This is a genomic window from Haloferula sp. BvORR071, from assembly GCF_000739615.1.
In the GTDB taxonomy this organism is placed as follows: Bacteria; Verrucomicrobiota; Verrucomicrobiia; order Verrucomicrobiales; family Akkermansiaceae; genus Haloferula.
The window spans coordinates 1-57671 of the sequence record NZ_BATP01000036.1 but is presented as its reverse complement, the minus strand read 5'-3'; the positions used below and the strand labels follow the sequence as shown (position 1 = coordinate 57671).

The window sequence follows — 57671 nt, the reverse complement described above, 5'->3', positions numbered from 1 at the left end:
GAATGAGGGTGAACCTCAAGCAATTATTGGAAGATCTACGTATGCCCGAATGACAAATTTGCAAGATCCCGGTCTTGAGCGGCCGGTTTCGCCGGTAAACAGCATTTTCTGAGGCCAAAATTGGAAAAATTCGCAGCAGGCATCTCGCAACAAATCCCTTACGGACTTGTGGTTGCCAATGCAGAGGAGGACGAGAGTCATGCCTGACAAGGCAGCAGGGGTTATGCCAAGACAAGCAATGCGAATGATCTTCCGGCTCGTGAGATCAATCCATCCGTGACGTTTCGATTCGCGAAACTCGCCGCACGAAAAACGGCGGGCCGCCCGAAAAGGACAGACCCGCCGCTGGGTTTTAAAGGTGGGGCTGAGTCCAGCTGCGTCTCAGTATTCGAAGGAGAGCCCGGTGGAGAGCTGGCACTGCGAATAGTCCTTCTGGCCGTTGTTCTCCGCCACCCGCAGGGTGCTGGTCCAGAGGATGCGGTCGTTGTAGATCTTGCGACGGTAGGTCACGAAGGCGTGCAGGAAGTCGTCGTCCTCGCGGTTGACCGCGATCAGGCCGACCGGCTCATACTGCGAGAAGCTGAAGCCGAGGCCGAATTCCAAGGAGCCGCGCTCGAAGGTGCGAATCACGGAGGTATCGAAGGACAGATCCTCGACCATGTAGTTCAGGTTCACCGGCGAAGGCACGGTGACGTAGTGCACCCCACCCTGCCAGGTCCAGCGCTCGTTCATGACGTACTGGACGTCCAAGCCACCGGTGAAGCCGGCATCGCGGCCGCCACCCTGACGGGAGTTCTTGGCAAACTCCACACCGGCCGCGGCATCGAAGAAGAAGCGCTCACCCCACTTGTAGCGGAGGTCCACCAAGGTCGCAATCGCGTCGCGCTCACCGGTCGTGTCCGAGCGGGTCAGCGTGTGGCGGAGCACCGGACCGATGCTGATGCGTTCGGTTGCGTCCCAGAGGCCGGAGATCTGCGAGGTGTAGATGTCGGAACCGCTGCGGGCACCCGAGCTGTAGTCGGACTGCGAGGCGGTCCACGCGGCGAGCAGCTTGGTGCGTGGCGCGACCTGATAGGAGCCCCGGATGCCGTAGTTGAAGATCGAGCCCTCGATGAAGCCGCCGGCCAGACGATCCGCGGACGAGACTTCGTCGTAGCTGGCGAAGAGTTCGACGTTGGTGCGGGCACCATTGAACTTCAGCCGCATGTCGGCGGAGTGGTCGACACCGTTGAGGTAGGAGTTGTTCCAGTAGGTATGGAGGGTCGGGGCATAGCGCGCTTCGAAGGACCACAGCGCGCCGCCTTCCGGATCGGTGCGGTAAGTGATCCAAGGCGTGAGATCGGCAGTGACCTCGCTCTCCGGGTAATCCTGAGTGATGAAAAAGTTCGAGTCGTAGGTGGCCTCGGCCTCAACCCCGAAGTAGAAGCCGCCCTTGACCCCGCCAAGGGCCTCGACGGGCGACGGAAAGAAGCCTTCGTCGGCAAGGGCGCGGTTGCCATCAGCGACACGCAGCGAAAAGTCCTCGGCCGGGGAGGTAGTGGGGAGAAGGACAAGCGCCAGCAAAGCGGCGGCAACGGCTCTCTCCATGGAATGTAGAGGGGGGGTGAACATTCTAACGGAGTCTGGGTGAACTAGATGATCTTTTTTGATTTTTGCTAGAGAAGTCAATTCGAAACGGCACTTGGAGACCACGCGATCGCGGGTGTCAGAAAGGCTGAAATCCCCACCAGAACAAGCCGCTCGCGCGGTCCAACAGTTGGAGGGCTGGAGGGAGCCGGCCGTTCAAAAAAAGCGGCTGGGATGGACCGGCGGTGGGATCCTAGCAGCCCCAGGCGCCCTGGAGGTCTTGCATTTGAGTCCATCAGCGTCCGACCTCGGCATTCATCGCCGTAGCTACAGCTTCAAGGGAACGGGCCAAACCTGCATGGCTACCCGGATCACGTGAGCGGCTGCGCCGCGGGCCCCGCATGCTCGAAAATATCTGGCGAGTTCTTGGTAAAACCGCGCAATTGCCTGCCTGTCGGCGTCGCTGCCCTCACGTAGCAGTTCCGCTATCTTCGCGCCCCGCTCCCATGCCCCAACGTAAGGGCAGCACGCAAGCCGCACTCGCAAACAAGACGCTCTTTGGCACTCCTCCCAAGGAAGCTCTTCAAGAGTCTCCCAAGCCTCCAAGATCATTCCCAATTCCAAGTAGCTCTCTGCCTGCTTGATCTTTGCTGTGGAAGTAAGGGTTGCCGGGGCCGCGCGCTTTCTTCCAGAAGCGCCGACCTCTCCGACCTGGTGGAGTTCAGATCGAGCAGGGAGTTCAGACATTTTTCACGCGTTTGAGTCTACGATGCCTGGGCTTCTTCGCAACGCGGGCATCATGGATTGCCTCTGTTCGTGGGTGATGGGAAGAAGGTACCGGCTTCCTTTCGATGGGCTCAGGCGCGATTGCGGCGATTCATCAGAGCAATGCTGCCGGCGAGCGAAAGAAGAAGAGGGGCGCCGGGTTCGGGGATAGGAGTGACAATACTGAAGGCTTCGCCACCACCACGATAGTCCCCGGTGAGGGTGATGGAAAAGGAGTTACCGGAGATGGCGAAGGCCCGACCCTTGGCATTGCTGCCTGCTGCATCGGCACGGTAGATGCCGGAGCCCACGAAGGTCTCGACGAAATTCGGCGGGGGACCCCAAAGGTCATCGGTGGGGAGTTGGGTTGTGCCGATGGCGGTGAGGCCGGAATTGATGGCCATGGTCTGGTAGTTACCAGAGGCATTTTGGCCGAGGCTGCGAACTCCGAAGACGGAGCCGGGGGTGAAAATGCCATTGTCCAGGGTGACGGTCATGGTGACACCTGCGAATCCGCCTGTAGAGCCGGGCTCGATAGCAAAAATGACCTCGGTGCCGGGGGCGTAGATGTCGCCGTTGCTGAGGGTAGTGGGCCCGGAGTAGCTGCTGTAGGGCGCGGCATTGTAGGCGGCGTTTGCTGCGACGATGGAGTAGTAGCCGGAGTTCACGGAGGTGAACGTAACGGTGCCCATGCCTAGTGAACCGAAGTTCAGGCGGACGGTGCTGTTGCCCCAACTGGTGCCTTCCTGAGCGGTGTAGTCGATGCTCGTGAGAGTGACGGCAGCGGAACCCGTCGCAGGTGCGGAGAGCATCGTGGCAATGACGGGGAGGGATCTGAAGGGACGGCAGGACATATTTATATATATTACATCTATGTGTTTGAAAAACGATCTCGCCCGTGAGGGAATACAAGCGGGATCGAACCGCCCTTGCGTTCTGTCTCTATCCAAAGGGGATCAGGACAAGGCCGTGAGGAGTGATAACGTGTAGAGCAGATGCCTGGAGGACTGCAGGATCATGGTGGGTTTTCGATCAGGGGAGAGCTTGGTCCGATGCGGATCACGCTAGGGGAAATCGCAGGAGCAGTGCCGGGTCAATGGCCAATACCTTATTCAAAGTCTTGAATACGTTTCATGAACTTCACCACCTGTCGGTCTCCAGAGGGCTAGATCCAGCAATGCGGCATGGATGCCAGTCCATCCCGGGGAAATTCTCGGCGCCATCTTCGGCCGGTTCTGCATCGGAAAGTAGAGGGAGGGCAGACGCCCTCCTTCTTTCTCATGACTGCCTTGTTCGATCTGTGGCGTAGGGAGGATAATTCACATCGGGGATCAGCAGCGGCGTCTCCGGCGGAAGAGTGCCAGTGATCCGCTGAATCCGATGAGCAATGCGGCAGAGGGCTCGGGGACGACACTAAAATTACTAAGTGCTACATCAGCTGAAGTGTTTCCATGAAGAGTCAGCGAAACCCGATCAATGTCGGTGAAATCGGCACCCGAAAAAGAGGAAAACGGGACTAGATAATCGTAGGTGGTAGCGGGGCCCCCAAAGGATCCGTGTGTCAAAGTGGTTGTTGGGGCGGTGAAGGAGGTGGCTCCGTTCCAGACAGTGATTTCGACCGTGCTGCCGGTGACGCCGTCGTTCAGCCAATGGGTAAATGAAAAATTGTCCCCCTGGCTTAATAGGTTGAGATTCATCTCGGCCCCAGCACCCCATTCCAGCACGAGGTCGGCGCGATCTCCAGTGCCTAGATCAAGGCCAAAAAGGCCATCAAACAAATAGCCTGAGACACTTATTGGGACTACGCCGGTGGTGATTGTTCCGGTTAGGGTCCTTTCGGTGGATACTCCGCCGAGCAAGATAGTGGTCGTGTCCACATCAGTCGATCCAACCGGCATGCCGGAGAGCTCAACAGTTTGATTAGGAGAGGTAAAGAAGCTGAGTTGAGCGTGCAACTGGGGAGCGGAAGCCAGTAGTGCAGCTGCCAGCACGATGGGTGATTTGGGTTCATTCATAGCAACAATGATCAGGGGTGATTTCGCTGGGGTTCAATTGGATTTGGGTCTATGGGAAACGCGTTGCGTAGCGCACAGGTATGCGGGGCTCGCAAAGGAGATTGGGGCTAAGCAGTAGAGTGGAATTTGTTGGTTGGAGTGGCGGAAGTGAGACGCAACGGATTTTTTGTCCGTCTGTTAATTAATTGAGGGAGTTATCCCATCGAGTATTCTACACTTACCTCACCGCGCACCCGAGAGTGAAGCTCCAGCGGGCCTTGGTATCGCCGCTGTAGAGGTCACTTCGTAGCTTCGGCAAGGAGCCAAGTTGGACATTGACTGCGAGTGGAAACGCGCCAAGGGCTTGCAGATTCGTTCTGCCTCGGGATGAGGCTTAGCGATGGACGCATCCATCAACTATCAATATAACAATCCAGGCCAAAACTAGAATTCCGCTGATCACCGCATAGAGCAAGCGGCGGGCAGCGCGTTCATAGGCGGAGTCCTCTTCAGGCATTTTTCCCGATCAGTCCAATATTGTCACCGCAGGTGCCAAAATCATTCTGTTTATTTGTTGCGCGCGCAAAGTGTTTTGGGGTGAGCGGCCATGATGTTTCTTGTGAAAAAGAATCTATATATGTTGCGGCTAGAATCTGGCTCAGACGATTGGGCGCCTTGAAGATTCGTCGGACGAGGCCGGAGGATGGGGAGAGACGGGGAACAGGAAGGTGAGAGATTTCGAACTTATTTCAGGGGAGACTCCGGGATTGTGACCGTCCTAACAGGATCTCCTCGGAGCCTTGGAAGCTGTTCTTTTCGGTTGATGCATTGGAGGGGGAAGTGGCCCGTTGAAGCCCGTGATGGCCCCCCAGAGGTTTTTACCACCACGGGCTCCGGTATGCTGAACCCTTTCGGACCTTCCCGGGAGTTATCCCGGAGAAGAGGGTCTGCGCTTAGGAGCGCGGATCTTGGAAATTGAAGGCATCTGTGAGGTTGTCTGAATAGACGATCGTTTGCACGGCGCGGACCTCACAAAGGGGATCCTGACAAGGCCGCAATGAGCGATTCTAGGTAGAGAAGGCGCTTGGATGAATGCAGGATCATGGTGGGTTTTCGATCGGGGGGAGAGCTTGGTCCGATGCGGATCACGCTATGGGAAATCGCAGGAGCGGAGCCGGGTCAATGGCCAATACCTTATTCAAAGTCTTGAATACGTTTCATGAACTTCACCACCTGTTGGTCTGGCCTTCCGGGCGCTTTCGAACAACGCGTCTGAGGCGATCATGCTGCTGATCGCCCCAAGTCGAATCCCTGTGGCTAGGGATTGATACCAAGGAATTTCAGATTGCCGTGGCTCGGATACGGTCGCTGCGGCTTTCCGGCCAACGAGAATTCTCTTCCGGGAGATCGGAAATCCGGTAAAAGGAACACCGGTTCCATTCACGCGCAAAAAGCAAATACCTAACATTTATTCAGAGGTGTCTGCCCGCCAGCGGCGCTGGCATCCATGCGGACAACGCTGTGCAATGCGTCCGTCAGCCCCTGCGTCATGCGGATCACTAGAACCGACAGTGGCCGCCATGGATAAGGGGTGAGCGGAACCGTCATGGCCCCAATGCCATCTTGGATCAGATGCAACTGATACGGCACCATCCTTTCGTTCTCCAGGCATCCCGGCACACCCTGACCTCCTCATCGCCACTTCACCCTAGTCCATGAAAACCATCGCATTCCTGTTGCTCCTGGCGGCTCCGACCGTTTTCGCCCAAGGCCCGCTTACCCCGCCCGGGGCACCGGCGCCCACCATGAAATCACTCAACCAGATCGAGCCGCGCCGCCCGATCTCCCAAGCCGACATCCCGGCGAACGGTTACTATAGCATCAGTGAGCCGGGCAGCTATTACCTGACCGAAAACGTCAGCTCATCCACCTCATTCAGTGGGGTCATTTACATCACCAGCTCCAACGTGACGCTCGACTTGAATGGCTTCACGATCACGCAAACCAACACATCTGCCTCCAATTTCACCAATGGCATCTTCGCCTCGATCCCGGCGGTCGCGAATCTCGTGGTGCGGAACGGCACGATCGTCGGCCCCACGGTGAGGTCAAGCGGCGGCAGCGTCGGGCAGGGCACCTTCAGCGAGGCCTCGACCCAAGGCATCTACATCAAGAGCCAAGGTTCCAGCGTTAGCGTGCCGACGATGAGGTTTGAGAATCTCACCGTCAGGAACTGGGGCTTCGCCGGCATCAGCTTGGATTACCCCTACGATGGAGAGACCGGACGATCGGTCATCTCCAACTGCTCGTTCATCAACATTGGGGAGATCGGTATCCGTTGCCGCGCGTCGGTTATCAGCGGCTGTAGCATCAGCCAGGTCGGCACGCAGGGCATCGAGGGCAGTAACAACGTCATTGAGCGCGTCATGATCGAACGGGCCGGGGGCGTCGGGATCGCCGGCGACCTCAACACGGTCCGCGCGGTCAACATGCGGTGGATCGGTTCGAACGGAATGGGCGGCGTCCAGCACAACATTGCCCAGTTGAATGTCACTGGAGCCGACAATGGTCTGGCAGTCACAGGCTCCATCGTCGTTGAAGCCTCGCTCTGCAACAACCGCTCGCACGGGCTCAACGGAACCCGGAATACCGTCTCAGGAACGACTGCCCACGCCAACGCCGGCAGCGGATTCAACGGCGACAGCAACAGCTACCGCAACGTCACAGCGACCAGCAACACCAGCCAAGGCATCAGCGGCGCGGGTTGTTCCGTGGATGGCGCCATGCTCAATTCCAATGGCTCGCACGGTATCGTGGGAGCCAACACCACCATCCGCGGTGCCAAGGCGTCCAGCAACGGCGGGGCCGGCGTTTACTGCGACAGCTCGTCGATCTCGGACTGCGTGGCTGATAACAACGGTGACGACGGCATCCGCGGCATCGGCTCGGTCATTTCCAATTGCCGGGCTTTCCTAAACGACAAGACAGCCGGAGGTTATGTCGCCGTCGGCATCGCCTGGAGCGGCGGAAAGATCCTCAACTCGCTAGCGGACACAGCCAGTCCGGCTATCCCCTGAGCGGTGCGCTGCTGGCGGCAAAGGCTTTGTCCCTGATGTCGATCCCTTCATCTCCTTCAAGCAACCCGGCAACATCCTGATCCTGTGATCACCATGCGCGTTTTCCATTTCCTGATCCTCGCCACGGCCATGCCGGTGGCCGCGCAGTCCACCATCGCCCCGGCTCAAGCAAGCGCCTACGCGGCCAATGCCGGATGGGTGAATTTCCGCCCTTCGGCGGCTGATGGCGTCGTCGTGGACGAGGCCTTCCTGTCGGGGTACGCCTATGCCGCGAATTTCGGCTGGATCCACTTCGGCGACGGCTCGCCCGCCAATGGCTATGCCTACGCTAACAACAGCGCAACCGATTGCGGCGTGAATCACGACGGCCAGGGCAACCTCGGTGGCTACGCCTGGTCGGCCAACACCGGCTGGATTCATTTCGGCTGGGCCACGGCCAACGACAGCAACCGCCCGCGCATCGACCTGCTCACCGGCGAGTTTTCCGGCTACGCATGGTCTCCCAATCTCGGCTGGCTCAATCTCGGCGGCGGCCTCCTGAAAACCTCCTCCATCCACTACGCGGACAGCGATGGCGACGGCATTGCGGATGCCTGGGAGTTCGCCCGCTTCGGCAATCTCAACGCGGCCAACGCTACCAGCGACGCCGATCACGACGGCCAATCAGACGCGGCGGAATACGGGTTCGACACGCTTCCGTCCGATGCCACGAGCCGCTTCCGCATCCTCAGCCAATCGCTCAATGCCGCGGTCAACAGCAACCAACTGAGCTGGAGCAGCAGCCCGCGCCGTCTCTACCGGCTCGAATACGCCGCAAACCTGGCGGGCCCCTGGACCCAGTCGTCGCTCGGGACCATCGTCCCGGACGCCGGGGCGAGCACCACCCGCTCGCTCGCCTTCCCGACCGGTCCGCGCACCTTCTTCCGCGCCGTGTCGGTCCGCCCACTGTCCACCGATTGACCAGTCGTCGATTCCGACAGGTTCTCGCACTCGAAGAAGGGCGAATCTCCGCTAGAATTCAGCGGTGGCACTTCAGCAGGACTAGTGCGGTGGCTGCGAGCCATGCAACTTGGATGATGATGTGAAACGCGATCATCGAGTTTTTGCAGATTTGTTAGATTGGAACCTGTGAAGCAGCGCAGGCCGCGGGGACAGGCGCGCTCAACACGCCACGAGAAGCCTCCATCCCTGCGGATCTGCGGAATGCCGGGAGGTGACCGGAGCTTGCCGACATGTCCGCCCTCGAAGTTCCGGCCCAATTACCCCAATTTTTCGACACCGGGCCGGGAACAACGCATCCGGCGCCGCAGCAGCAGGAACAATCCGAGCGGCAGGAACAACACGAGCCCTGGCTCCGGGACAGTGGTTGGAGTGGCGAGGGTGTGCGCGACACCTCCCGGGTGATGATTGGGTTCCCCTTCCTTCCCCTTCCTGGAAGCAAGGGTCCCCTCGCCTGTTCGTGAATGGAAATCCAACCGCAAGCAGGAGCTGGGATCGACCCAGTCGGAGATTGCTGGCAACGCAGTGAAATCAATGTTTGCCAGTGGTTTGGCATTCGCGCCGAACAAGAATCTTGCCAGAATGCCCATCCCAAGAATGCGACAGAGAAGCTGACTCCGTTCCATAGGTTTATCGTCGCGGGTCATTGTGGCCTCCGTCACATCTGACCAATCATGCCCGGAGCCGCACACACGACGGCTCCGGGGCACTCATGGGATTCATCGGGACCGTCCGGACAGCAGTAGCTTCATGACCTGGGGGGGCGGTTTGGGTAAACTACTGCTGCCCGGTGGGGTGGCCGAACGAAGCTTGGATGGTTCCTAACTTGGGTTGAGTTGCCCATCAACGGGCCTGAAGTATCGAACTTTTTCGATTCTATATCCGCTCGTCGCCGTCGGAGCAGCTGCTGTCATCCAACTGTCGCGACCTCCTCCACTCCTTCGGGGTCTGGGCCGTCTCCCGCTTGAAGAAGTTCGAGAAGTCGCTCTCTCCCGAGAACCCGCACAAGCGGCCGATCTGGGAAATCGGCAGGTCCGTGCTGAGAAGGTGTTCCTTGGCCTTTTTCGTTCGGAAGAGGCGGATCGCCTTGCCCGGTGACATGTTGAAGGCCCGCTCGAACTCCTTGTAGAAAGTGGCCCGGGACGCCCGGGATTTCTCGATCAGGCAGTCCACCGTCAGTCCCTCCGCAGGGTAGTTCTCCAGCAGCCGCCACGCTCTCTGGATGCCGCGATTGATCGGATTCGAACCACCTGTGGACAGTCGCTCCACCAGTAGGGCCTTCTGCTCGGTGTGGAAGGTCAAATCGCGGGTCAGCATGGTGGAGCCAAACAGGTGCCCGTGCAGTAGCCGGGCCGCTGCTTGACCGAGCTGGATGCCGGGAATTCTCACCGTGGAGATCCCCGGCGTGCTGTGGACGGCACATGGATGGTCACCCATTCCCAGCAGCGCGAGTTCGTCCGGCACGCTGATGCCGAGTTCCTCGGCCTTGCGCCAGACAAGCGCTGCCATCTCATCGTGGATGCACCAGAGGGCGGCTGGTTTCGGGAGGCTGACGAGGAAACGTTCGAGTTCGTGTTCGTCCGTTCCTGCGAGCAAGTGCTCAGGAAAACGGCCGGGATCCTTGCGCACGCCCTTGAAGATTCTTGCCTCCCGCTCATCCGAATCGATGCGGCCCTTGAACCGTACCCTGCATTCCTCGTCGATCTCCGGCCGGGTTACGAAACCGATCGTCTGCCGTTGCAGGCTGAGAAGATACTGATAGGCCAGCTCATAGGGCTGGCCGGCCGAAACCGTCGGCACTTGCCCGGTGAAGGCATTGTTGCAGCTCACCACCGGGACACCTCTTTCCCACAGTGGCAAAACCCATTCGCCGTCGCTAGGAGCGACCCAGGTCACTACCCCCGCCACCTCCGCCAGGGCGTCGGGAGCGGGCCCATATCCTTCTTGCAGAGGGATCAGAAACGCCTTCAGTCCGGTATTTTCCAGGCAGTAGTCCATCACCCCCTCGAACACGCTGAAGCGGCTCCTGAGGTAGCTTTCGCGGACGACGACACCCAGTTTCAGGGCAGAATTTTTGCTCGAGTCGATGGAGCGCTGGCACATTTACCGGTGGGTTTTGGGAAACGAACGAGGGTTAAAATGGCCTCACAATGTATTCATCATGTGAATTCACGAAGGCGGGCGACAGATGGTTTCGGCCAGCCGGGATTTCAAGTGGAAATTTATGCAAATGTCATTATCTAGACGAATTTTCTAGGCTTTGTGACTTCGCAGGAGGCAGCCCCCTGCATTTTCTCCCCTTTTCGTGGGAGAAGAATCCATCGGGACCGGGCAGGGTGCCGACGACGTGGAAAAATCCGCGATTCGGTTTCCAAGGATGGATGCAGATCTCCCGTATTGCCTCAGCCACTCTTGCGGATCATGGCGAAGCATTCTCCCCATATTGCCACTGCCGCTGGCTCCCCCGGACTGGCCCTTGCCTACCGCAAGGACTGGGCCACGGCCCGCTGATGATCCTGTTCTTCTGCAGCTATCTGGGCACGCAATCCCGAGCCACCGGCTGGATCGCAGGAAACACCATTTTTTCGATCCCGGGGTTTCCAGCATAAGAATTAGCGGGCCGTCAGCGCGAGATTGGGGACGCTTCAGAGGCCACCGCCTCCACGGAAAACGGCAGCTTGGATGGGAATCCGGCCCGCAGAGCGATACCTCCGTCAAGCGGTCCAGATGGGATGGGACCGGCGGCGGGTGAGCAGCAGGAAGGATGAAAGCCCCGCCAGAGCCGCAGCCGACGGCTCCGGCACGCCAGTGATGGCCGCTATCGCGTCGGCGGAAGCCGAGATACTACTGAAATAGTATCTGGTGCCCGAATCAGCGGGGCCTTGCAGGGTCCAGGCACCATCCTCAAGCCGGTAGTAACCGGACGGATCAAAAAGCGCTGCGTTGAACGCGCCAACTCCAGAGGCATTCAGGGCGAATGTGTCTCCCCCGTAGTTGATCCCGGCCAGCTTCCAGATATTGTCCACGTCGAGCACGAAGGTGCCGCCTCCGGAATCGAAAGCGCTGAGCCCCGATTGATCTGAGCCGCCACCGAAACTGGAAAATAGAAAATCTCCGAGTGTCCCGATCGTTGCGACGCCCTCGATTTCCTGGGAGCCCCATCGTTTCACACCGTCACTTGTGCCGTTCCGCCATCCTTGAAGATTGCCTCCGGAATCGAGAATCTCCGCTCCACGCGGGCCACCCATGCCCATGGTAACCACTTCCATTCCGACAGGTGCGGCACCGGTATAGAGCTGCGCCCACTCAGCGAACGTTCCACTCACCTCGGCGATCATTAGATCGGTTCCCGGAATGAATGACTTGGAAGTGATGGAATAAGTGGAACCCTGATAGACAAATTGGCTCCATGGGATATCCGCATGAGCCGCTGTGATGAAGTGAGAGGGTGAGATAGCGGTTCCCAGGACCGTGCCGAAAACTCCCTCATACTGCCACCCCGCCCCGGCCTGTTCGCCATCCGGCGCCGTGGTGTGATAGGCCGGATCTCCAGAAGTGGCAAACAGCACGCCATAGGCGAAATCTCCGCTTGTCGAAAGACAGGCGGAGACCGCGGTTAGCAACCCTTTAGTGACGGGTGACGTTGCCATGATTATCGGGAAAATGAATGCTGACGCGGCACAACTCAGCGCCGGCGACGGCGAAGTAGAACCATGCCACCAGCGATGGTCGCGAGGACCGCTTCCGAAGGCTCCGGCACCGGCGTGGCAACGACAAAACTAAATGGAGTGGCGGTTGCAGCGAATGGGGTAATGCCATTCCCGCCCTGCCCGCTGACGCCGTAATTGCCGAGGAGAAGCTGCACCGAAAACTGGGAGACACTCTGATTGAATCTGAAAACTCCCCCAGAAGACTTGTTCTGGTAGCCCAAGGGAACGGCGGCGTTGTCATTGACCGCGTAGATGTCATTGCCACCACCGTCCTGACCCCAGACTCCGAAAGTGCTATTATAGCCGCCGTTTGGAATAAATGGGTCTCCTGCACCCGGGGCGTCGAAGATGGAGCCGAGCACGATCGCACCCGCAATGTCGTTTTGGCGGGCCAGATTGCCAACGATGAAGAGATCACCGGCCTGGAATGAGCCCGAGTCGAGCGTGATCATCAGAGTGGCGTAATAGGGACCAGAAATTCCGGACGGTCCCATGAGGCTGGCGGTGAAGCCGTCAGTGGACGTGAAGCTGGCGTTGTCGGGGTTGGTATATTGTCCCACGATGAGGCTGTCGCCACCGCTCAGACCGTAAGTGCCCGCGACAAGACCGCTGCCTGAAGATAAAAAAGCTGCAGATCCGTTCCCACCCAAGCCCGAGAAGGTCACTGTGCCAGTGCCGCGGGCACCGAAATCCACGCTCCAGTTCGGCGGAGTAATTCCGCCACCGGTATCCATCTGAGCCCAGACGGGCGAGCCGGTGGTCGAGGTCTGGTAGGTGGTAGCTCCGGACGCGTGCGAAGCGAACAAAAGAGCTGTAACAAAGGTGGATAGAATGTGGGTTGCTTTCATGTTATTGAGGGGTGGGGTGATGTCGGCTTGGTGGCGCAGGTTGGCATCGCCATCGAATAAGAGTGACGATTAAAATATGATCAGCACTTTAAAGAAAGTCGTGCGCCGCCCTGCTTAAGGACGAGATATCCAAAGGGAGATCTTGTTCGTAGAATCCTCTGAATCCTGGAGACTATTCCTTTCAGCTGATGTTGGAGGAAAAGAGCCCATTGAAGCCCGTGATGTTCCCCCCCTCCCAAGGGGTTTACCATCACGGGCTCCATTGTGCTATACCCTTACGGGCTTCCCGGGAGCTTTCCCGGAGAAGAGGGTCTGCGCTCAAGAGCGCGAATCTTGGGAATCGAAGGCATCTGTGAGGTGGTCTGAATAAGCGATCGTTTGCGCCGTGCCCACCTCACGAATGAGACGCGGACAAGCCCGCAATGGGCGATGTTGGATTGAGCGGGCACTTGGTGGAGTGAATGGTCATCGCGGGTTTTCTTTTCTAACGGGATGAAGCTTCTTCCGGTGAGGAACACACCATCGGAAACCGAAGAAACGCAGAGGGGTCAACGGCCAATACTTTATTCAAAGTCTTGAGTACTTTTCATGAAGTCCCCCACCCCTTGATGTGCGAAAATCTACGTAAAGACCGGCATCCTAGCCTATTCTTCCACTGCACCTCCGCTCCAAAAGGCCATTGGTGCGCTCCAGCAATCAACCGATCTCACGCCGCCGACTACAACCTTCGCCTCCACGGGTAAGACCAAGGTCTTTTTGAGGATCTAGGTGGAGTGGGGCGGCTGCGCCTCGTGTTCAGCGTGGATCGAGCTGATAGAAGGCCGCGCGCTCGGGGGACGGGAAGGTGAACTCAAGCTTACCCTGGCCGTTGATGACGGCTTGGCCGGCGACAACCGGCAGGAGCTGCAAGGGGGACAGACCGGTGAATTTCTTGATGCCCACGGTGAGCTTGAGCTGGTGGCTGCTTAGATTGACCGGGACCAGTGGCATGCCGGGATGCATGGCCTGGAGCTGGGCCACTGAATAGACGCCCGTGACGTTTGCGCCGGCCTGGAGGATGGCCACGAGCTCCTCATCGTTGACCTGCCAGTCGAAGCCAAGTGAGGAGAGCTGGAGTTCGAGCACGTCGTTCAGGCCATCGCCATCGGTGTCGTGGTCGAGTCCCAGCGATTGGCCGGTGAGGGTGACATCGAAGGAAGGATGGTTGGTGGCATTGCCGGTGATCCGCAGCACGGCGAGGCGGCTGCCAACGGCCTGCGGGACGAAGCCGACATCAAAGGCTGCGGTCTCATCCACCATCAGCGTCCGCGGCAAGCCGGGACGCTGGACGGAGAAGTCCGCGGTATCGCCCGACAGCAACTGGATGCCGGTAACGGTCATCGGGGCGGTGCCGACGTTGCGGAGGACCACGGTCTGGGTATCGCCAGGCTGGTTCACGGGAGCATTGCCAAAGTGGATGCTGGCCGAGCCACTGATCAGACCGGTGCCGGGCGGTTGCTCGACCTGCATCTGCGGTGAGGGCGGATCCGGATCGAAGAAATAAGCAGCGCCACGGTCAAAGCTGGCGCCGTCATCCAAGGGCGCGCCGACGACAATGTTATCGTTATAAACGGCGACATTGAAGCCGAAGAGATCGCCAGCCCGATGGTCCAAACAGTCGAGCACGTCGACGGGTACAGCCGGAGTAGCCGAGGTCATATCGTAGACATAGACGCCGCCGGAATCGACAGCGCCATCGTCAATCTCCGGGCCGCCGATCGCGATGCGAGAACCGGAAATGGCGACAGAGAAGCCGAAGGTGTCCTCGGGATTAGGATCGGGGTTATGGAGCACGAGGAAGGGAGAGGTGCCGGGCAGATCCGCCAGCGAGTAGACATAGGCGCTACCGGCATCGCGGGCTCCAGTGTCATTGAGATGCGCGCCGATCACTGCCCAATCCACGGACAAGCCCACGGCGTGGCCGAAGAAGTCATCCGTGGTGGGGGCGGGATTGTCGAAGGTGGCGATGGGCACCAAGGGGTTGGCGCTCGATAGATCGTAGAGATAGGCACTGCCGGCATTGGGCGCGCCGGTGTCGTTGTTATACGCGCCCACCAGAACCTGGGAGCCACAGACGGCAACCGAGTAGCCGAAGAGATCTTCCACAGCCGGTGCGGGATTATCGAGGACGGCGATGGGCTGCGTGGGAGTGCCGGAAGCCAACTCATAGACGTAGGCGCTGCCGGCATCGGAGACGGCACCGATGTCATTGCGGGCACAGCCCACCACCAGCCGCGATCCAGACAAGGCCAAGGCGTTGCCGAACTGGTCCTGCGCCGCGGGAGAAGGATTGAGGATGGTCAGCACCGGCGTGCCGGGCGTGGCGGAGCTGCGGTCGTAGACATAGACGACGCCGGAGTTGGTCGTGGGAACATCGTCCTGATAGGCACCGACCACCACCCGGTTGCCATCGATCGCGACGGCCGCTCCGAAGTAGTCGTTGGTATTGGGTGCCGGGTTGTCGATGATCAGGGTCGGGACATTCGGCGTGGGCGAGAGACGGTCGTAGATGTAGACGGTGCCGCAGTTGGAATTGCTGCCCTTGTCGTCATGGTGGGCACCGACCACGATGATCGAGCCCCAGATAGCGGTGGCGGTGGCGAACTCCTCCTCCGAGGAGATGCTGGGGGTATTGATGGAGAGGGCCGGAGCCGTGGGCGGGGAACCCGAGAAATCGAAAAGGTAGGCCGTGCCGACATCGCTGCCACCGGTGTTGTCACCATGGGCCGCGGTGAGCAACTTGCTGCCTGAGACGCAGACCGAGCGACCGAAGTTATCACCACTCTGGGGAGTTGGATTTTCCAGTGTGGAGATCAACACCGGCCAACCTGAAGCCAAGTCATAGACATAGACCCGGCCGGAGTCGGCGTTGTTCTGGTCATCCAAGTGATTGCCGAGCACCAAGCGGTTGCCGGACATCGAGACCGAGAAGCCGAACTCGTCGGCGAGGCCGGGATTGGGATTGGTAATGGCGGCGGCGGGCACAGCCGGTGTGCCGGAGGCGAAGTCGTAGAGATAGCAAGCGCCGGCATTGTCGGCGCCGGCATCGTGCTGCGGGGCACTGATCGCCACGCGGTTGCCAGCGGCCGCCACGGCCCAACCGAAACGCTCGTTGCTGGCCGGGCTGCCATCGGCATAGCTGGCCAGAGGAGTCTGGGGCGTGCCGGAGCTCAGGTCATAGACGTAGGCGCGGCTGAGATCGCCGCTTGCGAGCGTATCCTGCGGGGCACCGATCACCACCCGGCTTCCCGAGATGGCCACCGCCAGGCCGAAGTTCAGGCCCGATGCGAGCGGGTTCTGCAAAGACAGGACCGGCTGGGCGGGAGTGCCGGAGGAGAGATCGAAGACATAGGCCTTGCCCAAGTCGGCATTGCCGACATCACCATAGGGGGCTCCGACCAGCACCCGGTTGCCCGAGATGGCCACCGCGTAGCCGAAGGAGTCATTCTCCTTGGGGTCCGGATTCTGCAGGACAAAGGCCGGAACGGCGGGCGTGGCCGAGGCCATGTTGTAGACATAGACGATGCCAGTGTCCCCCGCCCCGGTATCGTCATCCTTCACGCCGATGACGACGTAGTTGCCAGACACCGCAACGGACCAGCCGAAGACCGCTTGGGTAGAAGGCTCGGGATTGGCGAGACTGTAAATCAGGGCACCGGTGGTGGAGCTGTAGATGCCGACGATGCCGCTGTCTTCCCCGCCGGTGTCATCGAAAGGCGAGGCAATCACCAGATAGCTGCCGTCCACTGCCACCGAATAGCCCAACTGGGTGTTGAGCTGGCGGGCGGTAGCCGGTGACAGGAAGGTATTCTCAAGTGAATAAGGAATCGGCGCGGCCTGCAACAGACTGCATGCAGCCAAGGCTCCCAGGAAGCATCCTGAGGCGACACGGTACAGCGGCTGGCGGAGGGAGGAGGACATCACAAGCGGCGGGGAGCTTACTTCATCTCCAAGCGGTAGAAGGCGGCGTTGTCAGAAACGGGAAATTGGAACTCCAGCTCGCCGGCGGAATTGATCACGGGCGTCGGCAAGACCAGAGCTTGGTAGGTCTGCAGGTCCGTCGATTTCTGGAGAGACATCGTGAGCTTGGCTTGGCCGGTCGTGGAATTGCGGGTGAACTCGGGTGCTTTCATGCGCAGGGCCTGGACGCGATTGGGCTCAAAGAGGCTGCCGCTGTTGAAGTAACTCTGGTAGGCGGCGACGAGTGCGGGGTTCGGCACCTGCCAGTCGAAGCCAAGCCCGGCCATGCGGAATTCGGAAACATCATTGAGGCCATCACCATCAGTATCCTCAGTGACGGAGAGCGCCCGTCCTGAGAGCTGGATCAGGAAGATCCCTTCATCGAAGTCACTGTTCTGGATGCGCAGGGTGGTGCTGCGGAGCCCGGAGGCGGAGGGATTCAAGGTGACGGTGAAATGGGTATCGTCATCCGCCGCGACATTCGAGCTCATGCCAGAGGTGCTGATCGAGAAGTCGGCGGCATTACCCCCCACGACCGTGATACTGGAGAGGTTCAGACTGGTGATGCCGGTGTTGAGGACATTGACGGTGATGCTGCCGCCGCCACCCGGGCCCATGGGGACCGGACCGAGGCTGGTCGATTCCCCGGTGAGGATTTCCTGGCCGGAAATTTCGACGGCGATTTCCGGAGCTGCCGGGCCGAAGACGTAGGCCGCGCCCTTGTCATTGGCAGTGCGATTGTCCGAGGGGCAACCAACTAGGACGGTGAGGCCGGAGACTGCGACCGCGGCACCGAACTGGTCACCGCCGGTGGCGGTGCTCTTCTTCTGGGTCGCCGACGAGACCGTGGGAGTCGGCGAACTCATGTTGAAGGAATAAGCGCGGCCGGAGTCAGTGGGCGAGTTGTCGAGATAGCAGCCGACAACCACGCGCGGTTCGGAAACGGCGACGGCATTGCCAAAGCGGTCATCCCCGGAGGGATCGGGATTCAGAAGCGTGTAGAGCGGAGCTGTCGGCGTGCCACCGGCGAGATTGTAGACATAGACCACGCCGGCATTGACCGCGCCGGTGTCCTTGCCGCTGGCCGCCACGGCCACGGTATTGCCGGAGATGCCGACCGCATTGCCGAAGCCATCGTCCGCGACCGGAGTGGGATTGGCCAAAACATAGAGCGGCACGGTAGGGCTAGCCCCGGCCAGATCGAAGACATAGGCGATACCCGCATCCGTGGCAGCGGAGTCATCCTTCACTGCGCCGATCACGATGCGGTTTCCCGAGATCGCCAGCGCGCTGCCGAAGTGGTCGTCCGCCGCGGGGCTGGGATTGGGAATCGTGTAGACCGGCAGCCCGGAGTTCGGGGGATTCAGTTTGTAAACATAGACGGTGCCGGAGTCGGTGGCCCCCGCATCATCGCTCTCGCAGCCGACGACGATGGTGCTACCGGAGATGGAGACCGCGCTGCCGAAGCGGTCCCCCACCCCGGGCGCGGGGTTGGAGATGACCAGGATCGGCGAGGTGTCCGGCAGATGGGCGAGGTCGTAAACGTAGACCCGCCCGGCGCCTTCGGCCCCTGAGTCCTCACCCGGGCCGCCGACGACCACGATGGTACCCGAGATGGCCACGGCGGCGCCGAAATTCTCATCCATGTCAGGCGCGGGGTCTTCCAAGGTCGCCAGCACATTGGTGGGCTTGGAGGCGGCGAGGTCGTGGACGCGGACACGGCCGGCACCGGAGGCGCCCGCATCGGTGCCTGGAGAACCGATCAGCATCAGGTTGCCATCGACCGCAACTGCGGCACCAAAGCGATCCACGGAGCCGGCGACCGGGCTGTCCAAGGCCAGCAGAGAGGTATCCGGAGTCGGCGAGGTGAGGCTGTAAATGTAGGTCGCACCGGACTCGAGGTCGCCCTTGTCATCGTGCCAGGCGGCGACCAGGACAGTGGTGCCGGAAATGGCCACGGCGTTCCCAAAGTAGTCGGCGGCGGCGGGCAGCGGCTTGTCCGGCGAGGCGACCGGGACAGCCGGAGTGCCGCCGGCGAGATCGTAGACGAAGGCGGTGCCGGCGTTCTCCGCGGCGGCGTCGTCCCGGTAGCAACCAACGGCGAGGCGGTTCCCGGATAGTGCCACGGCGGTGCCGAAGTAGTCGTTCGCGTGGGCTACCGGTGGGACGAGACTCAGGCGCGGCACATTGGGATCCGGCAGGGAGAGATCGTAGACGATCACGCTGCCGGAATTGAGGACGGCCGAGTCCGCGCACTCCACGCCGACAGCGACGAGATTGCCGTCCATCGCCAAGGCATTGCCGAGGCAGTCGTTGTCCGCCGGTGAGGTCTTGCCGAAGGAGTACTGAGGAATGGTCGGGGTGCCGGAATTGAGATTGAAGATATAGACGCGGCCGGCATTGGTGGCGCCGGTGTCATCGCGGTAGGCGCACACGGCGACGCGGTTGCCGGAGACGGCCACGGCGGCGCCGAAGTTATCATCATCCGCGGGAGTCGGGTTCGGCAGGGTCAGTTGCGGCTGCGCCGGCTGTCCTGAGCCAAGATTGTAAACGTAAACGGTGCCGGAATTGGCCGCGGTAGAGTCATCCATCCAAGCACCGACCACCACGGTATTCCCGGACACGGCGACCGAATGACCGAACTGGTCGTGCCCCGCGGGGTTCGGATTCTCCAAGGTGAAGAGCGGGACGGCGGGAGTCTGCGAAGACAGATCGTAGATATAAACGCAGCCAGCGGCTCGCTGGCCTGCGACCGTGTTGCAGGAGCCAACGGCAACGATCGGGCCAGAGATCGCGACACTGGTGCCGAACTCGCCGAAGGGCTCGGCGGCGGGATTCTCCAAGCGGTGGAGCAGCTTGCCGGTGGCGGTGTCGTAGATCTTCACCGCGCCGCAGTCCAAGCCACTGAGCGCATCGAAATTGTAAGCCGGAGAACCGACCACGGCGACGCTGCCCGAGACCGCCAGGCAAGTCCCTTGCTGCTCGGATTGCTGGGGCAGGGTCTTGGGCGCGAAGAAGGAGTAGCGCAAGGTGTCCGGCACCTGCGCGTGCAAGATCCCTGCGCCAACGACTGTCCAAGCGAGGACGCCGATCACACGAGAGAACGGAGAGAGGGGGGATGACCGGGACATTCGGGACTCGGACTGGGGGGCAGGCGAACCTTCAAGCCATGTGTCAGGAAGCACGGATCACGCCAAGAACGGGGGCGGCGGCGAACTATGCTGGGGGAGGGAGCAGATCATGGGAGGGGAGTCATGAATCAGGATATGGAACCATAACCAAGGCCCGCAGGGTTCCTGCTTGGACCGGTGAAGTCCAAGGGGGATCTACGGACCAGAAAATCTCAATGTGTGCCGCGGATAAGCTCCCCCACGTATGCGCGGCCACGAGGACGTTCGCGGAGGCTTTTAAAAAAGCGAGGCCCGATGGACCAGCCTTTTTTCGAGGAGTTAGTCGTCATTTCCGTAACCAATCCAAAGGTTCAACGCGGCAGAAACGTGGTGGGAGCCTTGATCTTATCAGCCGCGAGTGGGTGACGGATGGCACGAAATATCATTCTCCGGCTTACTACACTTACGTGATCGCGTCACAATTGAGCACTTGATTCCGGCACACTTTGCGCTGACAAGAGGCTCGTCCCCCCCCTTGCCAGTTGCCTCCGCCGCACCCCTCGGCGACCGACAATTGGCTTGCCTGACCGTCATTATTCTAAAATAATACGCCTGTGCATTCCCCCCGACTGCTGCACCCAGTACGCCTGTGCCTGTACGGATTCTCCCTGTTAACATCCGCTCATTTGGCATGGGGCTCTTCCACTCCTGGACTCGATCAACCCGAGCCCGTGGGTGCCTATTTCAATGGCGTCTTTCCAACATCCCCACCGGGTGACCCTTCGGGTTGGGCGGTGGAGAATGCGTTTCCGAACCTGAGCTTCACGGACCCGATGACCCTGCAGGAGATCCCTGTGGCCTCGGGGTCGCCGACCCAGTTTCTGGTGGTGGGCAAGAACGGCCAGATCTGGCGCTTCCCGAAGACCAATCCGACTGCGGCCCAGAAGGTCGTGGTCTTGGATCACACCGCGAAGGTCGAGACTTCCGAGGATCAGGGTATGTACAGCCTGGCCTTCCACCCTCAATTCGCGGTGAGCGGCTCCGCGGGGGAGAACAAGGTCTACGTCTGCTACAACCGCCGCGCGGTCTCAGGAGTCGATGACAATGACCGGAGCTACTGGACGGTCTCCCGCTTTACCTGGGTGCCAGCGACCGGAACGATCGATCCTAACAGCGAGTCGATCCTGATCTCACAGTATGATCCCCACCGCTTCCACAACGGAGGCTCGGCCTTCTTCGGCAGCGACGGCTTCTACTACGTCTCCAACGGTGACGGCGGACTGGGTGGCGATGGTTTCAGCAATTCCCAGAAGACCAACATTGGTCTCTTTGGGGGGCTTCTGCGGATCGACGTGGACAACAATCCGGCGAAATCCCACGCCATCCGCCGGCAGCCAGTCGACAATCCGGCGTGGTGGCTGGACAATCCGGGAGTCATCCTGGAGAAACCGGCGGATTGGCCAGCGAGCTACACCCAGGGTTACGGGATTCCAAACGACAATCCCTTTCTGGATACGGGTGGCGGCATTCTGGAAGAATTTTATGCGATCGGCCTGCGCAGCCCGCACTCCGCGCAGCTTGACGCGTTGACCGGCGACATCTGGGTCGGCGATGTGGGCGAGGGCAACCGCGAGGAACTGACCAAAGTCACCAAGGGCGCCAACTGCCAGTGGTCCTATCTGGAAGCGACGCGTGCGACCTCCAAGAACAAGCCGAACCCGCTGACGGGCTTCGACCAACCGCCGCTTTGGGAGTACGACCACACGGTGGGGAACGCCATCATCACCGGCCCGCGCTACCGCGGTGCCAAGTGGGCCAGCCTGGTGGGCAAGGTGATCTTCGGCGACCACGTGCGCGGCAAGATCTGGAATGCCACGGTGCCCGCGAGCGGCGCGCCGGTGATCACGGAGATGTTTTCCAGCTTCGAGACGGGCTACAAGAAGGGCCTCTGCGGTTTCTTCACCGATAGCGCTGGTGAGATCTACATCATGGACCTAGCCGGGACCAACAACCCGACTGGCAAGATCATGAAGCTGGCGGTGCCGGCGGTCTCCGCGGAGCCACCGCAATTCCTCTCCCAAACGGGCGTCTTCACCAATCTGACCACGCTGGCGACGGCGGCGGGCGTGATCCCTTACGATGTGCCGAACCCGCTGTGGTCCGATGCGGCCGCCAAGAAGCGCTGGATCATCCTGCCCAACAACGGAACTTTCGACACCGCCGCGGAAGACATCGTCTTCAGCGACGAAGGCAACTGGACCTTCCCGGCCGGGACGGTGTTTGTGAAGCACTTCGAAACCAACACGAACGCGAGCAATCCGAACGCGATCAAGCGGCTGGAGACGCGATTCCTGATCTGCACCGCGAATGGCGGCAAGTATGGCTTCACCTACAAGTGGAACGCGGCTGGCACCGATGCCGAGCTGCTGCACACCGGTGCCTCGGAAAATTACACCTACACCGCCAGCGGCGGTGGCACCGAGCAGCGGACTTGGAGCTATCCCTCGCGCGGGGACTGTATGATCTGCCACAATGATGTGTCCGGCCAAGCGCTCGGGGTAAGGACCTCGACCTTCGCATCGAAGTTCACCTACCCATCGACAGGGCGGACGGCCAACCAGCTTGAGACCTTCAATGCGCTGGGGGCCTTCAACGTCACGTTGACGGCGGCGCAGATGGACAACGCAACCGAATCCCGGCCCTTGACCGACCAGACGGCACCACTGGAGCACCGGATCCGCTCCTATCTCGCCACCAACTGCTCGCACTGCCACCAGCCGAATGGCGCGGGAGCAGGCTACGATGCGCGCCTGGGGATACCGCTCGCTTCACAGAATATCATCAACGGCATTCCGGAACGCTACGAGGCGCTCGGACCCGATGGCCGCTACATCAAGCCCGGGAACACATCCCTCTCCGCGATCTATACCCGGGCCGGCGCGGTGGGTAATGGCGACGCAATGCCGCCGCTTGCCAAGAATCTGGCGCACACCGCGGGCATCTCCGCCCTGCAGACCTACATCAGTGGCCTGAATCCCACCGAATTCAACGTCACCGCCCCGCCGAAGGCGCGCTACGTGCGGGTCAAATCGCTCACTGGCAACCGGACCTTCGCCGCGATCCGGGAATTCCAGGTGCTGGATGGGACAGGTGTGGTGATCCCATTCGGCCAGCTCAGCATCAAGGATGTCGATAGCGAGTCGGGGACGACGAATGTCGCCGCGAAGATCATCGATGGCAGCGTGGGGACCTCCAACCTCTGGCAGTCTGCCAGCAGCCCGACCCACCCGCACCAGGTCACGATCGACATGGGATCGGTCCGGGAGCTGGGAGGCTATGTCTACTATCCGCGGTACAATTCGAACGGTGACGGCCGGATCGCCAACTACCAGATCCTGATCAGCGAGGATTATGTGAACTGGACGACCTTCGATCAGGGCACTTGGTCACTCACCACCACCGATCCGACGACCTACGCTCCCGGCTACAACAAGCGCGCCGCGCGCACGCAATTGGCCGGACCGGTGACCCCCGTGGACGGGAGCTTCGACGTCACCGTGGTCTTCGACCAGGATGTGACGGACTTCACCACCACGGACTTCACGGTGCTAAATGGCACGGTGACGGCACTCCGGGGCTCCGGCTACTACTACGTGGCCAGTATTTCACCCGCACCTGGAGCCTCCCAAGTGAGTGTATCGATCCCGGCGAATGCCGCGGTGCCGGACCCGCTGGGCAGCTTGGCCGCGTCCAAGGGCACCTTGGCCTCACAAACACTGAACGTGGTGATCGCGGCGGACTCACAGCCGCCGACCAGCCCGGGAAGCCTTCAGGGCACGCCGGGCCTGTTCTCAGTGCAACTGGCGTGGACGGCCTCCAGCGACAACATCGGCGTGACCGAATACCAGGTATGGCGTGGCGGCGCGCTGATCGCGACGGTGCCGGGCCTGAGCTACACCGACAACAGCGTGGCGGTGGAGACCCAGTATCAGTACCAGGTGATCGCCCGTGATGGACTGGGCAATTCGTCCGCACCTGCGGCGGTAAGCGTGACCACGCTGGCCGATACGCAGGCCCCGACGACCCCGGCCAATCTCAGCGGGACGCCGAGCTTGTTCTCGATCCAACTCTCCTGGAGTCCTTCGAGCGATAACCTCGGCGTCACCGGCTACCAAGTGTGGCGCAACGGCACGCTGATCGCGACGGTGCCGAGCCCGGGCTACACGGACAATGACCGGACGATCAACACACAGTACGACTACGGCGTGGTGGCGCTCGACGCGAAGGGCAATGCCTCCGCGGCAGCTACGCTCTCGATCAGCACGCTGGCCGATACGACCGCGCCGACCGCTCCGGGGAACTTCGCGGGCACGCCGGGCCTGGCCTCGGTGCAACTGACCTGGCAAGCCTCGACCGACAACCTCGGCGTGACCGGCTATCAGGTGAAGCGCAATGGTGTGACCGTGGCAACGGTGCCGGGTCCGGGCTATACCGACAACGATCTCGAGGCCGAGACGCTCTATTCCTATCAGGTGCGTGCGCTTGATGCGGCGGGAAATGCCTCAGATCCCGCCTCTGTCTCTACGACGACCTTGGCCGACTCGTCGCCACCGACGACACCGGGTAACTTCAATGGCACGCCCGCGATGAAGAGCGTGGATTTGAGCTGGACCGCCTCCACCGACAATCTGGGTGTGACGGGTTACCGCTTGCTGCGCGACGGGCAGCTTGTCACCACCGTGCCGGGGCTCAGCTATGTGGACTCCGGTCTGCTGCCGAATACCACGTATCACTACCAGCTGGCCGCAGTGGATGCGAAAGGCAATGCCTCGCCGCTGGCCTCAGTCAACATGATCACGCTGCCGGATACGCAAGCTCCGGGGGCTCCGGGCAACCTGCATGGCGTGCCCGACTTCCGCAACGTGGCGCTGAGCTGGAGTGCGGCTGACGACAACGTGGCGGTGACCGGCTACAAGGTCTTCCGGGGCGGCAATCTGGTAACGACCGTGGCGGGCCTAAGCTTCAATGATACCGGCTTGGAACGCGACACAACCTACCACTACGAGGTCAAGGCAGTCGACCAAGCGGGCAACCTTTCGGCCGCCGCGGTCCTGGATGTGGATACCTACGGCTTCCAGGAGTGGCTTGAGCAATACGAGCTGAGTGGCCAGACCAACGCGGACTCCGATCACGGTGGCGTGGACAATCTGACCGAGTATTACCTTGAGATGAACCCGACCGATCATCACGACGACCGGAACTTCCAAGTGGTGGTGCAGCCGCAAGGTGCAAACATCCACGTGGCGTATCCAGTCTTGAAGCCGGCGGGTAACTACTACCTCCACTACAGCACCAGTCTGATCGACATCAACAACGTCGCATCGCGGATCAACACGCTGACCCGGGCGCAGATCGAGGCGATGAGCCCGGCGCAGCGCAGCAGCTACGGTGTCGATCTTCCAAAGGTGGCGAACGGATCTGGCTACTTCCGCTTGATCTTCGATCCGCTGGCGAGCCCGTAACGAGGTGATTGATTGATTCATGAAACGCCCGGGATCCCGTTAGGGTCCCGGGCGTTTTTGTTTTCCGGGGATCTTCGCCCGCGCTGTGGAGGGAACTTCACAAAGCCGGATTCGCGCCGGCGATCTTGAGTTCCCGTCCCCCGCGGGAGAATGGCAGGAGCAGGAGGCCATAGAGGGTGAAGGCCACGGCTTGGAGCGTGATCAGGTAATATGGGTAGTCCCCCATGTGGTCGAACATGGTGGGCACATTCGGCTTGCCGTTCAGGAAGCCGTAGTTGGCACCCAGCAAGAAGTTCAGCAGCATCACGCTGCCCATGTAGACCCAGCTCCAGAACACTGCGCGGCGGAAAGTCCCGGGCTGCGGGGTAATGCGTGCGCCGAAGACCAAGGCCAGCGCCGCGACTGGCACACCGCCGTGCTGGAGGAAGAAGGCGTAGTACTCCGGCGTGTTCCAATCGAAGTAGAGCGTGGGGGTGAGCAGGCCCTGCATGGTGCCACCCATGCCCCAGAGGTAGCCGATTTCGACCCAGCGTGAACGCCGGGTGATCAAGGCGACGGCAAGGACGAGCGAGACGACATCGCAAAGGTAGAAGGGCAGGGCCGTGTCACGGACGAGTTTGCCGGCAAGGCCAACTTGATCCGAGCCGCGGTAGCGGAGCCAGGTGAGGAGAGGATCGGCGGAAACCGCGAGCACCAGGATCACCGCCAGGGCGGTATTCGCCTGCTGCTTGCGGGACTGCGGCACATGGGGCGAGCGGTTCAGCCAGATCATGCCAGCCGCTGCCAAAGCGGTGCAGATGATGGCGAACCAGTGGGAAACGCCGAAACATTCGAAAGCGCGTGAGTCCATAGGAGGATATGGGGTAAGAGTTTAGGGTTGGACTTGCATCAGGCTCCGATACTGGCGCTTAGACGGGATTTACTGCATTGATTCAGCCGATGGATTCATTGATGAAATCGATGGATGGGTTGGCATGGGCGCAGGCGGAAGAAAGCTCACGCCGTTTTGAAGCCGCGCTCCCTATTCGGTTGGGACGGGCCTGTCTGGAACTTGTCCGGCGCCTTGAAGCTCAGCCTCGCCCCTCAAAGCGGCGATACTCGCACGCACTCCGCTAGCAACAGCGCCGCAAACGGGCGGATCTAGCAAGAAGGCGTGCGTCGGGCCTATGGGTGCCCTCAGCGAAGGTCGAGGAGGGTACTCTCGTAGACCTTGTCGATCTCGTCGCGCTTGGTGATCTCCTTGTCGGCGAGGTCGCGGTGGAACCAGGTGAAGCCACCGGCGTTGAAGCTGGCGATTTGGCTTTTCGAGCGATGGCGGGCGCTATCGAGGACACCGCGAAGGCGCTTCTTGCGGTCATTCTCACTGAAGCGCTGGCCGCCCTGGCGCTGTTCCTCGATCCACGAATCCAGAGCGGTGATGTCGCGCGCGAGTGGATTGGTGGCGAGACGACGGAAGACTTCACTCTTCCACTGTTCCGGCTGGAGGGCGGCAATCATGAGTTCCGATTGATCCTGCACCGCGAGGACGGCCTTGCCCTCCTTGAGGAAACCCTCGACCGACACCTTCTTCCACTCCCAGCTGCGGTCGAGGCGGCAGCCGAAGCGGCGGATGGTGGAGAAGCGGGTATCCTTTGCCCAGCGGTCATCGCGGCCGGCAGTGAGATGGGTGACCACGCCCAGAGCACGGCCGCTGGCAGCATCCAGGATCGGCCCGCCGCTGTTGCCTTGGATGACTTGGGCATCAATCTCAATGGAGGTAGGACCGACGCCAAGGATCTTGCCCTTTTCAAAGCCGACGGTGCCTGCACCCGCGGCATTGCCGGAGGCAAGCACCTCTTCATCCACCTTGGCCAAGCCGCTCTCTGGCGCGATTTCGAGGGCATTGGTGATTTGCTCCTGCACCGGGAGGCGGACCAGATCCGCGCCCTCCGCAGCCTCGAGATCGCCGAACTTCCGCACCACCGTGCCGCTGCGAAGCTTCACCTGGAGTTTGGCATTTCCGGAAATCACGTGGGCGGCGGTATAGAGATACACTTGGTCACCGGAGCGGCAGAAGAAACCGGTACCACTCGAGCGGTCGCCTTCGACCACTGCGATCGCTTCGGCTGGAGAGACTTCGGAGCGGCTGACCATCGTCGGCTTCGGCTCTTCCGCCTTCGGCTTTTCCGCGGGACTCTCCTTGGCGGCTTCGAAGCCGAAGAGATCGGTCCACAGTGGCGGGCTGTCCGCCGCGGCAATCTCCCCTTCCCCACCGGCATGGCGGAAGCGCACAGACTTCCCGGTCACCTGCTTGATCACCACGTCGCGGTAAGTGGCATCCCCGGACTTGGTCTTCACCTCGTCGAAGAACATGCCGGTGGCATGCTGGCGAACCAAAGCATGCAGACGGACATTCTCAGCCTTGAGGTCGGCAGTCTCGTCCGCGGCCATGGGCTGCGCGAGCGCGAGGCCTAACAATCCGATGGCGAGGCGGGGGACTCCGGTCATTTCCGGAAGATGCACGGCGCACCGAGTCATGCAATTCGGAAGCACTCGGCCGTATCTCTGAAAGCAGCTGTTCTTGCGGCATCCAAAGCCGCTCCCCCCCAAAAAAAGTTGGGGCGGGCACCCCTCCCCGAGCGCCCGCCCCGCCACGGTATTACCCGCAGCAAATCTGTTGTGTATGGCTTGGCCGGTTCTTCGAATCTGCCGGGTTCTGCCTAGTGCCTCTCAGCTACTTCTCTAACGTCGTCAAACGGCTTTTCTGCCGGTTTTCTTTTTCCCTCTTGGGTTGAAGGACTTTAGAAACGCGCCTCAGGCAGGGGGAATCATACGTTTGTTCGCTCGGAGCGAAAGGATAAAATTTCAATCTTTTTCCATTCTTGGCGGATCCGTCACGGAGCCTTGCCACGCAGGGCGTTAGAGAAGAAGGAAACGAGCAGAAGGACGAGGAAGACGAAGAAAAGAACCTTCGCAATAGCAAAGGAAGTCCCCGCTACTGCGGTGAAGCCGAGTAATCCCGCCACCAGCGCGAGAATGAGGAAGGTAATAGTCCAATGAAGCATGGTGGTATTGGGTTGTTTCGGGAGTTTATCTTGCAAGATCCCGGCCAAGACTGTCCACTTAGCTCAAACGATTGATTTTCAGTGATCTAGCAGCTAGGAATGGCGGCAGCAGCCGGGTTTTTGCGGTGCAAGCTGCGCCCATTGCAAGTTGCGCGATTGCATCCTGCACGGTTCTGCGGCACATCCCGTGCTTGCGTCCCTGCGGACGGTCCCCTTTTTTCCGCCCGGCACCATGAGCGAAGGCATCGCAATTCTTACATCCGGCGGCGACGCAGCGGGCATGAACCCCGCAATCAAATGCGCCGCCGATTACGCGGCCAGCCGCGGCTTCAAGCCCTGGCTGGTCTACGACGGCCTGCGCGGGCTGATCGACGACAAGATCGTGGAGGCGACCAGCGAGTTGGTCTCCGGGATCCTGCACCGTGGCGGCACCTTCCTGCGCTCGTCGCGCTCGAAGCGCTTCTTCGACATCGAGTTCCGGCGCCAAGCGCTGGAGAACCTGCAGAAACGCGGGATCAACAAGCTGATCGTGATCGGCGGTGATGGTTCCTTCCGCGCGCTGAACCAATTCTATGCGGACTTCGGCGTACCCTTCGCCGGGATTCCCGCAACGATCGACAACGACATCGCCGGCACCGACTACTGCCTGGGGGTGGATACCGCGCTGAACATGATCCGGCAGTCGGTGGACTCGATCCGCGACACGGCGACCTCATTCTCTCGCGCCTTCGTGATCGAAGTGATGGGCCGCCACTGCGGCTATCTGGCGATGGTCAGCGCGCTGGCCTGTGGAGCCGAGCTCTGCCTGACCACTGAGATCCCTTACGACCTTGAGAAGATCGGCGCGAAGCTGAAGCACGAGATCAAGCACGAGGGCCGCAACCACATCATCGCGATCGTGGCAGAGGGCACCAAGATGGCGGACTACACGACGCGCTACATCAATGACGCGATCGGGATGGAAGCGCGGCTGACGGTGCTGGGCCACGTCCAGCGCGGTGGCTCCCCGACTGTTCATGACCGGATCATGGCCTACAAGTTCGCGGTGGCGGCGGTCGACTCGCTGGAAGCCGGCGCAACGAATGCGATCATGGTCTATCGGGACGGGACCTTCGGACATCTGCCGATCCATACGGTGGTGGACTCGAAGTACCAGATCGACCCGTCGATCATGAGGCTGTGCGCGCCGCTGTGCGCTTGAGGGGAGCGTGAGCTTCCGCCGCCTTGCTTTCAAGCGGGCGGCGGCCTATGGATGAAATTGTGACAGCGCTCAAGAAGCCACAGCTCGTCTCGGTGGAAGAATATCTCGCTGGCGAGGAAGTCTCCGAGGTCAAGCACGAGTATCTGGGTGGCGAAGTCCACGCGATGTCCGGCGGGACCACCAATCACGCCCGGATCGCGATGAACGCAGCGATCTCTCTCGGAAGCCAACTCCGGGGCAAGCCGTGTGAGCCATTCGGGAGCGACGCCAAGCTGAGGGTCGAGCTTCCCCACCAAACCCGCTTCTACTACCCTGACCTGCAGATCGTTTGCCAACCGAGCCCCGGGGACCAACGCTTCCAAGAACAGCCCATTGTGGTAGTCGAAGTCTTGAGTGAATCGACGCGGCGGACTGACATGGGTGAGAAGAAGGATGCCTACCTGACGATTTCTTCGCTCAAGGTGCTCCTGCTGGTCGAGACGGACAGCCGTCGTGTCAGTGCATTCCGCAGAAGCGGCCAAGGCGGTTTCGAAGCCGAGGAGTATTCAGGGGAGGATGAGGTCATTCCGCTTCCCGAAGTCGGTGCGGAACTCTCGCTGTCTGACTTGTACGCTCGGGTCGATTTCAAGTAAGTCTTGCTATACCGTCACCGCGCCTTCGCCTCACGGTTGCGCCATTGCTCCAGCTCTTGGCGGATGGTGGGATCCGTGATTGCGGAAATGGCTTGGTCGCGGGCGGCGGGGTCCTTGTGATGCGCGTCCGCAGTCATCGCGAGCTGGGCGTAGGCTTGATCGCGGTACCAGCCTTCCGGCAGGGAGGCGGCCCAGTCGCTGCCACCTGCTAGATCCTCGCGGAAACGACCGGCGACGGCGCGCCGGTAAGTGGTCACGGTTTCGTCGCGAGCTGGCAGTTCCAGGGCCCAGCGACTAACAGAATCCGCGTTCGGCTGGCCGTTCTTGTAGAGATACTCGATCGCGTCGGCACCGTCCTTGGCGATGATCTCCCAGTCACCGTGCTCGGCCAGCATCGTGAGCGCGTTGGTGACGCCGGATTGATAGGACCAGGCGGACTCCTTGGAGGCTGCCAATAACTTCGGGACCAGGAAGGATTGGCCTTCCGGCGCGAGCTTGCGGAAATCCTCCAGCGCCTTGGCCGAATCGCGATTCTGGAATAGGCGGGAACTGAAGGTGCCCAAGGCGGCTTCACGCACGGCGGGTGGCAGGTCAGGACGCGCCATCAACTCGGGAAAGAGATCCTCGTAGTGGTTGATCGGGTTGCTCTTGATGACGCCTTCCAGCAGCGTGTTCCATGCAAGCTCGCGATCCCGTTCGCCGGGCATGGCGCTGATCCGGGCCAGCCGGTTGTCCAGGGCCGTGCGATCAACCGGACCGCCGAAGAGCTTCTTGATCGAACTATTCCGCGAATCCGCCGGCAGCTTGGGAAGGAAGCTGAGCAGGAGGTCGGGATTGTCGCCGACCCGCTCGGACCAGAGTTGCAGCAGCGCGGAGCCATCAATGCCGAAATCACCGGCGAGGATCCAATCGAGCATCTCTTCCTCGCGGCCCTTGAACCACTCGCCGAAGATCCTGCGATTCGTATGGGTGGAGATCGTGCCCTCCTCCGCAAGGGTGATCAGAGCACTGCGAGGATCCTTTTCGAGCCATTCGTTCCACAGCTTCTCGCGGACTTGCGCCAACTCTTGGGGCGAAAGCTTGGCTCCGGCACTGGCCCGCCAGGCTTTGCGGTACTCGCCACCGCTATAGCTGGGCTTGCCGTCGGCTGCGGATGATGAAACCGGTGTAGGCTTGGATTCCGGTGACTTGGCCGGGGCTGCGGCGGCCCGCGCCGGCGGGGCGATGGAACGGTGGAGCAAGTAGCCGCCGCCGATGAGGACGAGATGCGAGAACGCTAAGATCAGGGCACGCTTCATGGTCGGCGGGACAGAGCTGTTAGAGCTTGGGGTAGGCCTTCACCTTGGGGTCTTGGACCGCGGCCCTGAAGGCCTCCGCCTCGGCTTCCCTGCCCTGCTGGTAGAGCCCGCGCGCGGTGTAGTGGTAGAGCAGGTCCCGGCTCAAACCGGGGGGCTGCTGCTTGACCCAATCGAGCCAAAAGGAGCCGCGCGCGGTGACTTCGCGCTCCACGAGGTAACTGTAAGAGCGGTCGAAGGAGGAAAGGTTCTCGCGGAAGACTTCGCCGGGCAGGGTATTGACCAAGGCGAGGGTCCCCTCCAACTGATTGCTCCAGCCTTCACCCACCGCAAAGGAGGCGTACTTGCCAAGCTGGTCTTGCTTGCCCTCTGCTCTCAGCAGCGCGATGGCCGCTTGCGGGTCGCTGAGAGCACTGCGCATGAAGATCAGCCGGAGCATGTTGTCTTGGTCCGTTGTTTGGTCGAACTGAGGGAAGGCCTCCTTCGCCTCGGCCCACAGTTCCGCCGGAGAAACGCTGCGGGCCTGAAGGGCCAAGTCCCATTGGCCAGCATCGAACCAATTCCGCAAGTCGTTAGAGACGATCGACGCGCGGGCATTGGCGCGCTGCTCTTCCGGAGTTTGCCCGCGGGCCTCCGCCATGAGCGCGAGGTCAATGCGCTCATCGATCGGCGAGTCGGGTCCCACGCCGAAGCTCAGGATGTCCTTGGCATTGGCCCAGCCGCTCATCCTTTCCTTGCCTTCTGCGTCCAAGCGATCGATCGCGTCCTTGAGGAAGGCCTTGGCCCCCAAGGGATCGCTCTGGCTGGTCTGCATGTCGAAGGCCGCGGTCTGGACCACGCGGGCAGCCTCTTGGCCTTTGAGATTGGCGAAGATCCAGTCGAGTGCCGCAGCGCGACGATCGGCAGGCAGATTCTCGAAGGCGGTGCTCAGGAGCGCCGAGCGATCCATCAGACCTTCCAGTGACTCGATCGTGGCTCCGAGCGCGGAAAAATCCGTGGCCACGACCTTTTGGAGAGCTAGCTCGGTAAGAAGGGGACGCCACTCGGCGGCTGCCTCCATGAGACCTAGAAGCGCCTGCGCGGTGGCTTCCCGGCTCCACAGCCGGACGCCCTCGTCCGTGCAGGAATCGTGTCGGAACAGTTCTTCACCGTTCAAGGCCCGCATCGCAGCCGTCGGATCGCGGCGCAGCCAGGCGATGACCAGAGCGCTGGCATCGTCCACCAAGCCGTTCTCCATCAGCTTCTTGAGTTCGGCTGCTGGGTCGGCGGGCAGGCTGAGGCTGGCAGCCAGATCGAAGACTTTCTTTTCGTGGGCCTGCTGCTGCTCCCGCTCTTGTTGGATGGCCTCCGGGGAACTTGGGCTTGGGGGTTCCGGTGCAAAGGTGCGGCTCTTGTCGATGGCGGCTTCCTCCGCGCGCCAGGACTTGCGCATTTCGGAGAGCAGGCGGCGGCCCTCAGCCTGCCCGTCACGGCGCTCGCTGCGGCTTGCGTGCTCGCCTCCGCTAGAGGAACTGCCGCCATCTTGCGCGGAGCCCGCAGCCTGGAAGGCCAGCCAGCCAGCTCCGAGGGCCAAGAGATGAGTCGAGATCAGGACGGGTTTCTTCATTCCAACGGTGCTTCCTCCCACTAGGACACCGCCAAAGCAAGATCCCCGGAAAAACCGGCGAATTTTTCACATAACATAGCTTCCTCGCTCAGCCGCTCTCCGGCAGGAAGCTGGGCATGATGATGCCCTGGGGCTGGGAGAAGGATCCGCGAACTTGGGCGAAGTGGAGTTCCACATTGCGGGCACCCCACTTGTAGAGTTCCGCGACCAACCAGGACTCGTGGGTCTGGATCAGGAAGACCGGGGTGCCGCCACGGGCTTGGCTGAGCTGCATGTGGATCAGGGCCAGCGCAGCGTTCTCATCCCGCATGACGCCGGGGCCGAGCATCCGGCAGCCCGGGTGGTCGACCGAGGCGAGCCAACCGTCGATTTTTCCCGAAGGATCGAGATGGACGAAGGTGGTCCAGTGTCCGCCTTGGCTGCGGAGGAAGTAGGAGAGGTCTTTGCTGCGGCGGATGCCGGCGATCTCCTCCTCCAGATCGACCATGCCGAAGAGGTGCTCGGTATTTGCCAGTCTCACCACACCAGGACCAATCGGCGGCGGCGGCAGCTTGTGGTCCACCGGGAAGCGCATGTCGTGATAGACGGAGACGGGGCCGAAGCCCGCCCGGGTGTAGAGCGAGAAGGATTCGAGATTGAGGGCGCTGGAGAGCAGGCGGACCGGGAGATCCCCGGCCTTTTCAATGACTTCCGCCAAGAGAGCCTTGGCCACGCCCTTGCCGGTCTGGTCCGGGACGACATTCATGATGCCGAGGCCGACGTGGGTCTCGCGCGGGTGGTAGAAGCAGGACCCGGCGATTTTGCCATCCTCCCCTTCCGCCACCAAACAGCAGCCGGGGTCGAGGATCTCGTAGGTATCGACGAAAATGCGGCAGTCCTCCGGCTTCCCGGTGAAGATTTCGTGACCGAGCTTGGACTGATACCAAGAGTTGGTGGAGCGGTAGATGAGGGCGGCGATCTCGGCTTCCTCACCGGATTTCATGGGCCGGACGGTCATGCGAGGGAGCATGGCGGCGGATTGCCGCGGGAGCCACGAGTTTTTAGCTCATACCCGGATACCCCCATCCGAACGATGCTGTGAAAACTGCTGGAATATTCCAAGCGGCGGAGAATCCTACCGGAAGCGCTCGGAACCCGAGAGGTTCCCTGTGACGAACCAAAACCACCAAACGACGCAACCCAATGAAAGCCTCGAACGCACTCGTGGCCGCCGCTATCGCCGGCGCCTTTGCTGCCGCTCCCTTCGCTCACGCCGCTCCTCGCCTCGCCGGCAAGGACAAGGAGAAGGATGACTGCCCCGGCAAGGACAAGGAGAAGAAGGAGATGATCCTCGCCGAGAAAAAGGAGAAGGATAAGGACGACTGCCCGGACAAGGACAAGAAGAAGGAGAAGGAAGTGATCCTCGTCGCCGACGAAAAGAAGAAGGACAAGGAGGACTGCCCGGACAAGGACAAGAAGAAGGAGAAGGAAGTGATCCTCGTTGCCGACGAGAAGAAGAAGGACAAGGAGGACTGCCCGGACAAGGACAAGAAGAAGGAGAAGGAAGTAATCCTCGTCGCCGACGAGAAGAAGAAGGACAAGGAGGACTGCCCGGACAAGGACAAGAAGAAGGAGAAGGAAGTGACCCTTGCTGCCGACGAGAAGAAGAAGGACAAGGAAGACTGCCCGGATAAGGACAAGAAGAAGGAAAAGGAAGTGACCCTTGCTGCCGACGAGAAGAAGAAGGACAAGGAAGACTGCCCGGATAAGGACAAGAAGAAGGAAAAGGAACTGGTAGCGATCCTCTGATCGTTCCACCGCAATTTTCGGATCGCCCCGCGGCCAACTTGGTGCCGCGGGGTTTTTCCGTCCTTTGAGCAGGAGTGCGGCAAGGAGCGAGCGATGAGCGATCCACGGTTCACCTCAGGTGTTGAATTGGCCACAGGCATCGGCCTGCGGGTGCCGCACTACAATCACATCCTATCCGAGAAGCCGGCGGTCGGCTGGTTTGAGATCATCTCGGAGAACTACATGGTCGAGGGCGGGCGCTCGCTCGCGGTGCTCGACCGGATTCTCGATCAATACACGGTGGTCCAGCATGGCGTGGGGATGTATCCCGGCGATGCGGGCGGAATTAAGTTCGACCACCTGCGGCGACTGAAGCGGCTGGTGCGGCGGACGAAGACGCCGTGGATCTCCGATCACCTGTGCTGGGGCAGCGTGGATGGCAGCATGAGCCATGACCTGCTGCCGATTCCCTTCACCTTCGAGGCGGCGAAGAAGACCGCCGAGAACCTGCGGATCGCGCAGGACTTTCTGGAAGTGCCGTTGGCGATGGAAAACGTCAGCAGCTACGGCGAGTTCAAGGATAACCAGATGACCGAGTGGCAGTTCCTCGCGGAGGTTTGCGAGCTGGCGGACACCGGGATCTTGCTCGACGTGAACAACATCTACGTGTCCTCCATCAACAACGGCTTCGACCCGATGGAGTATGTGAACTTCGTGCCGCCGGAGCGGGTGGCGCAGATCCACATCGCCGGGCACTCGCACTACAAGCGCTTCGTCGTCGATACGCACGACCACCCGGTGATCGATCCAGTGTGGAAGCTCTACGAGCGGGCGATCGAGCGCTGCGGGCACGTGGCCACGCTGTTAGAATGGGACGGGCGGATCCCCTCCTTCGACGAAGTGTGGTCCGAGGCGAAGAAATCGGAAACCTGGCGCGCTGCTGCGATCGCCAAGAGACAGGAAAATGCGGCCGCTTGAAGAAACCCAGAAGGCCTTCTTCGCGGCTTTGCAGATGCCTCTGCGCGGGACCAGCCGTGCCAGCACGGATCTGCCGCCGAGCGATGAAGGACACTCGGAAGAATTCCTAACAAGGGCCGAGGAGCTGATGGCGGCGGGGGACAATCTGTCCTCCGCGGAGCGGCTGGAGCTCTACCACCGGCAATACTGGTTCCGCGTGCTGGACTCGCTGGCAGATGACTTTCCGGTGCTGCGACGGATGGCGGGCGAGGAGAAGTTCTGGGAGCTGCTAGAAGCCTACCTGCTGATGCATCCCTCGCGCAGCTACACGCTGCGGCATCTGGGCTCGCGGGTGGCGGGCTTCGTGGCGAAGTGGCCAGGCTTGGACGAAACGCGGCGGCGCTGGTTTGGCGCGCTGGCGGAGCTGGAGTACGCGGCGATGGAGGCCTTCGAGGCGGCAGAACGCGAGCCCTTGCCACCGGAGCAACTGGCGGTCGCGGAGCTGGAGCTTCAACCGCACGTGCGCTTGGTCTCCTTGCCGGTGCCAGCGCATCTCTGCCACGGCTGGGGTGAGTTCGAGCCGGTTGAAGATGAGGCCACTTGCGTCGCGGTGTGGCGCGGCAGCAATGGAGCACACATGGTGCGGCTGGATGCGCTGGAGCATGAACTGCTGCTGCGGATGCGTGAAGGTGGCACCTTGGAGGAGCTCTTTGCGAAGCCAATGGCGACAGAGCCAACTCCCGAAGAAGTGCAGGAGTGGTTCGCAGAGTGGCAATCGCGCGGCTGGATCACGACCCGCGGCAGCGAGGTGATCGAGCTGAAGGTGGGCGACAACGAGGACTGGAGCGGCGTGGCGGAGATGGCCTCGCAAGCGATGGCGATGGACGAGTGAAGACCCCGCCCTGCTTCACGACTCCTCCGCCGCGAACATCTTCTCCACTTCTTCCTTCGTCTTCAGAGTCAGCAAGACGGCGGCGCGCTTCAGGTAGATCCTCCCCATCTCGTCGTCGGTGACCTTCTTGTTCTCGACCTTGGCGATCGAGCCCTCGAGCTTCTTGCTACCCTCCGCAGTCAGGCTGCGCCGCAACACCTGGACGATCGCGCCCTTGTTCACATAGTAGCGGGACTCGGTCAGAGTATCGATCGTCTTGGGCTTGTCGTCGGTGGATCCCGGCGCGAATTGCCAGCTCGAGTCCTTGACCAGGATGAAGAAGAGTTTCCCTTCGGAGAAGTAGTAGTTCTCGTCCGTGCCACCGTGGTCCCCTTCGGAATAGCTGAGTTGCACGGCGGACAATCCCCCTTCGTAGCTGCGGCGGGTCAGTGTGCCATCAAGCGGCCCGCTCTCCATCTCGAACTTGATGGTCTCGGTCTTGACCTCCTTCGCTTGGCCAATCTTGGCGTAGCGTTCGCGGATCGCCGCGAGGTCAGCGGCTTCATCGGCACGCGCCGTGAGACCCATGACCCCGACGAGACTGACAAGAACAAGCGCTTTCATGCTGTGCCACGCAAGCACGCCGCCACGGCTTTGCAAGTATTCGCTTAACTCAAGGCAACTTGCGCAAGTAGACCGTGCCCGTGGAATCGGTCGAGCCGCCATGAGTGCGGGCGCTGTAGCGCAGCTGATAGCTGGTGCCGAAGGCGTGCTCGGGCAGATTCAAGGTGTAGGTGTTGTCCTTGTGCTCATTGCCGGTGCGACCGTCGTGCACATCGCTGGCGATCACCTGGCCATTGGCGAGCAGTTCGGCGGACTGGATATCGAGGCGTGCGCGGCCGGAGCTGTAGAGAAAGGTGATCGCATAGCGGCCATCGCCATCAAGGTGCGGAGCGATATCGATCTGATGCACCTTCGACTGGGTGGTGGCGGTAGCAGGGCTCCACTCGCCCACCGCCTTGCCGAGCTTCGCCAGATCAATGGCATCTCCAGCAGGAGAGCCGGCGGCGATGGCATCGCGATACTTCACGAGGAATCCGCGGGCCAAGGCCACGGCATCGCCTTCCGGCTCCTTCGTGATCGGGGCGGGCGTGCTCACCCAGGCACGCTCCCAGTCGGCGAGCTCGCGGTAGAAGTCATTCGCGCGCCAGGCCTCGCGTCCGTACTGCTGCGGCAGCTTCTCCTCGGAGTAGCCCTCGCCGCTTTTCAGGCGTGTGGAGACATAGGACAGGAACTTCTCCCAGCGGACCTTGTAATAGCTGCCAATCAGGCCGTGCCACTCTCGCCACGAGTAGTCGAAGATCGAAGGATTATCGATCGGGCCCCAAAGAGTCACGAGCTCGCGGGCATTCAGCTCGTAGAGATCCTTTTCGGCCTGAGTCGTGCCTTGGGCACGAGCATCGTTCACCCATTTGCCGAGGGAGAGTTCCGGGCGGGGCGCGAGCAAGGCATCCACGTCAGAGAGCAATTGGAGGAAGTCCTGCGAGGCCTTGTCGAAGGCCGCGACATCCTTGGCGGTAAAGGCCGTCTGAATGCGCTTCTGGAGAAGCTGGCCGTGGTTCGAGAGGACTTGTCGACCGATGTCCACGATGTCATAGCGATAGGCATCGGATGACTTGAGCTGATCGGCATCCTCCAGCAGCAGGGCCCAAGCCTGGAGCAGACGTGCCGGATCATAGGGAATCTTGAAGCCGTTGTTAGGGCCCGACTTCTTCACATTGATCGCCGGGCGGGCACAGATGATGGAGGAATTTTCCACCCCATCAGTGCCGGGCTTGTAAGCCGTGTCCAAGAGGATCTCCCAAGCCTCTCGGGCTTTGGCCGAGTCCGCACCGTAGCGGCGGCGGGCATAGTCGTGCAGCCACGCCACGGGATCGACCGCTTCGCTGCGCCAGATGCTATCGAAGGCGAGGTCATAGTAGGCCGGATTCTGGATGATGCCTTCCATGAACAGGCCCATGCCTGCGGAGTTCGGATACTTTTGGGCGATGCCCGCGAAAGGATTCGCCGCGAGCTGGCGCATGTCGCCGTGAAGGTTAATGCGATTGCCGAAGTTGTGCAGGCGCCCCGAGACGAAGGGATAGCCCCAGAAGGCATCGGTGGAGGTATGTTTCGCTCCGCCGAGATCGACGACCAATAGCCGGTCCTTCGGTACCGCGGTAGCAATGGGCTTGCGGATCGACCACGATTGCATGACCCAAGTGGACTTCGGGTCGTGCTCATCCAGCAGGCGCTGGATCTCCGCTCCCACCTTTGCGAGATACTCGGGTGCCTCGCTTGGTGGTGCGCCTTCATGGAAAGGATCGCACCCGTAGAGGTGCGAGGTGCCGAAGAGCCGCTGCTGCTCTTCGAGAAAGGTCTTGCCGAGCTTGGCAAAGAGAGGATCGAGTGGATCGAGTTGGGCGGTGCCGGGGAAGCTACACCAAGCCGGGCCATTCTTGATCGCGGCGGTGGGGAATTTCTTCGCCATCAGGCGCGGCACGCAGCCGGAGAAGCCTTGCTGGATCGGCGTCATGCCCAGCGCGCGCTGGCGTTCGAGGATGCGGCGGCCGAGATCGATGTGTGAATCGATCCACGACTTCGGCAGCGGGCCCGCGTGCGACTCGATGTTAGTCATCCATTGCCAGGCGAAGTAGGCGGGACCGACCAGATAGTCCCGCGCCTCCTCATCGCTGAAGCCGTGCTTGAGCAAGGTGTGATACCACGCCCCCTCCAGGCCGACGACCGAGAGCGGGGTATTGACCCCCTGCATCGCCATGAAGTCGATCTCGCGCTGCCAACGCTCCCAATCCCACCACGCGGCGGAGTAGGAGAGCGTGCAGTAGTTGAAGTAGATCCGGTGGCGATGCGGCGTGGTGGTGGCGAAGCTTTCGCCGACCTTGGGCAGCGGATTTGGAAGCGCCATCTGATCGCCGCACCAGGAGAGATGCGCGTGGCAGCGGTTCTTGAGATACCAGTTCAGCGCGGATGCCACGGCGACTCCATCGCTGCCACGGAGGAGGATCTTGCCATCGGGAGAGTCGGAGACGGTGAAGACATCGTGCCCCTCGCTCTTGGGCAGCGCAGTATCGACCATGAAGTTCGCGGCTTGGGCTGGCACGACGCGCTTGATCAGGTCAGCCGCGGCGAGGTCAGCCGGGGTTTCGCCGCGGAGCAGGGCAATGGAGGCGAGGAATAGGACGGAGACGAGACGCATGGTGTAGAGCCTATCAAAACGTGGCGTTTTCCTCAATTCATCATACAAATTTGATGCTTTTACGCCAAAAACTCACCCGTTGCACCGGACAAGATTCCGGTCAGACTCGCGCCATGCCCCGCAGCGCCTACGATCAAACCGGTGGTCTCGTGTATTTCCCGCGCATGTGCGAAAAGATCCGCCTGCACGACAAAGGCCAGTTGCCGGAGGCCTACCACGACTTCGTGGGCAAGGGCTTCGATGGCCGCATGTGCGCCTACTTGCGGGTGAATTATGAAGATGTGAAGGCCCAGGTGCTCTCCGGCAAAAGCGATGAAGAAGTGCTGGCCTGGTGCCTCGAGAAGGGGCGCGGACTGAACGATATCGACTACCTCGTCTGGAATGGCTTCGCGCGGAAGCGCGGCTGGCGCGATGAGGACGGCGGCTCCGATTTCCTCGCGAAGGCCAAGGCCGATCATGGCTTCAACGACAAGGCGGAGTTGCTGACGATGTTCGACTTCTACGAGTACGACGAAGGCCGTAGGTCATGAGCGAAGGAGAGCCAAAGCCACAACAGCACCCAAGGGATCCGCTGCACGGCGTGACCTTGGAGACGATCCTGCGCACCTTGCAGGAGCGTCACGGCTGGGAAGAGATGGGGCGGAAGATCCGGGTCCGCTGCTTCAACGAGAACCCGAGTATCAAGTCGAGCCTGACCTTCCTGCGCAAGACGCCATGGGCGCGGGAGCGGGTCGAAGCGTGGTATATCTACGAGAAGCGCCGCTTCCCTGATGCCCCGGGTCCAAAGGAATCCGCATGAAGGGGCATGACGAGAAGTTCGCTGCCCGCGCCCTCGGCTTCATGGGTTAGGATCGGGATCCTCGATTCACGCCGCCACCCTGGGTTCACGCCGGAACCACGGACTCCGCAAGGGCTTGCCTCGCCCTGTCAGGATGAAGAGCGCGACCAATGCCGCACAGGCGACAGGCTTCCAGCCGAAGCGCTCGCCGAGAAATGAGGCCGCGGCTACGAAGGTGAAGAAGGGCTGGAGCAACTGAAGCTGCCCAACCCGCGCCACGCCACCCAGGGCGAGACCGTGATACCAGGCGAAGAACCCAAGGAAGGCACTGACGAAACTGAGGTAGACGAATCCACCCCAGGCTGAAGCCGGACCCGCAAATCCATGCTGCGAAACCAGCCACACCAAAGGTCCAAGGATGAAGGGAAACGCGAGCACTAGGGACCAACAGATCACCTGCCAGCCGCCGATCTCCCGGGCAAGGCGGCCGCCCTCTGCATAGCCCATTGCCGCGAGCATGATGGCGAGGATCAAGGCGCCATCCGCCGGGCTCAGCTTGCCGCTACCAGAAGAAAGGGCGAAGGCCACCACGGTGCAGCTCCCCGCGATACTCGACAACCAGAAGCGCAACCCGGGTCGCTCTCCCGCGCGGAGAAAGGCCGCCACCGCAGTCGCCAGGGGCAGCAGGCCCATTACCACCGCACCATGCGACGCATCAGCCCGCTGCATCGCCCAAGCACTGCACACGGGGAAGCCGACGATCACGCCCAAGGCCACAATCGCGAGGCGCTTGCGCTGCGAGGCATCGGGCCAGCGTTGCTTTGTCAACAAGAGCAGTAGTGCCGCGGGAAACGCTGCCACCACGGCACGCCCAAGCCCGACCGCCACCGGATCGAAGGCCGCGACCGCCAGGCGCGTAGCGGGCAGCGTGAGGCTGAAGGCCATCACGGCAAGCAAACCAAAGGCCATGCCCTTCGCCGCGGCGGATGATGATGGATCCGGCGTGCTCATGGCAGGAAGTGGCGTGAGAGTTTTCCAAGAGTGGCGATGGCATCGAGCGTGCGGGCTTCGAAGGCGAAGCCACAACTCAGGCGGAAGCAGTGATTCAAGCCACCGGAGGCCGAAAAGATCGGGCCCGGCGAGATGCCGATGTTCTTCTCCAAGGCTGCAGTGGCGAAGGCCCGTGAATCAAAGCCCACAGGCATCTCCACCCACAGCACGAAGCCACCGGAAGGTTGGTTCACACGGGCACAATCGGGGAAGTGGGCCAGCACCGCGGCGCGCATCTTGGAGCATTGCTCCGCGTAGAGACCTCGGATCCGGCGCAGGTGTCGGTCGTAGCCACCGGCATCGAGGAAGCCGGCGATGACCAGCTCCGACAAGGTGCCATTCCACGGAGCCTGAATGCCCTTGAGGCGGCGGATCTCTTCGAGATGTCGCCCCGGCACCAGCCAGCCGACACGCAGGCCCGGCGCGATCGTCTTCGACACCGAGCCACAGTAGATCACCCGCTGGCTGTGCGCCGCGATCGATTGCGGCCGGTTGCCATCGTGGGAGAGGTCGCCATAGACATCGTCCTCGATCAGGGTGAAGTCATGCTCTTCAGCCAGCCTGGCGAGCTCGCGCTTGTTGGAATCCGGCATCAGCGCACCGATCGGATTCTGGAAATTCGGTTGCACCACGCAGGCGGCAATGCGGTGCTTCTTGAGCACGCCAGCCAATGCGGAGACGACCATACCGGTGCGAGGATCCACAGGGATCTCAATCACCCGCAGGCCAAGGTCGCGGATGAGGTGCAGGGTGCCGAAGTAGGATGGCGACTCCACTGCAACGAGATCACCCGCCTTGGCCGTGGCTCGCAGCGCCAGAGCGAGGCCTTCTGTGCCGCCCTGAGTGGTGATGATCTCATCCGGCACGACGTTCAGGCCGACGTCGAAGAGCCGGCGCGAGAGTGCAGCACGGAGTTCGCGACGGCCCTGCGGCGGTGTGTAGCGATAGGCGGCCGCACCATGCTTGCGCAGCACCTCGCGCGTGATCACCGCCAGCTTTGCCGCGGGTATGATGCCGTCGCCCGGCGCCGCGGTGGTAAAGGGCACGAATCCCGGATCCCCGGCGCGGTCCATCAACTCCTCGAAAATCGAGCCACGCGGAATCCGCAGCGGCTTCGAGACCCGTCCCCCGGTAGTCGGAAAGCGGTCACCACCAATCTTCGGCGGCGCAACGAAGTAGCCCGAGCGCGGGCGTGCTTCGATCAGTCCCTCATCTTCCAGACGGCGGTAGGCCTCGGTCACCGTGGAGACGCTGACGCGATGCTCGCGACTGGTGTGGCGCACCGAGGGAAAGCGCGATCCCGGCGGGAAGGTCCCCGCCTGGATCAGGCCGGAGAGCTTCGCGACGAGCTCTTGGTACAGTGGCAAGGCCGTGGCCATGGCTGGCAATCTTGGGGCAGGCGCCCGACATCTCCAGATACAGCCGCGCGGAATTCCGGCCAGTACAGATTCTGTACTCCGGAGATTTTCTGGTGACTGTACCTATCGCCAGCCCGGTCCCGCGCCATACTGGCTCCGACGGCAATTGCCGGACCTGTCATGACCCTGTTGATCAAACTGCTCATCGCCGCCTTCCTCGTCTTCTGGACCTTCGTCGGCGGCTGGCTCGTGGTGAAGCATGGCGCGCTCTTCGGCCCGCACGCGGACCACCGCGCGGAAACGCCGGGTGCCCGTTCCTTCGGCCTCGCGCACATCGGCGCGGTCTGGGTCGGAGCCTTCGCGCTGGCGGTGTACTTCTTGTTTTTGTGAAGAGCTCCCAAGGGAGCGCCGTCAGAGTTCCTTGCGTCGGCCTTCAACAATGCTCTGACGGATCTTCTCCATAGAGTGTTCCTTGCCACAAGCTTACTCGTTAAGCGAACCGATCCAACTGCCGCGGGCTGCGAGATGCGTCAATACTCCCGCTTCAGCAGATACTCCGCGATCTCCCGCAGGCGTTGCGCCTTGTTCTTGAAGGGCACCAGCGCATCCATCGCTTCCTGCGTGAGCTTCGCCGCTTCCTTGCGCGACTTCTCAAGACCAAGGATCGAGGGATAAGTCGCCTTCTCTACCGCCGCGTCCTTGCCAGCGGTCTTGCCGAGGACTTCGGTGGATTGGGTGACGTCGAGGATGTCGTCGATCACCTGGAAGGCCAGGCCGAGAGCGCGGCCGAAGACGGTGAGGCCTTCGAGTTGCTTCTCGGTGGCATTCGCGGTCATCGCGCCGAGGCGGATGGAAGTCGTGAGCAGGGCCGCGGTCTTCGCCTCGTGGATCTTCACGAGCTGGGCCTTGGTGAGCTTCTTCCCCTCCCCTTCCAAGTCCATGACCTGGCCGCCGATCAGCTTGGTCGAGCTACCGGCGAGGGCCAGCTCGGCCACATAGGCCGCAGCCGGGTAGCGCTTCGCGGGTCGCGTCTGGGCGACCATCAGGAAGGCCTCGGTCAAGAGGGCATCACCGGTGAGCACGGCCATGCCTTCGCCGTAGACCTTGTGGCAGGTCGGACGACCGCGGCGCAGGTCATCATCATCCATGCAGGGCAGGTCATCATGGACCAGCGAGTAAGTGTGCAGCACCTCAACCGCGCAGGCCGGCGCCAAGGCATCCTCCGGATCGCCGCCGCAGGCTTCCGCCGCAGCGAGACAGAGGATCGGGCGCAACCGCTTGCCGCCGGCGAAGACGGCGTAGCGCATCGCGCCGTGAATCGTGGCCGGCTTCTCCTTGGCCTTCGGCAAGAAGGCATCGAGCGCGGCATCGACTTCGGTGGCGCGGGCGGCGAGATATTGCTTCAGGTCCATATGCGGCAGGTAAAAGGCAGTGATTCACCGCCAAGACGCCAAGTGCGCCAAGTTTCTCAAGAAAGAAGTCCACCGGACGCCAAGTACTCCTGAGTTATCTCAAGCAACTTGGCGTCTTGGCGCTTCGATAGCCGCTCAGAGGATCTCAGCGATCTGCACGGCATTCAACGCAGCGCCCTTGCGAACTTGGTCGCCGACCACCCAGAGGTCGAGGGCGTTGTCGAGGACGAGGTTCTTGCGGATGCGGCCGACGAGGCAATCATCCTTGCCGGTGGTGTCGAGCGGCACCGGGAAAACCTTGTTCGCCGGATCGTCCACGACCTTCACCCCGGGCTTGCCAGCGAAGGCGGCGCGGGCGGCCTCCACATCGACGGGCTTCTCGAACTGCGCGGTGATCGAGACCGAGTGCGAGCGGTAGACCGGCACGCGGACACAGGTGCAGGAGACCTTGAGATCGGCGTGGCCGAGGATCTTGCGGCCCTCGTTGAGCATCTTCATCTCCTCCTTGGTGTAGCCGTTGTCGGTGAAGACATCCACCTGCGGGATCACGTTGAAGGCGATCTGGCGGGGATAGATCTTCGGCTCGAAGGGCAGGCCGGCAGTGATTGCCTTCACCTGCTCTTCCAGCTCGATGATGCCCTGCGCCCCGGAACCGGAGACCGCCTGGTAGGACGAGGCGATGATCGACTTCAGGCCGAAGAGCTCGTGCAGCGGCGCCAGCGCCATCAGCGAGATGATCGTCGTGCAGTTCGGATTCGCGATGATCCCGCGCGGGCGATTCTTGGCCGCCTGCGGGTTGATCTCCGGCACCACCAGCGGCACGTCCGCGTCCATGCGGAAGGCCGAGGAGTTGTCGATCACGACGGCACCGGCGGCGGCGGCCGAGGGTCCGAAATCCTTCGAGATCCCGCCGCCGGCAGAGAACAGCGCGATATCGACCCCCGCGAAGCTATCGTGGGTCAGCTCCTCCACGACCACCTCTTGGCCCGCGAAGGAAATACGTTTCCCGGCCGAACGGGCGGAGGCCAGCACGGTCAATTTACCGACCGGGAACTTCCGCTGTTCGAGACAAAGACGCATTTCTTCTCCCACCGCTCCGGTGGCACCGACGATGGCGACGTGCTTGGGTCCGCTCATGATATTTTGGAGCGGCGAATTGTAGGGCGGATGTGCGGTCTGGCAACCGAATCGTGCGCGGGCGGCTCCGGCTTTTACCTTGCGCGCCCTATCTGATCCGTTAGACTCGGTCTGGGTGCGGAGTAAATTTCGCCCTCCTGATAACCAACCGAAAGCAACTACCATGAAGCTCATCAAAGCCGTCTCCCTTACCGCCGCCGCTCTTGGCACCCTGCTCGCCGCTTCCTGCTGCGAAAGCAAGTCCGCTCCCGCTCCCGCCGCCCCGTCCTACGTGGCTCCGTCCAAGTAAGTAGGCTGGGTCGGACTGCACTGACCCACGAGGTCCTTGCATGATGACTCAACGCAGGGTGGACCACCCGCGGGTCCACCCTGCTATTTTTTTTGCGCTTCAATCATTTTTCTAGCGAAATCCATAAAACCCCTTTTGACTCCAGCCATGTTCCGCGCCATCGCCATTGTTTGCCTCACTGCTTCCGCCTTCGTTTCCGCTTCCTGCTGCTGCACCAGCGAGCCCAAGGCCCATCCGCTGCGCCCGCTGCCGCAGTTCCAAGAAGTTCCGGCCGCTCCTGAAGTTCACTACTCGAAGTAATCAGGCATAGGCGATCCGCTCGCGGAAATCCGATTTTTGAAAAGCCCCCGCCCTTATCCGGCGGGGGTTTTTTTGTGGCTTTTGTGCCTACTACGTAAAGCCACGAGGGGGATCTAACACTACGAGATTGCCAGATGAAATCTATCCGGGTAATCGAAGAAACCTCCCAAGATGAAAACCCCGGATAATCGCGTACGCTTCCAAGCGCCCAGCCGCCACTACCACCGCCATCGCGTGGACGACGCGAACGAGGCTTGGGACCGCTGGATCGGCAATGACACTGAAAAGAAAGCGAAGGGAAAGTTCATGACCTTCGCCCTTTGGACCCTTGTAAGCGTGGGCTTCCTCGGGGTGATCGGGGTCATGTGCTACCAATTGTTCTAGGCGGCCCTAAGTATTCTCCCGCCGGGGCGCACGGGATCGCGCTTTGACAATCGCCGGCCTCTGACCCACGGTGCCCGCCCGCCGGACCTCCGGCGTGCACACCATGGGCAAGAGCCTCTATCAAAAAGTCTGGGACGCCCACACCGTGGGCAAGTTGGCCGACGGTCGCACACAGCTTTTCATCGGCACTCACCTCATTCACGAGGTGACCTCGCCACAGGCCTTCGGCATGCTCCGGGATCTCGGCCTGACGGTGAAATATCCCGCTCGCACCTTCGCGACGGTTGACCACATCGTGCCCACGGAAAATCAGGATCAGCCCGTCGACCCGCTTGCGGCGGAGATGATGGCCGCCCTGCAGAGCAATTGCGACGACTTCGGCGTGACCTACTTCGACCTGAAGTCCGGCAAGCAGGGCATCGTCCACGTGGTGGGCCCTGAGCAGGGCATCACCCAGCCAGGCACCACCATCGCCTGTGGCGACTCCCACACGGCCACCCACGGTGCCTTCGGCGCGATCGCTTTCGGCATCGGCACCACCCAGGTGCGGGACGTGCTGGCAACCCAGACGATGGCCATGGAGCCCCTGAAGGTCCGCCGCATCGAGGTCACCGGCAAGCTCCGCCCCGGCGTCTACGCCAAGGACGTGACCCTTCACATCATCCGCATCCTCGGCGCCAAGGGAGGCATCGGCTTCGCCTACGAATACGCGGGCGACGTCTTCGATGCGATGTCGATGGAAGAGCGCATGACCGTCTGCAACATGGCGATCGAAGGCGGTGCCCGCTGCGGCTACGTCAATCCGGACGCCAAGACGGTGGCCTACCTGCAGGGGCGCCCTTACGTGGATATGAGTGACTTCGACGCCACCGCCGCGCGCTGGCTGTCCTTTGCCTCCGATGCGGATGCCGTTTACGACGACATCGTGAAGATCGACGCGGCGGACATCGAGCCGACCGTGACTTGGGGCATCTCGCCGGACCATGGCATCGCCATCTCCGAGACCATCCCTGACCCGGCCAAGGCCCAGACCCCAGGCGAAAAGGCCTCGGTGGAAGAGGCGCTGGCCTACATGAAGCTGCCCGCGGGCGCGCCGATCAAGGGCCAGAAGATCGACGTGGCCTTCATCGGTTCCTGCACCAATGGCCGTCTCTCCGACTTCCGCGAGGTCGCCAAGTTCATCCAAGGCCACAAGGTGGCGGCGGGCGTAAAGGCGATCGCCGTCCCCGGCTCCCAGATCGTGGCCCACCAGTGCGAACAGGAAGGGATCGACAAGATCTTCTCCGCCGCGGGCTTCGAATGGCGCGCCGCCGGCTGCTCCATGTGTCTGGCCATGAACCCGGACAAACTGGTGGGTGACCAGCTCTGCGCGTCCTCCTCGAACCGCAACTTCAAGGGCCGCCAAGGCTCGCCGACCGGCCGCACGGTGCTGATGTCGCCGGTGATGGTCGCCGCCGCTGCCATCCAAGGCAGCATCGCCGACGCCCGCGAACTCTTCGAACTGGAACCAGAGGCTGCCGTCGCCTGAACCCGAACCGTCAATCCAGACCACCATGGCTCTCGAAAAAGTCACCCAAGTCACCGGCCGCGGCGTGTTCGTCCCCGGCGCGGACATCGATACCGACCGCATCATCCCCGCGCGCTTCATGAAGTGCGTGACCTTCGATGGTCTCGGGGAGTTCGCGTTCTACGACGTGCGCTTCGACCCCAATACCGGCGAGAAGACGAACCACCCGCTGAATGACTCGCGCTTCGACGGGGCGACGATCCTGCTCGCTGGCGTGAATTTCGGCTGCGGCTCCTCCCGCGAGCACGCCCCGCAATCGCTGAGCAAGTATGGCTTCAAGGCCGTGATCGCCCAGTCCTTCGCAGAGATCTTCTTCGGCAACTCAACCACTTTGGCCATGCCCTGCGTGACCCTGCAGGCGGCTGAGATCGAGGCCCTGCGCCAAGCGGTGGAGGCCGATCCCGCCGTCCAGATCACGATCGACCTCGTCGGCAAGCGCGTGAAATCCTCCGCTGGCCACGACTTCGCCCTGAGCATCCCGGAATCCGCGCGCGACGCGCTGGTGGCGGGCCGCTGGGACCCGATCCAAGAGCTCTTGGACCGCGAGGAAAAGATCGCCGAGACGGCCAAGGCGCTGAATTACGTCTGAGGCTCATCCATTTCGGGGCGGCCCTGCTGGAATGGCAGGGCCGCCTTTTTGTTTTCCACGATTGAAGATCCAGCCAGGACCGGGGAAAAACCCGCACCAACGGTTAGACTGCCTAACCCCTCCGTTGGGTTGACGTGGGCGGGCCGCTGGGATAGGCCTGCGCCCCATGATTGGACTCCGCTCTCTTTTCCGCCTCTTTGCGCTCTGCGCCCTCGTCGGCTCTGCGGCAGCCCAAGTGCAGGTCTCGTTGCAAGTGGCGAGAAGGAGCTTCGTGGCAGGTGAATCGGTGCCGGTGACCGTCAGCATCACCAACCTCTCCGGCCAGGATTTGAATTTCCAAGGCAGCAAGGGCGCCGGCTGGATCGATTTCACTGTGACCTCCAGCCGCGGCGTGCCGATGAGCCCGTTCGGCGATCCCGCCTTTGGCAGCATGAAGGTGCCACTTGGTCAGACCATGGCCCGCAGCTTCGACCTGCGCCGGCTCTTCTCCCTGACCCAGCGGGGCGACTACTCGGTATACGCCGTGATCCGGCTGCCAGGGCAGAACCGTGACGGCTTCATGTCCAACCGGGTGGCCTTTACCTTGGACAGCGCGCTCCCCTACTGGACCCAGCGCATCGGCGTGAGCGGCCAGTCGGGCCGTGAAATGCGTGTCCTGAGCTACAATAACGGTAGCAAGAACATGCTCTACTCCCAGGTCGTCGACCTGAAGACCGGCTCCCCGCTGCAGACTCACCAGCTCGGCGAGTACCTGAGCTTCGCCAAGCCCTCGGTGACCATCGACAAGAAGCAAGTGATGCACGTCCTCTACCTGACGGGTCCCACGGTTTGGACCCATGCGCGGATCTCGTCCGACGGGGCAATCCTCGGTGGCGAGCTCCACAAGGCGCCCGGTGGCGGGAATCCGGTACTGATGACCGCACAAGACGGCAGCGTGCAGGTGGGCAATAGCATTGTCTACGACCCAAAGGCCGAAGCCGAGGCCCGGAGCAAGGTCCGGAAGGCCTCCGACCGGCCTACCGCCGTCTACAATTGAGGAAAAGCGCGGATAAGGCCGGGCGATTTACCCTTTACAGGGAGGTCGTATATACTTAAAAAATATAAACTTTTCTTAAATCTTAAGCACTTTAGCCTTTTTCTGACATGAGCAGACTTCGTCGCTTTTTCCTTCCCCTCCTAGCTATCCTCCTGACGGGGGCCACCGCCCAGGCGCGGAATTTCCGGACCGTGGTGATCGACCCGGGCCACGGCGGCCATGACAAGGGTGGCCAATGGGGCCTCGTTTACGAGAAGCACCTGGCTCTCGATATCGCCACCCGCGTGGAGGCTGAGGTAAAGAAGCGCGGCTTCCGCACGGTGATGACCCGCCGCAGCGACTACTTCATTTCCCTGCCGGAGCGCTGCCGGATCGCCAGCCGCTATTCCGACGCGATTTTCGTCAGCATCCACACCAACTACACGTGGCGGCAGGATGCCTCCGGCTTGGAGACCTACTTCTTCTCGCCGCAGAGCCAGGCGCTGGCCTCCTACGTGCACAGCGGCATGACTTCCAAGGTACGGACCGTGAACCGCGGCGTGAAGACCGCGCGCTTCTACGTGATCCGCAATACCACCTGCCCGGCGATCCTCTGCGAGTGCGGCTTCGTGAGCAATCCGAGCGAGCGCGAGCGGATGAAGCAGGCTTGGTTCCGCCAGGCGCTGGCCGAGGGCATTGCGGACGGCATCATGCGCTTCCGCCGCGCGGGCTGATGCGCTAGCCTGCGGGCATGTCCTTTGTCACCGGTGCGGCCATGCGGTCGCTGGAGGAAGCTGCGTTCGCGCGCGGGATCACGGCAGAGCATTTGATGGATCTGGCCGGCGAGGGAATCGCGCGGCGCTTGGCCGGGCAGTTTCCCCAGCCGGGAACGGCGGTCGCCTACGTCGGCAAGGGCAATAATGGCGGCGACGCCCTGGTGGCCCTGCGGCATCTGCGGGCGCAGGACTGGCAAGTGGCGGTGCGGGCCGCTTGGCCGGAGCCGGAATGGGGCGAGCTACCCCGCAAGAAGCTGCGGGAGCTGGGACTTGCCCCGGTACGGGCTGCGGACCTGAGCGTGCCGTGGAGCGGCCCCCTGGTCCTGCTGGACGGGCTGCTGGGGATCGGTGCGAAGGGCGGCAGCCTGCGGGAGCCGCTGGCCACCTTGGCTCGCGAGATGGAGGATTGGCGCGAGAACAGGGGCGCGATCATCGCGGCCATGGATCTGCCCTCCGGGCTGGATGCCGACACGGGCGAAGGCGACGCCGTAACGGCGGACCTGACGCTCATGGTGGGCGCGCCAAAGCGGGGCATGGCGATGGAGAATGGCGTGAGAAGGTCCGGGCGCGTGATCCTGGTGCCATTGGAAGACCTGCCACTGACGGAGGATCCGGATCTAGCGTTGTTCTGCCCGGAGGCATTCCCCGGTCTGCTCACGCCGCGGCCGCACGATTTCCACAAGGGTGACTCGGGGCGGGTCGGAATTCTTGCCGGCTCGCCCGGCATGACGGGAGCGGCAGTGCTCTGCGCCAGTGCGGCGCTGCACGCCGGGGCCGGGTTGGTGAGCCTGCATGTGGAGGAGAACTTCCTGCCGCATCTGGCCGCCGCGATGCCGCCGGAGGTGATGATCCGGGCCTCGGCAAATCCGGTGCAGGAGGCATTCGACGCCGGGCACGACGCGCTGGTGATCGGACCGGGGATCGGAAATGCCGGGAGGAGCTATCAGTCCACGCTGCTGTCGCGGCTGGAACGCAGCACACAGCCGGCGATCCTGGATGCGGACGCGCTGAACCTGCTGGCGATCTCGGGGCGACTGGAGCTGTTGCGGAAGGAGCATGTGATCACGCCTCACCCGGGGGAATTCAAGCGACTGGCTCCTGAGCTCGCTGGAATGGAGCGGGTGGAAGCGGTGAAGGCCTTCACGGAGCGGCATGCCTGTACCCTGCTTCTGAAGGGCGCTCGAACCTTGGTGGGGAAGCCGGGAGAAGCGGTGCGCTTCAATCCAACCGGGCATGCCGGCATGGCATCCGGAGGACAGGGCGATGTGCTTTCCGGGGTGATCGGCGCGCTGTTAGGGCAGGGCTTGGCGGGAGTGGATGCCGCGGCACTCGGGGCATGGCTGTGCGGCAGAGCGGCGGAGCTCTGCATGGCGGATGGGCCGATCTGTGTCGCAAGCGATACCGTGCAGCACTTGGGCTGCGCAATGCGGGATTGGAGGGAGCAGCGGCGATAAGTTCACAGGGCCGTTCTGGAGACTTGAAGTTCCTCTTCAAATGTTGCATTTCCAGCACTCTAGGAAGCCAGCTTGGCCCTCACCACCCCGCCCATGAAACCCGAACCACCACCACTCCAAATCGCAAGTCCATGCCCCAAGAAGTGGACCGACATGAGCGGCGATGCGAAGCGGCGCTTCTGTGAGCATTGCCAGCTCCATGTCCACAATCTCTCGGCGATGTCAGTTCGTGAGCGCGATCAGTTCGTGGCTGAATCCGGCGGGCATGCGTGCATCGCCTACGAAGTCCGCGATGATGGCTCTATGGTGACGCCATCCCGGTGGGCTTGGCTGCGTGTTCCACTCCTGCGCACCCAGCAAACCGCCGCGGCACTCCTGGCGGCTTCTCTGCCCATGTTCTTCTCGGCCTGTGCCACACGCCAGCAACTCGGCAAGATGGCTCAGGCTCCCGAGGCTTCGACCAAGCCCGGCAAAGATGAGAATCGTCCTGTGATGATGGTTGGCTCTCCGCAGAGGCTTCCGCCTCCCAAGAAGAAGCGGTGAGCGGGATAGGCGCAACACCTCGAAAACCATGCGGGACATCATGCACAAACCGATCGCCACGAAGGAGGAGCTTCTCGCCTTGATGTTCAAGCTGATGGACGAAGCGGATGCGGTGGTGTGGCCCAGCGATACGCCTTACAGCTTCATCCAGCAGATGGCCGCTTGGTTGGAGAAAGAAGGATCGAATGCGAATCAGCCGTCTTGGGATCTATTCGCTCGAATGCTGGAGGCAGGGCGAGGCGATGAAGGCTTGGACTAAAAAAAGGAGCATGAATGGATCACGCTCCAAAAGATCTCATCCGTGAACGATCCTCAAAGTAACGCCGCGGCACCCGGAGCAGCCTTCCTCGTCTTCAAGGAAAGGCTCTCCGACTCGCCCTTCGTCGAGAGAATCTGGCGGAGCCATAGCGAGGGTGCAGGCACATTGCATTCGATCGCGGCTTGTCACTGGGAAATGGTGGTCTCGCGCTTCGAGGGAAAGACCTCGATGATTGTGCGCGGACCGGAGACCCTGGTGAGCACCGCGGAATGCCCTGCGGGAGGCGAGTGGTTCGCGATCCGCTTCAAGCTCGGGACCTTCATGCCGGCGCTTCGTCCGGGGACGCTTCAGAACCGGAATGATGTGACCTTACCCGATGCCTCTTCCAAGGCATTTTGGTTGAATGGCTCTGCTTGGGAGTACCCTGACTTCGAGAATGCGGAGACTTTTGTGAGTCGGCTGGTGCGCAAGGGGTTGGTGGCCGAAGATCCGTTGGTCGCCTCAATACTTCGTGGTGAGCCGAACGATCTAACAGCACGGACCGAGCAACGCCGCTTCGTGCAGGTCACGGGCATGACCCGCGGCACCATCGAGCAAATCGAGAGAGCCCGCCACGCCACCAATCTCCTGAAGGCAGGCAGGCCGCTGATCGATGCCGGCCTCGAAGCGGGCTACTACGATCAGGCGCACTTCACGCGTTCGCTGAAACGCTGGATCGGCCAGACGCCTGCACAGGTCGCCCGCGCGGAGGAGCAACTGTCGTTCTTATACAATACGGAGCCACGGTAGTTCTTCTATGCCGTGGGAATGCCAATCGAAAACCAAGCTCCCACCGCAAGCCTCTGGGCCGGCGGAATCATCAGCGGCCTGATCATCGCTTTCCTGATCTTTGACGGGGTGACCAAGCTCATCCGGGTCGCACCCGTGGTGGAGGCATCGTCCAAACTCGGGATTCCTCCCGAGACGCTGCCCTCGATCGGCCTGCTGCTGCTCGCCTGCACTGCCCTTTATTCTGTGCCCAAGACCGCCATCCTCGGAACAGTTCTTCTAACCGCCTACTTGGGGGGAGCCGCCGCGATTCACGTCCGCGCCGCGGCTGGCACATTCCCCGTGGTCTTCTCCGTTGCCTTCGGGCTTTTGACCTGGCTGGGCCTGGTATTGCGCGAGCCGCGGCTCATCAAGCTGATCCTCTTCCGCCAGTGGTAAGCTAGCTGCCGATCCTCCTTTCCCACCACCATGTCATTCCAAGCCTACCTCACCAACATTCAGGCCAAGACCGGAAAGAGCCCCGCGGAGTTCCGCGCCCTCGCCGAGCAAAAAGGATTCACCCGCAACGGGCAGCTCGCACCCGGCGTGAAGGCCGACGCGATCGTCGCTTGGCTCAAGGAGGATTTCGAACTCGGTCACGGCCATGCCATGGCCATCGTGGCCTTGCTGAAGGGGAGCAAGAGAGAGGGTGACGATTGAGTCTCCGGCATTTCTCGGCCGACTTGGTTCTCGCTTCGCAGCAGGTCCAACGGCACTCTGCCCTGCATAGGAACGCAAGATCGTGGCAGAATCCATTTCATCCGATTTCGTGAAACGCGCCTCCGCCATCGCGCTCGAGGCCCATGCCGGCCAATTCCGCCGCGACGGGACCACACCCTACGTGCGCCATCCTGAAGCGGTCGCAGCGCGGGTCGCCGGGGATCCGCTGGCTGAAGCTGTGGCATGGCTCCATGACGTTTTGGAGGACACGGCGGTCACACCAGAGATGCTCCGCAGTGAAGGGATTCCGGAAGAAGTAATCGCCGCCGTCGCGATGCTGACCAAGCCGGACGGGGCCGACTACGAAGAATACCTGCGGGCGATCAAAGCCAATCCGCTGGCGAAGAAGGTGAAGCTCGCCGACATGCTCTCGAACTTAGGCGATCAGCCCTCCGAGAAGCAGATCCTGAAGTACGCGAAGGGTCTAACCATCCTCCTGACCTGAGCGGTCCCAACGAAGGCGACTTGCGGACCGCCAGCCCTGCCAACAGTCAGAAGAATGCCACGAGAGTATTACGGATGCTCGTTTCGCCACGAAGGTGCAGACCGGTATTTGATTTGGTATGCGGATGAACCTGACGGCGTTTACATCGACCGAGCTGGATATGCCCCGACCTTTCCCGATGATCGCCTGCTGGTCGAGTATGCCCGGGTTCACGGGCTTGCTCCGATCTCGATTCAGAAGCCGGTATTGCATGATTTGGATTCGGCCGAGCGGTTCGCCGGAGAATCCACCGCCATTCAGTTCGATTGTCCCGAGATTCTGAAGGCGTGGAACCTATTCGGAGATTTCGCCCACAGCCTCGACACCTCCTTGGGAGCGAGCTTCCGCGAATTCGACGAGACCCTGAATCCGGTTTACGACAAGGTTTTCCGCAGCTGCAATCTTCCGGCAATGACCCCGAAGAGCGAGGAGTATCACCCGGTCTGGAGTGCCGGCGAGATCGACAGGATCCAGAAGCTGTTGAAGGTCGGATTCGCGCTTTTCCGATCCGCCGTGCGACCCTTTTCACCAGGCGAGGAATAGCCGCTGGTTGAAACCGATCCCCGCCGCGTGCTATCAAACAATCAGCCCATGGCTACGCCGAAAGAAATCATCAAGCTCGGCCAGATCGAGATTCGCTTCCTGCTCGACGGTGACGATACGAACGGGACGCTTTCGATGTTCGAGTTCATCGTGCCGCCGGGCGCCCGGGTCCCAGCTCCGCACTATCATGAGGAGTTCGATGAAATCGCCTACGGGATTGAAGGCACCCTCTCCTTCACGGTGGATGGCAAGTGCAACGAGATCGGTCCGGGTGAGCGTTGCTTCATTCCACGCGGCGCCATCCATCATTTCGAAAATGCCGGTGAGGTGACGAGCCGCACCCTCGCGGTCCTCTCGCCGGCCCGGATGGGTGCAGCCTACTTCCGGGAACTGGCCGAGCTGTTTGCCGGTGGGCCGCCGGATCCCGCGGCGGTGGCCACCATCATGCGCCGGCACGGTCTCATCGTGGTTCCGCCAAGCGCCTAATGGGGCGAGGCCAGCCCGGCGGCTGTGCCGCTTCCTCCAGCTTGATCAACTGGCTTCGATCCCGCTTCACGCCGCCAGCTCGGCGAAGACCATCAGGCCCGAATTCGTCTGCAGGGTGCTGATGACCACCACGTCCTGGGTGGTGCCGATCTTCTTCACGGCGTGATTTACGACGATCATCGTACCATCCGGCAAATAGCCGACGCCCTGGTGCTCGTCCTTGCCACCGCGGACAAGGGCAAGTCGGATCTTTTCACCGACGCCGACGGCGGGCCGCAGAGCATCGAGGAGGTCGTCCAAGTTGAGCACGTCGAGCCCGCGGAGCTTGGCGACCTTGCAGAGGCTCTCATCGCTGGTCAGGAGACGGGCACCGAGGAGCTGGGCGATTTGGATCAGGCCGCTGTGGATCGTTTCACCCGTGGTAGCGGCTGCGTCCTCCACCGAGACAGGAATATCCCTCGCGACGCGCATGTTTTCCAGGCAGGCGAGGCCACGTTCGGCGCGCTGACGCTTGGCCGGTGTGGGGGAATTGGCGAGAAGCTGGATTTCATCCAAGACGAAACGCGGGATTACCAGCCGGCCAGTCAGGAAGCCCGCACGAACCACCCCGGGAATGCGCCCATCCATCACCGATTCAGCGTCAAGGACCACCGGCTGGCCGGTGCTGCTGTCCTGGCGGAAGCGGACGTAGGGGATGATGAAGGCAAAATCATCCCGGCTACTGCGGAGCGCGATCACCGCACCGAGGAAGCCCAAGGTGGCGTAGAGCAGAAGATTCAAGCTCAGTGCCAATGTGGAGGCGATGTCCGCACCGTTCTCCGTCGTGCTCAAGCGGTCCCGGAACGTGATGTTCAGCAAATCGAAAATCTGCAGCCGGGTCAGCAGCCAGGCGCAAAACACCCCGACCAGCAGCCCGAAGGTCGCCGTGGAAAACGCGCGCAGGCTGAAGCGCTTGATGAGTAACTCGAACCAGACAAAGACCCCGCCCAGGAAAAGACCGCCGCAGAGACCTTGAAAGGTGGAGACTTCGATGGGAGTTCCCTTCGTGATCGACGCAATGGCATACCCGGCCCCGGCGCAAACCAGCAGATAGAGAACGCGCGCTATATTGACGGAAGCGGGAGCCATGGGGTGCTTGAAGCATCTAGCATTCCTCCGGTAGCGGCAAGCTCAAGAGAGGAAGGGATCCAGGCAGGAGTTAGAGAGATTTCAGGTTTCAAATTTGAGATTTCAAATTCGAGCAGGCGAAGAATCCAAGCCCGGGCCACTGCCCGCTGCCCGCCCCAACAAAAAAAAGCCCCGCTTCCCGTTAGGAAAGCGAGGCTCTGGAAAATTCCGGGATTGAGAGGCAGACCGGGTTTACCAGTCGTCGCCGCCGCCACCACCGTAGCCGCCCTTGCCGCCGCCACCACCACCGTAGCCGCCGCGACCGCCGCCGCCACCACCGTAGCCGCCCTTGCCGCCGCCGCCACCACCGTAGCCGCCCTTGCCGCCGCCACCA

At 61.6% G+C, this 57671-nt stretch carries 48 protein-coding genes; 27 read left to right on the top strand and 21 right to left on the bottom strand.

Translation table 11 applies throughout. The features are described from left to right. Positions 1–381 precede the first annotated feature (381 nt). From BV071_RS20390 to BV071_RS20375, 3 genes are all read right to left on the bottom strand, one after another. Positions 382–1587 carry a hypothetical protein gene (locus BV071_RS20390; RefSeq protein ID WP_035611269.1) on the bottom strand — a complete coding sequence of 402 codons (1206 nt, stop codon included), beginning with the start codon at positions 1585–1587 and terminating at the stop codon, positions 382–384. 836 nt (positions 1588–2423) lie between these two features. After that, positions 2424–3143, bottom strand: coding sequence for a PEP-CTERM sorting domain-containing protein (locus tag BV071_RS20380; RefSeq protein ID WP_035611265.1), 720 nt, complete (start codon positions 3141–3143; stop codon positions 2424–2426). A 519-nt stretch (positions 3144–3662) separates the two neighbouring features. Beyond that, complete coding sequence (locus BV071_RS20375; protein WP_035611263.1) at positions 3663–4346, bottom strand: PEP-CTERM sorting domain-containing protein; 684 nt, start codon at positions 4344–4346, stop codon at positions 3663–3665. Positions 4347–6040: 1694 nt separating this feature from the next. On the opposite strand from BV071_RS20375, the gene BV071_RS20370 reads away from it, so the two are divergent. Both BV071_RS20370 and BV071_RS20365 read left to right on the top strand, forming a co-directional pair. Continuing rightward, positions 6041–7402 carry a hypothetical protein gene (locus tag BV071_RS20370; protein WP_035611261.1) on the top strand — a complete coding sequence of 454 codons (1362 nt, stop codon included), beginning with the start codon at positions 6041–6043 and terminating at the stop codon, positions 7400–7402. 93 nt (positions 7403–7495) lie between these two features. After that, positions 7496–8362 carry a hypothetical protein gene (locus BV071_RS20365; RefSeq protein ID WP_265594685.1) on the top strand — a complete coding sequence of 289 codons (867 nt, stop codon included), beginning with the start codon at positions 7496–7498 and terminating at the stop codon, positions 8360–8362. Positions 8363–9277: 915 nt separating this feature from the next. On the opposite strand, the gene BV071_RS20355 is transcribed toward BV071_RS20365, so the two are convergent. The 5 genes from BV071_RS20355 to BV071_RS20335 form a co-directional block, all read right to left on the bottom strand. Then, positions 9278–10504, bottom strand: coding sequence for a helix-turn-helix domain-containing protein (locus BV071_RS20355; RefSeq protein ID WP_035611255.1), 1227 nt, complete (start codon positions 10502–10504; stop codon positions 9278–9280). 611 nt (positions 10505–11115) lie between these two features. After that, complete coding sequence (locus BV071_RS20350) at positions 11116–11739, bottom strand: hypothetical protein (protein WP_265594684.1); 624 nt, start codon at positions 11737–11739, stop codon at positions 11116–11118. Positions 11740–12086: 347 nt separating this feature from the next. Then, a complete protein-coding gene (locus BV071_RS20345) occupies positions 12087–12959 on the bottom strand; it encodes a PEP-CTERM sorting domain-containing protein (RefSeq protein ID WP_265594683.1) in 873 nt (290 codons plus the stop codon). Positions 12960–13754: 795 nt separating this feature from the next. Beyond that, complete coding sequence (locus BV071_RS20340; protein WP_081886125.1) at positions 13755–16919, bottom strand: choice-of-anchor D domain-containing protein; 3165 nt, start codon at positions 16917–16919, stop codon at positions 13755–13757. Between the two features lie 17 nt (positions 16920–16936). Next, the gene (locus BV071_RS20335; RefSeq protein ID WP_265594682.1) at positions 16937–19999 is read right to left on the bottom strand and encodes a choice-of-anchor D domain-containing protein; all 3063 of its coding nucleotides are present in this window, start codon (positions 19997–19999) and stop codon (positions 16937–16939) included. An 800-nt stretch (positions 20000–20799) separates the two neighbouring features. Here BV071_RS20335 and BV071_RS33365 point away from each other — a divergent pair. Further along, entirely contained in the window at positions 20800–25590 is a 4791-nt protein-coding gene (locus BV071_RS33365; RefSeq protein ID WP_265594681.1) for a PQQ-dependent sugar dehydrogenase, read from the top strand. Positions 25591–25687: 97 nt separating this feature from the next. Here BV071_RS33365 and BV071_RS33360 read toward each other — a convergent pair whose 3' ends face one another. The 3 genes from BV071_RS33360 to BV071_RS20315 form a co-directional block, all read right to left on the bottom strand. Next, the gene (locus BV071_RS33360) at positions 25688–26440 is read right to left on the bottom strand and encodes a TIGR02206 family membrane protein (protein WP_052573664.1); all 753 of its coding nucleotides are present in this window, start codon (positions 26438–26440) and stop codon (positions 25688–25690) included. Positions 26441–26766: 326 nt separating this feature from the next. Then, the gene (locus BV071_RS20320) at positions 26767–28077 is read right to left on the bottom strand and encodes a serine protease (protein WP_035611245.1); all 1311 of its coding nucleotides are present in this window, start codon (positions 28075–28077) and stop codon (positions 26767–26769) included. Positions 28078–28463: 386 nt separating this feature from the next. Beyond that, positions 28464–28634: a DUF1328 family protein gene (locus BV071_RS20315; RefSeq protein WP_035611295.1), complete on the bottom strand. Its 171-nt coding sequence runs from the start codon at positions 28632–28634 to the stop codon at positions 28464–28466. Between the two features lie 232 nt (positions 28635–28866). On the opposite strand from BV071_RS20315, the gene BV071_RS20310 reads away from it, so the two are divergent. Both BV071_RS20310 and BV071_RS20305 read left to right on the top strand, forming a co-directional pair. After that, positions 28867–29835, top strand: coding sequence for a 6-phosphofructokinase (locus BV071_RS20310; RefSeq protein WP_035611293.1), 969 nt, complete (start codon positions 28867–28869; stop codon positions 29833–29835). Positions 29836–29882: 47 nt separating this feature from the next. Next, positions 29883–30467 (top strand): Uma2 family endonuclease, encoded by a 585-nt coding sequence (locus tag BV071_RS20305; RefSeq protein ID WP_052573662.1) that lies wholly within the window; start codon positions 29883–29885, stop codon positions 30465–30467. A gap of 14 nt (positions 30468–30481) precedes the next feature. Here BV071_RS20305 and BV071_RS20300 read toward each other — a convergent pair whose 3' ends face one another. The 3 genes from BV071_RS20300 to BV071_RS20290 form a co-directional block, all read right to left on the bottom strand. Continuing rightward, a complete protein-coding gene (locus tag BV071_RS20300; RefSeq protein WP_035611244.1) occupies positions 30482–31765 on the bottom strand; it encodes a hypothetical protein in 1284 nt (427 codons plus the stop codon). A 19-nt stretch (positions 31766–31784) separates the two neighbouring features. After that, positions 31785–33368, bottom strand: a complete 1584-nt coding sequence (locus BV071_RS20295; protein WP_035611243.1) for a hypothetical protein — start codon at positions 33366–33368, stop codon at positions 31785–31787. Positions 33369–33456: 88 nt separating this feature from the next. Next, positions 33457–34365: a GNAT family N-acetyltransferase gene (locus tag BV071_RS20290; RefSeq protein WP_265594680.1), complete on the bottom strand. Its 909-nt coding sequence runs from the start codon at positions 34363–34365 to the stop codon at positions 33457–33459. Between the two features lie 185 nt (positions 34366–34550). Between BV071_RS20290 and BV071_RS20285 the strand changes: the two genes are divergently transcribed. The 3 genes from BV071_RS20285 to BV071_RS33355 all read left to right on the top strand — a co-directional run bounded on the left by BV071_RS20285 (position 34551) and on the right by BV071_RS33355 (position 36984). Then, positions 34551–35156: a hypothetical protein gene (locus BV071_RS20285; RefSeq protein WP_035611240.1), complete on the top strand. Its 606-nt coding sequence runs from the start codon at positions 34551–34553 to the stop codon at positions 35154–35156. Between the two features lie 93 nt (positions 35157–35249). Next, positions 35250–36113: a DUF692 domain-containing protein gene (locus tag BV071_RS20280; RefSeq protein WP_035611238.1), complete on the top strand. Its 864-nt coding sequence runs from the start codon at positions 35250–35252 to the stop codon at positions 36111–36113. After that, the gene (locus BV071_RS33355; protein WP_052573661.1) at positions 36100–36984 is read left to right on the top strand and encodes a DNA-binding domain-containing protein; all 885 of its coding nucleotides are present in this window, start codon (positions 36100–36102) and stop codon (positions 36982–36984) included. The genes BV071_RS20280 and BV071_RS33355 overlap by 14 nt, the downstream gene beginning before the upstream one ends. Before the next feature lie 15 nt (positions 36985–36999). Here BV071_RS33355 and BV071_RS20270 read toward each other — a convergent pair whose 3' ends face one another. Together BV071_RS20270 and BV071_RS20265 are read right to left on the bottom strand one after the other, a co-directional pair. After that, positions 37000–37587 (bottom strand): hypothetical protein, encoded by a 588-nt coding sequence (locus BV071_RS20270; protein WP_265594679.1) that lies wholly within the window; start codon positions 37585–37587, stop codon positions 37000–37002. Between the two features lie 49 nt (positions 37588–37636). Beyond that, positions 37637–40219: an alpha-N-acetylglucosaminidase gene (locus BV071_RS20265; RefSeq protein ID WP_075090970.1), complete on the bottom strand. Its 2583-nt coding sequence runs from the start codon at positions 40217–40219 to the stop codon at positions 37637–37639. Between the two features lie 113 nt (positions 40220–40332). On the opposite strand from BV071_RS20265, the gene BV071_RS20260 reads away from it, so the two are divergent. Beyond that, positions 40333–40749 (top strand): DUF5069 domain-containing protein, encoded by a 417-nt coding sequence (locus tag BV071_RS20260; protein WP_035611234.1) that lies wholly within the window; start codon positions 40333–40335, stop codon positions 40747–40749. Then, positions 40746–41018 (top strand): VF530 family protein, encoded by a 273-nt coding sequence (locus BV071_RS20255; protein WP_035611232.1) that lies wholly within the window; start codon positions 40746–40748, stop codon positions 41016–41018. Before BV071_RS20260 ends, BV071_RS20255 begins: the two co-directional genes overlap by 4 nt. A gap of 66 nt (positions 41019–41084) precedes the next feature. On the opposite strand, the gene BV071_RS20250 is transcribed toward BV071_RS20255, so the two are convergent. Both BV071_RS20250 and BV071_RS20245 read right to left on the bottom strand, forming a co-directional pair. Next, positions 41085–42008: a DMT family transporter gene (locus BV071_RS20250; RefSeq protein ID WP_052573659.1), complete on the bottom strand. Its 924-nt coding sequence runs from the start codon at positions 42006–42008 to the stop codon at positions 41085–41087. Then, on the bottom strand, positions 42005–43426 hold the full coding sequence (locus BV071_RS20245; protein WP_035611230.1) for a PLP-dependent aminotransferase family protein: 1422 nt from the start codon (positions 43424–43426) through the stop codon (positions 42005–42007). Before BV071_RS20245 ends, BV071_RS20250 begins: the two co-directional genes overlap by 4 nt. A 159-nt stretch (positions 43427–43585) precedes the next feature. On the opposite strand from BV071_RS20245, the gene BV071_RS20240 reads away from it, so the two are divergent. After that, positions 43586–43795, top strand: a complete 210-nt coding sequence (locus BV071_RS20240) for a hypothetical protein (protein ID WP_035611228.1) — start codon at positions 43586–43588, stop codon at positions 43793–43795. A 140-nt stretch (positions 43796–43935) separates the two neighbouring features. Here BV071_RS20240 and BV071_RS20235 read toward each other — a convergent pair whose 3' ends face one another. After that, a complete protein-coding gene (locus tag BV071_RS20235; RefSeq protein WP_035611226.1) occupies positions 43936–44817 on the bottom strand; it encodes a polyprenyl synthetase family protein in 882 nt (293 codons plus the stop codon). A 135-nt stretch (positions 44818–44952) separates the two neighbouring features. Further along, complete coding sequence (locus tag BV071_RS20230; protein ID WP_035611224.1) at positions 44953–45954, bottom strand: aspartate-semialdehyde dehydrogenase; 1002 nt, start codon at positions 45952–45954, stop codon at positions 44953–44955. A gap of 163 nt (positions 45955–46117) precedes the next feature. On the opposite strand from BV071_RS20230, the gene BV071_RS35605 reads away from it, so the two are divergent. From BV071_RS35605 to BV071_RS20160, 16 genes are all read left to right on the top strand, one after another. Continuing rightward, positions 46118–46243 carry a hypothetical protein gene (locus tag BV071_RS35605; protein WP_265594678.1) on the top strand — a complete coding sequence of 42 codons (126 nt, stop codon included), beginning with the start codon at positions 46118–46120 and terminating at the stop codon, positions 46241–46243. Between the two features lie 147 nt (positions 46244–46390). Continuing rightward, positions 46391–46543 (top strand): hypothetical protein, encoded by a 153-nt coding sequence (locus tag BV071_RS35600; RefSeq protein WP_265594677.1) that lies wholly within the window; start codon positions 46391–46393, stop codon positions 46541–46543. A 171-nt stretch (positions 46544–46714) separates the two neighbouring features. Continuing rightward, positions 46715–46927 carry a hypothetical protein gene (locus tag BV071_RS20225; protein ID WP_035611222.1) on the top strand — a complete coding sequence of 71 codons (213 nt, stop codon included), beginning with the start codon at positions 46715–46717 and terminating at the stop codon, positions 46925–46927. Positions 46928–47030: 103 nt separating this feature from the next. After that, entirely contained in the window at positions 47031–48455 is a 1425-nt protein-coding gene (leuC, locus tag BV071_RS20220) for a 3-isopropylmalate dehydratase large subunit (protein ID WP_035611283.1), read from the top strand. Between the two features lie 25 nt (positions 48456–48480). After that, complete coding sequence (leuD, locus tag BV071_RS20215; protein WP_035611220.1) at positions 48481–49083, top strand: 3-isopropylmalate dehydratase small subunit; 603 nt, start codon at positions 48481–48483, stop codon at positions 49081–49083. Positions 49084–49249: 166 nt separating this feature from the next. After that, positions 49250–50119, top strand: a complete 870-nt coding sequence (locus BV071_RS20210; RefSeq protein WP_035611219.1) for a hypothetical protein — start codon at positions 49250–49252, stop codon at positions 50117–50119. Positions 50120–50226: 107 nt separating this feature from the next. Then, positions 50227–50832: an N-acetylmuramoyl-L-alanine amidase gene (locus BV071_RS20205; RefSeq protein ID WP_035611216.1), complete on the top strand. Its 606-nt coding sequence runs from the start codon at positions 50227–50229 to the stop codon at positions 50830–50832. 17 nt (positions 50833–50849) lie between these two features. Further along, the gene (locus BV071_RS20200) at positions 50850–52328 is read left to right on the top strand and encodes a bifunctional ADP-dependent NAD(P)H-hydrate dehydratase/NAD(P)H-hydrate epimerase (protein WP_035611215.1); all 1479 of its coding nucleotides are present in this window, start codon (positions 50850–50852) and stop codon (positions 52326–52328) included. A gap of 93 nt (positions 52329–52421) precedes the next feature. Then, positions 52422–52871, top strand: coding sequence for a hypothetical protein (locus tag BV071_RS33350; RefSeq protein ID WP_265594675.1), 450 nt, complete (start codon positions 52422–52424; stop codon positions 52869–52871). Between the two features lie 40 nt (positions 52872–52911). After that, complete coding sequence (locus BV071_RS20190; protein WP_265594674.1) at positions 52912–53130, top strand: hypothetical protein; 219 nt, start codon at positions 52912–52914, stop codon at positions 53128–53130. A gap of 42 nt (positions 53131–53172) precedes the next feature. Next, a complete protein-coding gene (locus tag BV071_RS20185; protein ID WP_052573657.1) occupies positions 53173–53919 on the top strand; it encodes an AraC family transcriptional regulator in 747 nt (248 codons plus the stop codon). A gap of 18 nt (positions 53920–53937) precedes the next feature. Next, entirely contained in the window at positions 53938–54336 is a 399-nt protein-coding gene (locus BV071_RS20180; RefSeq protein ID WP_035611211.1) for a DoxX family protein, read from the top strand. Positions 54337–54366: 30 nt separating this feature from the next. Then, positions 54367–54597 (top strand): DUF4287 domain-containing protein, encoded by a 231-nt coding sequence (locus BV071_RS20175; RefSeq protein ID WP_035611209.1) that lies wholly within the window; start codon positions 54367–54369, stop codon positions 54595–54597. Positions 54598–54706: 109 nt separating this feature from the next. Then, entirely contained in the window at positions 54707–55102 is a 396-nt protein-coding gene (locus tag BV071_RS20170) for a bifunctional (p)ppGpp synthetase/guanosine-3',5'-bis(diphosphate) 3'-pyrophosphohydrolase (protein WP_052573656.1), read from the top strand. Between the two features lie 54 nt (positions 55103–55156). Beyond that, positions 55157–55684: a hypothetical protein gene (locus tag BV071_RS20165; RefSeq protein ID WP_265594673.1), complete on the top strand. Its 528-nt coding sequence runs from the start codon at positions 55157–55159 to the stop codon at positions 55682–55684. Positions 55685–55732: 48 nt separating this feature from the next. Then, positions 55733–56170, top strand: a complete 438-nt coding sequence (locus BV071_RS20160) for a cupin domain-containing protein (RefSeq protein WP_035611205.1) — start codon at positions 55733–55735, stop codon at positions 56168–56170. A 66-nt stretch (positions 56171–56236) separates the two neighbouring features. Here BV071_RS20160 and BV071_RS20155 read toward each other — a convergent pair whose 3' ends face one another. Then, positions 56237–57298, bottom strand: a complete 1062-nt coding sequence (locus BV071_RS20155) for a hypothetical protein (protein WP_052573655.1) — start codon at positions 57296–57298, stop codon at positions 56237–56239. Positions 57299–57671: the final 373 nt, after the last annotated feature.

Bases quoted from the DNA above. Each gene is read 5' to 3' on its own strand.
- BV071_RS20370 (WP_035611261.1), top strand. From the start codon at position 6,041: ATGAAAACCATCGCATTCCTGTTGCTCCTGGCGGCTCCGACCGTTTTC.
- BV071_RS20180 (WP_035611211.1), top strand. From the start codon at position 53,938: ATGCCAATCGAAAACCAAGCTCCCACCGCAAGCCTCTGGGCCGGCGGA.
- BV071_RS20200 (WP_035611215.1), top strand. From the start codon at position 50,850: ATGTCCTTTGTCACCGGTGCGGCCATGCGGTCGCTGGAGGAAGCTGCG.
- BV071_RS20340 (WP_081886125.1), bottom strand. From the start codon at position 16,919: ATGTCCTCCTCCCTCCGCCAGCCGCTGTACCGTGTCGCCTCAGGATGC.
- BV071_RS20390 (WP_035611269.1), bottom strand. From the start codon at position 1,587: ATGGAGAGAGCCGTTGCCGCCGCTTTGCTGGCGCTTGTCCTTCTCCCC.
- BV071_RS20280 (WP_035611238.1), top strand. From the start codon at position 35,250: ATGAGCGATCCACGGTTCACCTCAGGTGTTGAATTGGCCACAGGCATC.
- BV071_RS20225 (WP_035611222.1), top strand. From the start codon at position 46,715: ATGAAAACCCCGGATAATCGCGTACGCTTCCAAGCGCCCAGCCGCCAC.
- BV071_RS33350 (WP_265594675.1), top strand. From the start codon at position 52,422: ATGAAACCCGAACCACCACCACTCCAAATCGCAAGTCCATGCCCCAAG.
- BV071_RS20190 (WP_265594674.1), top strand. From the start codon at position 52,912: ATGCACAAACCGATCGCCACGAAGGAGGAGCTTCTCGCCTTGATGTTC.
- BV071_RS20300 (WP_035611244.1), bottom strand. From the start codon at position 31,765: ATGAAGCGTGCCCTGATCTTAGCGTTCTCGCATCTCGTCCTCATCGGC.
- BV071_RS33360 (WP_052573664.1), bottom strand. From the start codon at position 26,440: ATGGACTCACGCGCTTTCGAATGTTTCGGCGTTTCCCACTGGTTCGCC.
- BV071_RS20165 (WP_265594673.1), top strand. From the start codon at position 55,157: ATGCCACGAGAGTATTACGGATGCTCGTTTCGCCACGAAGGTGCAGAC.
- BV071_RS20345 (WP_265594683.1), bottom strand. From the start codon at position 12,959: ATGAAAGCAACCCACATTCTATCCACCTTTGTTACAGCTCTTTTGTTC.
- BV071_RS20290 (WP_265594680.1), bottom strand. From the start codon at position 34,365: ATGACCGTCCGGCCCATGAAATCCGGTGAGGAAGCCGAGATCGCCGCC.
- BV071_RS20365 (WP_265594685.1), top strand. From the start codon at position 7,496: ATGCGCGTTTTCCATTTCCTGATCCTCGCCACGGCCATGCCGGTGGCC.
- BV071_RS20240 (WP_035611228.1), top strand. From the start codon at position 43,586: ATGACCCTGTTGATCAAACTGCTCATCGCCGCCTTCCTCGTCTTCTGG.
- BV071_RS33355 (WP_052573661.1), top strand. From the start codon at position 36,100: ATGCGGCCGCTTGAAGAAACCCAGAAGGCCTTCTTCGCGGCTTTGCAG.
- BV071_RS20250 (WP_052573659.1), bottom strand. From the start codon at position 42,008: ATGAGCACGCCGGATCCATCATCATCCGCCGCGGCGAAGGGCATGGCC.
- BV071_RS20315 (WP_035611295.1), bottom strand. From the start codon at position 28,634: ATGCTTCATTGGACTATTACCTTCCTCATTCTCGCGCTGGTGGCGGGA.
- BV071_RS20235 (WP_035611226.1), bottom strand. From the start codon at position 44,817: ATGGACCTGAAGCAATATCTCGCCGCCCGCGCCACCGAAGTCGATGCC.
- BV071_RS20175 (WP_035611209.1), top strand. From the start codon at position 54,367: ATGTCATTCCAAGCCTACCTCACCAACATTCAGGCCAAGACCGGAAAG.
- BV071_RS20285 (WP_035611240.1), top strand. From the start codon at position 34,551: ATGAAAGCCTCGAACGCACTCGTGGCCGCCGCTATCGCCGGCGCCTTT.
- BV071_RS35600 (WP_265594677.1), top strand. From the start codon at position 46,391: ATGTTCCGCGCCATCGCCATTGTTTGCCTCACTGCTTCCGCCTTCGTT.
- BV071_RS20295 (WP_035611243.1), bottom strand. From the start codon at position 33,368: ATGAAGAAACCCGTCCTGATCTCGACTCATCTCTTGGCCCTCGGAGCT.
- BV071_RS20355 (WP_035611255.1), bottom strand. From the start codon at position 10,504: ATGTGCCAGCGCTCCATCGACTCGAGCAAAAATTCTGCCCTGAAACTG.
- BV071_RS20155 (WP_052573655.1), bottom strand. From the start codon at position 57,298: ATGGCTCCCGCTTCCGTCAATATAGCGCGCGTTCTCTATCTGCTGGTT.
- BV071_RS20305 (WP_052573662.1), top strand. From the start codon at position 29,883: ATGGATGAAATTGTGACAGCGCTCAAGAAGCCACAGCTCGTCTCGGTG.
- BV071_RS20245 (WP_035611230.1), bottom strand. From the start codon at position 43,426: ATGGCCACGGCCTTGCCACTGTACCAAGAGCTCGTCGCGAAGCTCTCC.
- BV071_RS20350 (WP_265594684.1), bottom strand. From the start codon at position 11,739: ATGATCGCCGAGGTGAGTGGAACGTTCGCTGAGTGGGCGCAGCTCTAT.
- BV071_RS20260 (WP_035611234.1), top strand. From the start codon at position 40,333: ATGCCCCGCAGCGCCTACGATCAAACCGGTGGTCTCGTGTATTTCCCG.
- BV071_RS20230 (WP_035611224.1), bottom strand. From the start codon at position 45,954: ATGAGCGGACCCAAGCACGTCGCCATCGTCGGTGCCACCGGAGCGGTG.
- BV071_RS20210 (WP_035611219.1), top strand. From the start codon at position 49,250: ATGATTGGACTCCGCTCTCTTTTCCGCCTCTTTGCGCTCTGCGCCCTC.
- BV071_RS20375 (WP_035611263.1), bottom strand. From the start codon at position 4,346: ATGAATGAACCCAAATCACCCATCGTGCTGGCAGCTGCACTACTGGCT.
- leuD (WP_035611220.1), top strand. From the start codon at position 48,481: ATGGCTCTCGAAAAAGTCACCCAAGTCACCGGCCGCGGCGTGTTCGTC.
- BV071_RS20380 (WP_035611265.1), bottom strand. From the start codon at position 3,143: ATGCTCTCCGCACCTGCGACGGGTTCCGCTGCCGTCACTCTCACGAGC.
- BV071_RS20320 (WP_035611245.1), bottom strand. From the start codon at position 28,077: ATGACCGGAGTCCCCCGCCTCGCCATCGGATTGTTAGGCCTCGCGCTC.
- leuC (WP_035611283.1), top strand. From the start codon at position 47,031: ATGGGCAAGAGCCTCTATCAAAAAGTCTGGGACGCCCACACCGTGGGC.
- BV071_RS20160 (WP_035611205.1), top strand. From the start codon at position 55,733: ATGGCTACGCCGAAAGAAATCATCAAGCTCGGCCAGATCGAGATTCGC.
- BV071_RS20265 (WP_075090970.1), bottom strand. From the start codon at position 40,219: ATGCGTCTCGTCTCCGTCCTATTCCTCGCCTCCATTGCCCTGCTCCGC.
- BV071_RS35605 (WP_265594678.1), top strand. From the start codon at position 46,118: ATGAAGCTCATCAAAGCCGTCTCCCTTACCGCCGCCGCTCTTGGCACC.
- BV071_RS20270 (WP_265594679.1), bottom strand. From the start codon at position 37,587: ATGAAAGCGCTTGTTCTTGTCAGTCTCGTCGGGGTCATGGGTCTCACG.
- BV071_RS20310 (WP_035611293.1), top strand. From the start codon at position 28,867: ATGAGCGAAGGCATCGCAATTCTTACATCCGGCGGCGACGCAGCGGGC.
- BV071_RS20205 (WP_035611216.1), top strand. From the start codon at position 50,227: ATGAGCAGACTTCGTCGCTTTTTCCTTCCCCTCCTAGCTATCCTCCTG.
- BV071_RS20255 (WP_035611232.1), top strand. From the start codon at position 40,746: ATGAGCGAAGGAGAGCCAAAGCCACAACAGCACCCAAGGGATCCGCTG.